The sequence below is a fragment of the uncultured Algibacter sp. genome (assembly GCF_947487605.1).
Classification (GTDB): domain Bacteria; phylum Bacteroidota; class Bacteroidia; order Flavobacteriales; family Flavobacteriaceae; genus Algibacter_D.
On the sequence record NZ_CANKXK010000002.1, the window covers coordinates 1 to 57,671 of the forward strand.

A 57,671-nucleotide genomic window follows, 5' to 3' on the forward strand; every position below is an offset into this window, starting at 1 on the left:
ACCAAGTATTAAATTTGAAACAGAAAATACAAATCAATTAGCTCTGTTTTTCTAAATCCTTACGTCGAACTCAGGTTAATAACTCACTAACAACCTCCATCGGTACATCATTATAAAGCAATACAGTACTTGCAAATGTCCTTCTAGCCATGTAATATGTCCTGTTAAACTATTCTACAACAATCTTTTTAGTTGCCTTTCCTTTATCTGTAATTACTTCTAATAAATAGCTGCCTGAACTTTGATTTGATACATCTAGTACAGATTTTGTGGTACTTTTTATAAACTGACCTAAGTAGTTATATAAATTCATAACTTCTAAAGTATACCCAGATTTTAGGTTTAAATGAATTACTTCTGTTGTTGGGTTTGGATGTATACTTAAAGCTTCTAACACAAAACTATCACTGGATAGCAAAGCACTTAAATCATACACTCGGGCATGACCAGAGTCAATTGCACTCCCATCATTAAAAGGTGCACCAATTGCCAATTCTGACCCATCATTAGACAAACTAACACTCCATCCTGCATTGTCCGCTAGGTCTTCTCCATTAATATCACTACCAACGTGAATCCAATTAACATTATTATAATCATAAATTTGAACAATTCCAGGTTGAACAGCTCCAATTGCCACTCTTGACCCATCACTAGATAAACTAACACTATATCCAAAATTATTAAGTATTGCTGCGCCATCAATGTCATTACCTAATTGTACCCAACTAACTCCATTATACTGATAAACCCTTGCATGACCTGCTCTAAATGCAATCTCGCTATTATTATAAGCTCCTATTGCTACTCTTGACCCATCATCAGATAAGCTTACACTTGCACCAAATAAATCACCAGCTGCTTCTCCATCTAAATCACTGCCTAACTGTATCCAATTAACACCATTATATTCATAAATACGTGTATGTCCTGCTCCATCTCCATTTCCATCATTAAGTAAAGCCCCAACAGCCAATCTTGTACCATCACCAGATAAGCTAATACTAGCCCCAAACCAATCTCCTTCTGCTTCTCCATCAATATCACTTCCTAACTGTATCCAATTAACACCATTATATTCATAAATACGTGCATGACCTGCCCAATACCCATTTCCACTATTGTTATACGCTCCAATTGCTACTCTCATGCCATTACCAGATAAGCTTACTCTAAATCCCGAAATGTCATCTGCTGCTTCGCCTTCAATATCACTTCCTAATTGGACCCAATCTCCACCACTATATTCATAAACACGCACATGACCATAATCATCACCAATACCACTACTACCATCATTAGAATACGCTCCTATAGCCACAATTGAACCGTTATCAGATAAACTAACACTACCTGCATGGTCTTCTGCTGCTTCTCCATCTATATCAGTACCCAACTGACTCCAATCTCCACTGACATATTCATATATACGTGCATGACCTGACCAGTACCCATTTCCACTATTAGAATAAGCTCCTACAGCCAAACGTAATCCATCCCCAGACAAACTAATACTCTCGCCAGAGTGATCATTCATTGCTTCTCCATCAATATCATTGCCTAATAATATTTGAGCATTTATTCCCAAACAAAAAGTCAAGTTAACTATAACTACAATAAAATAATTTTTCCACATGATAAATTCAAATTAGAAGTTGATAAAAATAAATTAACAATTGCTATATCTTAGAAAGGGTGAACTAAAAATACTACATTTTATATTTATAGGCTAATAATACCTTTAATATTTGCAGAAGGAATTACAAAATTAAAACTAACCACTTCCCTTTAACTTTTCCATCTCCAAACTAATCTTCTTCTGTACCACTTTTCCATAACTATCTTGAGTAACCTTCATATTAGAATGCCCTAGTAACTCAGATACAATCTCCATAGGCACATCATTATATAACAGCACCGTGCTTGCAAAGGTTCTTCTAGCCATATGTGTGGTTAATCTTTTATCAATACCAACTAATACTGCTATTTCTTTTAAATATGAATTGTACCGTTGATTACTAATTCTTGGAAAAATATAAGTTTCATCGTTTTGGTACGCTGCTAAAATCTCCAATGCTTTAGGTAGTAATGGTACAGAAAGCTCCTTAGATGTTTTCTCTCGCTTCATCTTAACCCACAGATTGCCATCAAATCCTTTAATTATGTTAGCTCTTTTTAAATTCATTAGCTCCCGATATGGCAATCCTGTGTAACAAGAAAACACAAACAAATCTTTAATAAATTGTAATCTCGATTGTGTAAACTCATGTCGTTCTAATTTTGCTAATTCTTCAGGAGATAAAAACACCACTTCTATTCTAACCGTTTTAGTTTTATAAAGTAGAAATGGGTCTTTACTTAGATAGTTTTTAGCCAATGCTGTTCTTATAACTCTTCTAAACCTTTGTAAAGATTTATTAATAGTAATTTGCTTTTGTTTCTTTTCAACTTTTAAGTAATATTCAAAATCATGTAGAAATTGTAATTCTAACTTTTTTAATGGGTAATCATTAGTTTTAAACTGCCATTTAATGAATGATTTTACATCTTTTTTTATATAGTTGAACTTATTCCATGTTACTTGCTTAATATCAATATTTATAAGCGTTTTAAGCTTTTTTAAGTAGCGTTCAAAGAACTCAACTACATTGTATTCTCTTTGTGTTTTAACGCCTTTATATAGGCTGTAAATGTCTTCAACAGAGAAACTCTCTTCCTTAACTTGAAGCATTAAAAAAGCCCTGTTAATTTTTGTTTTAACAAGGCTTAGTTGTGAGTTTATAAAGTCTGAATCTGGTTCTGGTGGATTTACTGTTTGTTGCTTAGAATTCCAGTTACTTGGGTTGATAAAAAGTCCTGTAGAGAATTCTCTTCTTTGTTTACAATAGGTGATTCTACATTTCAATATGCAGTTACCCTTTTTGTTAGGTCTATTTTTAGCTATTAAAAACAGTGCTTTCATAATATTATTCATTTTTTTAGTTTTAGTGGGATTAATAATATGGTGTAAAAAGATGCACACCTCAGAAAAATTGTTGCACACCTTATAGTATGCCTTTTTTTACCAAATAAGTTGGCAAGTTGTCATTTGAAGTAAAATGCAATAAATGCATACAATGCAGTTATATAGGAAAGTTTATGGCACAAAAAAACCCGATACTTTCGTATCAGGTTTTTGTTGCTCCTTCTCTTGGGCTCGAACCAAGGACCCTCTGATTAACAGTCAGATGCTCTAACCAACTGAGCTAAGAAGGAGTGTGCTTTTCGCTTTTGCGAGCGCAAATATATACATATTTTTATTTACAACAAATTTAATAATTAAATTATTTAATCAAAAATTGCTTTGTAGATATCATTTCCATTAGCAAATAAAACTAAAGCTATCAAAATAAAGAATCCTACCATTTGTGCATACTCCATAAATTTATCTCCAGGTTTTCTACCAGACACCATTTCATACAGTAAAAACATTACATGTCCGCCATCTAAGGCTGGAATTGGTAATAAGTTTATAACACCTAGCATGATAGATAAAAACGCTGTAATACCCCAAAATGCCTGCCAGCTCCAAGTGTTTGGAAAAATATCGAAGATAGCTTTAAAACCACCCACACCTTTATAAGCACCTGTACTTGGTGTAAAGATGGCTCCTAATTGATCCCAATAGGATGCCATTTTATCTTTTGCCTTTTTTAAGCCTACTGGAAAAGATTCAAAAAAGCCATATTTTTTTGTATCAAAATCATAATATCCTAAAGCCTCTAAGGTTTCAGGAGTTGATCCTCCAGCATAAACTAATCCTAGTTTTCCTTCACCAGAAATTGATAGAGGTAAACTAAATACATTACCATCTCTTTGAATCTTCGCAGTTACGTCTTGTCCTTTAAACTTTTCTAAGCCTAATTTAACTTCATCAATATATTTTGTTGAATAGTCGTTTAAGGCAAGAACAATATCTCCTTTTTTAATTCCACTATTAACATTAGAGGAAGTATCTGGTACTTGAACAACAACAAAAGGCATTCTTAAATTGATAAACGCTTTTTCTTTGGCATCTATAATTTGAGACAGGAAATCTTCTGGCATTTTAACTGTTGATTGATTACCATTTCTTTCAATAGTAACTTCACTTCCGAAAAGTACTTTTTCTGGAATTTCAGAAAAATTTTCTATCTCGTCACCATCAACAGCTAATATTTTATCCCCTGTTAAAAGACCTGCTTTATTTGCTACGGTACTCTCTATTAAAAGACCATCCTTTATATTTTCATTTGGTAAAAACCTATCTCCATAAAAATAACTCATCCCAACATATATCAATATAGCTAAGAGAAAATTAACCGTTACACCACCTAACATAATAATTAAACGTTGCCATGCAGGTTTAGAACGAAACTCCCATGGCTGAGGCTCTTGAGCCATTTGCTCGGTATCCATACTCTCATCTATCATACCAGCTATTTTAACATAGCCTCCTAATGGTAACCAACCTATTCCGTATACTGTTTCTCCTATTTTTTTCTTAAATAGTGAGAACTTAACATCAAAAAACAAGTAAAACTTCTCTACTCTTGTTTTAAAAGCTTTCGCTGGGATAAAATGCCCTAACTCATGCAATACAATTAGCAAAGAAAGACTCAATAAAAATTGAGATATTTTAATAACAAACTCCATATATTCTTCAATCAAATTTTTATAATCGCACAAAAGTAAGCTTTTAAACCAACTTTAAAAAGACAATTAAAGAATGCCAATATTTTTAACATGAATTTAAGTTTCAATTGAATTCATGTTAATTAATTTTCATCGTACTTTTGTAAAAATTTAAGAGTCAATGCTATCATTTTTTAAAGATTACAAGAAGTTTGCTATTGCTTTTGGGGTTGTTTCTTTAATCATAATTATCCTAATTTATAATACCTTAAATGTCTATAAGCCACTTCCTATTTACCAACCTGTTATGGTTAGCACCGAACTTGTAGATAGCACGATTCAGCATCAAAAAAAATATCATAAAATAGCAGATTTTTCATTTACAAATCAAAACGGTCAAACCATTACCCAAAACAACTATAAAGATAAAATCTATGTTGCCGATTTCTTTTTTACAACCTGCCAAACCATCTGCCCAATCATGACTGACCACATGGTTGAAATACAAAAAGAAATATTGGACGATTCAGACATTATGCTGCTTTCTCATTCCGTAACTCCAGAAATTGATTCTGTTGAACAATTAAAACGATATGCGGTAAAAAAAGGTGTGAATGACAAAAAATGGAATTTAGTAACTGGGAACAAAAAAGATATCTACCAGCTAGCTAGAAAAAGTTATTTAGCTGTAAAAGACAATGCTTATACTGGTCCATTTGATATGGTTCATACAGAAAATTTTATGCTCATTGATAAAAAAAGACAAATACGAGGGTTTTATGATGGTACAGACTCTGAAGATATTAATCGCCTGCTAAGCGATATTGAAATTCTTAAAAAAGAATATGAATAATACTTTTTTGACTACAATTTTTATAGGCTAGTTTTTTAGCTTACTTTTGCTTCTTTAAAATCAATCTAAATAAGCTTGCAATACACTTTAGCACATTTAAAACGAGGCGAACGAGCTATTATTACTGATGTTTCGTCTAATCACATTCCTCTAAAACTTCTAGAAATGGGCTGTTTACCAGGCAATATTGTAGAGCTCGTGCAGGTAGCGCCTTTCCAAGATCCAATGTATTTGAATATAAACGGATCGCACCTAGCTATTAGAAAAGAGACTGCTTCTCATATTTTAATTGAAAAAGAGAATTATGAGTAAACAAATTAATGTTGCTTTAATTGGCAATCCAAATACTGGGAAAACTTCTGTTTTTAATGCCTTAACAGGGCTTAACCAAAAAGTTGGCAACTATCCAGGTATTACTGTCGAAAAAAAAGAAGGTATTTGTAAACTCCCTAGGGGTGTAAAAGCACACATAATAGACCTACCTGGAACTTATAGTTTAAACGCTTCTTCGCTAGATGAAAATGTAGTTATCGAGTTACTTTTAAATAAAAATGATAAAGATTTTCCAGATATAGCAGTTGTCGTTAGTGATGTTGAAAACTTAAAACGCAACCTCTTACTTTTTACTCAAATTAAGGATTTAGAAATACCAACATTACTAGTCATTAATATGGCAGACCGAATGAATTACAAGGGTATTTCATTAGATATTGATTATTTAGAAGAACATCTTCAAACAAAAATTGCCTTAATAAGTACTCGAAAAAATACAGGTATCGACAATTTAAAGTCTTTAATTGCTAATTACAAAGACATCTCGATTACACCTTGTTTAAGTGCTTCTGAAATTGACAAAGAATACTTTGATAATTTACGCAAGGCATTCCCAAATCAATTACTTTATAAACTATGGTTGGTTATTACTCAAGATGTAAACTTTGGAAAAACAGATAGAAACGAAATTGATGCCGTTGCCGATTTTAAAACCAAAAGTAAAAGCGATTTAAAACGTTTACAACAAAAAGAAACAATAAAACGCTATCAGTTTATAAATAATGTACTTAAAATTGGGCAAACTATTGATGCTTCTCAAGCCAAAGATTTGCGCTCTAAATTTGACAGGGTTTTAACCCATAAAGTTTGGGGTTATGTAATATTTGCTATAATACTACTAACCATTTTTCAAGCCATTTACGATTGGGCGGAGCTACCAATGGACTTTATTGATAACATATTTGCTTCGTTAAGCGAATGGACAAAAAATGCACTTCCTAAAGGCGCATTTACAAGTTTATTGGCTGAAGGTATTATTCCAGGACTTAGCGGTATTGTTATATTTATACCTCAAATTGCCTTTTTGTTTTTGTTTATTGCTATACTTGAAGAAAGCGGTTATATGAGTCGTGTGGTCTTCCTTATGGATAGAATCATGCGTCGTTTTGGTCTTAGCGGAAAAAGTGTTGTTCCTCTTATTTCTGGAACCGCTTGTGCTATTCCTGCTATTATGGCAACTCGAAATATTGAAAGTTGGAAAGAGCGTTTAATCACTATTTTAGTAACTCCTTTTACAACTTGTTCGGCAAGACTTCCTGTGTATTTAATTATTATTTCATTAGTAATTCCTCAAGGCAGGTTTATCGGTCTAAGCTACCAAGCTTTAACCCTAATGCTGTTATATTTAATTGGATTTGGTACAGCGGTTTTTTCAGCTTATTTACTTAATAAAATATTAAAAATAAAAAGCAAATCATTTTTTGTAGTCGAAATGCCCAATTACAAATTACCGCTTTTTAAAAACGTCGCATTAACCGTAATAGAAAAAACTAAGTCATTTGTTTTTGGAGCTGGAAAAATCATTTTAGCAATTTCAATTATACTTTGGTTTTTGGCATCTTATGGTCCTGGGGAACAATTTAATAATGCCGAAGAAATAGTAAAAACAGAATATAGTTCGGATAACTTAACTGAAGAAGAATTACAACACAAAATTGCGTCTCATAAATTAGAACACTCATTCATTGGCATAACAGGTAGAGCCATTGAGCCTACCATAAGACCACTAGGATACGATTGGAAAATAGGCATTGCCATTGTAAGTAGTTTTGCTGCTCGCGAAGTATTTGTGGGCACATTGGCAACTATATACAGCGTAGGAAATGATGATGAAGACACGATTAAAAATCGAATGGCAGGTGAGGTAAATCCAATATTAGGAGGGCCTTTATTTACATTTGCATCAGGAATATCATTATTATTATTTTATGCCTTTGCTATGCAATGCATGAGTACTTTGGCGATAGTAAAAAAAGAAACAAACTCTTGGAAATGGCCTATATTACAGCTAGTAATAATGACGGCTTTTGCGTATATTGTAGCTTTAATAGCATTTCAATTTTTGAAATAAAAACCATGAACGTTCTCATTCAAAACATATTAGCAGCCTCTATTTTAATTTTAGCTTTATGGTATGTTATGAAGAAATTCTTAATTAAACCAAGTAAGAAAAACTCAAAATCTTGCGGTACTGATGATTGCGGGTGTCATTAAATTTTAAAAGAAACAATCCTCTAAATAATATTTTCAATTTAAAAAGAAGCTCTTTTAAGCAATCAAATTTTCTAAGCAAGGAGAACCTTTGCAAAAACAAAATACTGCCTCAAACAATCTAAAACATATCTCATATTGGTTATGGAAGATTCGTTTCATCTTAGACTTTATTGACTGTTTAGAATATTAAACAAAAGCCACTTTTGTAAACCAAATATCTATAAACTACCCAAGTTCCTGATTATAAAGAATAAAAGCTTATTCATAAAAAAGTTTTAAAACAACAACCTAACTCCTAAAAACCAAGTATTTAATGATTATAGGTTAAACTCTTCATTTACAAATTTACAATACACCCCATAAGTTAAAAAAATAAAATAAACCAATACTTATATGGTGTGTTTGATTATTTTAAATATATTTGAAAATAATTTTAAGTATACTTAAATTTTATTTAAAGCAAACATAAATGTCTGTAGCAGTAGAGAATTTCATTAAAGCCATATACAAAAATGGCGTTCAGGATAATAAAGATACTAAACCAGGGAATATTGCTAAAAAATTAGGAATTTCGAATGCAGCTGCAACAGACATGGCAAAAAAACTTGCAACACGCGACTTATTACATTACAAAAAATATCAAGCTCTTGAGCTTACAGAAAAAGGAACCAAACTCGCTATAAATTTAGTTAGAAAACATAGATTGTGGGAAGCATTGCTTTTTAAATTATTTGATATGTCCTTGCACGATATTCACCGAGAAGCAGAATTATTAGAACACCAGACTTCCGATTTTCTTGCAAATAAAATTAGCGCCTATTTGCGTAACCCAAAGTTCGATCCTCATGGCGACCCTATACCAAGTGAAAAAGGACATATTATAAGAGACAATAATACATTCCCTTTATCAAAATCTAAAGAAGGTAAAACATATATCATTTCAAGACTCCTTAGTGATGAAAAAGAGTTTTTTGATTTTTGCGCTCTTCATGGATTAAAATGTGGCAATTCAATTACAGTTACTAATCAATTACAATTTAATAAAATGACCCAAATCTACATTAACAACAACACACTTCTACTAAATGAAGATTTTACCAATATTATATTTGTTAAAGAAATAAATAGCGACTCTAATTCGTCTCCTGAACCAACTCAAAATAATTATAAATTATTCTAAACCAATAAACTATAATTAATTAAACCACTAGATGTAAATTTTAACTTTAATGAAAACTATTAGATTACTTTTAATACTAAACATTCCTTTATTTGTTTTTTCACAACAAAAGGAAGACTTACTCGGTGCATTAATAACAGATAGACCCGATGCAACCGAATCACCAACTACCATCCCTGTAGGCTATATTCAAGTGGAAACTGGTGCTTTCTATGAAAGCTTTGAAGAGAACACAATTAAAAATGAAACCTTCACATTTAACACTACTTTAGTAAGGTTAGGCCTCTTGAATAATTTAGAATTAAGACTAGGTTGGGATTTTGTTGAAACCAAAACAAATACAACCGAAAACATTTTAAGTGGTTTTAATCCACTACTACTAGGCGCTAAAATTGCCATTTCGGAAGAGAAAGGTGCATTCCCAGAAATAGGATTCTTGGGTCATTTATATTTACCTTTCACTGCTGCTACAGATTATAAACCTGAAACGACTGGGGTGGATTTTAGGTTTTCGTTTGCACATACTTTAAACGAAAATTCAAGTTTATCATATAACCTCGGTGCACAGTGGGGAGACGATTCTTCAGAAGCAGCATATGTATACACGCTAGCTTATGGTTTAGGCTTAACAGAAAAACTAGGCGTTTATGCAGAACTTTATGGCGATTTACCAGAAAACAATAAGGCGAATCATTTGTGGGACGCAGGTATAACCTATTTAGTCTCAGATAGCGTGCAACTCGATGCAACAGTTGGCTCTAGTATTACAGATGGTCAAGATATTTTATTAAGCGGAGGCGTAAGCTTTAGATTACCAACAAAAAAGAATTAAAATGAAAAACACCATATTATTTTTTATCATAGCTCTATTATTTATTAATTGTAAAAAAGAAAAAAAGGCAAACGAAAAACTAAACGTCGTAACTACCACTTCCATGATAACCGATTTAGTTAAAAACATTGGAGGCGAGCATATAAACCTACAAGGTTTAATGGGTAGTGGTGTTGACCCTCACTTATATAAAGCCAGTGAAGGCGATGTTAGTAAACTAGCAAATGCTGATATTATTTTCTATAACGGATTACATTTAGAAGGGAAATTGGTTGAAGTTTTTGAAAAAATGAAAAACATAAAAACCATTGCAATTTCTGATGCTCTAGATAAAAATACCTTAATAGGTTCAGAATATTTCGCTTCAAATTACGACCCGCATATTTGGTTTAATGTAACTTATTGGAAACAAGCAACAAAATTTATTACCGATAAACTTTCTGAAGCAATTCCAGAAAAAAAAGCAATTTTTCAAACTAATAGTGCTAGCTATTTAAAACAATTAGATGCACTACAGCAAGAATTAGAAACCACTATAAAATCCCTTCCAAAGGAGAAACGTATTTTAGTTACAGCACACGATGCTTTTAACTACTTTGGAAAAGCCTTTAATTTTAAAGTAGTAGGCTTACAAGGACTTTCTACAGCTACTGAAGCAGGTGTACAGGACGTTCAAAAATTATCTAGTTTTATTATTGAAAACGATGTTAAATCTATATTTATTGAAAGCTCGGTACCAAAACGAACTATAGAAGCATTACAAGCTGCTGTTAATTCTAAAGGTCACAATGTAACTATTGGAGGCTCTCTGTATTCTGATGCTCTTGGAAATGCAGGAACTATTGAAGGTACTTATATTGGCATGTTTAAGTACAATGTGAATACCATCGTAAATGCATTAAAATAATGACAAAAATAGCGGTACAAATAGACGATTTAACCGTAGCCTACAACTACAAACCGGTACTTTGGGATATCGATTTAGAAATCCCAGAAGGAGTGCTTATGGCTATTGTAGGGCCAAATGGAGCAGGAAAATCTACCCTTATAAAATCTATTTTGGGCATTTTAAAACCCATTGCAGGCAGCGTTAGCATCTATAACAAACCCTATGAAAAACAACGTCAACTGGTAGCATACGTACCACAAAAAGGAAGTGTAGATTGGGATTTCCCAACCACAGCCTTAGATGTTGTGATGATGGGTACTTACGGAAGTTTAGGCTGGATAAAACGTCCAGGGCAAAAACAGAAAAAGGCTGCCTTAGAAGCGCTAGAAAAAGTGGGCATGCTTCCCTTTAAAAACCGACAGATAAGTCAGCTTTCGGGCGGACAACAACAACGTATATTTTTAGCACGTGCTTTGGTGCAAAACGCCTCTATCTATTTTATGGATGAACCTTTTCAAGGTGTAGATGCCACAACAGAAATTGCCATAATCAATATCTTAAAAGAATTACGAAAAGCTGGAAAAACTGTTATAGTAGTTCATCACGATTTACAAACCGTTCCAGAATATTTCGATTGGGTAACGTTTCTAAATGTAAAAAAGATTGCCACAGGGCCAGTTAAAGATATTTTTAACGATGATAATTTAACGAAAACCTATGGCATTAATTATAAAGTAAGTATTCAAGAGTAAAAAAGTTTATAGTCGCAGTTGTAGTAAACAGTGCTTACTCAAATGAATAACAAAATAGAATAAGAACAAACAAATATTAGAAAGTCAAGCCCCTAATCAATTCCTCGGCTTGATCTTGATTTTTTGGTTCGTTTTGCATCAAGGCAAAATGAACATTAAAATAAAAAGTGAAAAAAGGGAGAGATTCCTGCTTTCTCAGGAATTATGGACTTAACAGAATACATAAAACTAGTTTTCACAGACTACACCCTAAGAACCATAACCTTAGGAACCGCCATTTTAGGAGCAGTTACAGGTATGCTTGGTAGTTTTGCTGTACTTAGAAAACAAAGTTTATTAGGCGATGCTATTTCCCACGCAGCATTACCAGGTATAGCCATTGCGTTTTTAATCACAGGAGCAAAAGACAGCAATATTTTGTTATTAGGAGCTTTAATAAGCGGACTCATAGGTACGTTTTGGATTCGAGGCATCATCAGTAAAACCCATTTAAAATCAGATACTGCTTTAGGACTAATTTTATCGCTTTTTTTTGGTTTTGGCATGTTATTACTCACATTCATTCAAAAACAACCCAACGCGAATCAAGCGGGGTTAGACAAATATTTATTCGGGCAAGCTGCCACTTTAGTTGAAAGTGATGTTTGGATGATGGCAATCGTTACTGGTCTTTGTTTATTTGTATTATTACTCTTTTGGAAAGAATTTAAAATTCTTTTGTTTGATGCAGATTATACCAAAACATTAGGTTTTAATACAAAGCTTATTGATATACTAATTACTTCATTTATTGTTTTAGCCATTGTTTTAGGTTTACAAACCGTAGGTGTTGTATTAATGAGTGCCATGTTATTAGCTCCAGCAGCGGCGGCTAGACAATGGACAAACAGCTTAAGTATAATGGTATTCTTATCCGCCATTTTTGGTGCATTTTCTGGGGTGTTCGGAACAGCAATTAGTGCAAGTCAAAACAACCTATCAACAGGTCCTGTTATTGTTATTATTGCGGGTGTTTTTGTATTAGTCTCTTTTATATTTTCTCCAAGTCGAGGCTTATTATTTAAACAAATACGGTTTTTAAAGAATCGTCGAGATTTGCAATTACACAAGACCTTAGCTTTTATGTTTAGAATTGCTGAGACTCATGAAAACATTTCGCATCCACATGCCATTAAAATTCTAAATAACTTTCAAGGATTTACTAAAAGGACACTCCAAAAATTAGTTAGTAAAAACTATGTGAAATTAGATGGAACTATGTGGAGTTTAACCGAAAAAGGCTTTAAAATAGCATCAAATTTGTACAATCAACAAAACAACAATAATGAGTAGCGCGCAAATTGAAATACAAATAATTGCGAGTTTGGTAGCCATTGCCTGTGCTATTCCTGGTACATTTCTAGTACTTCGAAAAATGGCGATGATTAGCGATGCTATCAGTCATTCCATTTTACCCGGTATTGTGGTTGGTTTTTTTATCACTCAAGATTTAAACTCGCCTTTACTTATTCTACTAGCAGCACTTACAGGAATAATCACCGTGGTTTTGGTTGAATATATTCAAAAGACAGGTTTAGTAAAAGAGGATACTGCTATTGGTTTAGTGTTTCCTATACTTTTTAGTATTGGAGTTATTATGATTGCCAAAAACGCCAACGATGTACATTTAGATGTTGATGCGGTATTATTAGGTGAATTAGCATTTGCGCCTTTTGATAGATTGATTGTTTCTGGAATTGACATGGGGCCAAAATCACTTTGGATTATAGGAAGCATTTTAATTATTACCATTGGTTTATTATTTGCCTTCTTTAAGGAATTAAAAATAAGCACCTTTGATGCTGGTTTAGCAGCTTCCTTAGGGTTTTCTCCTTCCGTTATTCATTATGGATTAATGAGTGTTTCATCCATAACAACCGTTGGTGCTTTTGATGCTGTAGGAGCCATTTTAGTAGTAGCACTAATGATTGCTCCAGCTGCAACAGCTTATTTACTAACTAATAATTTAAAACGCATGCTTATTTACTCTATAAGTTTTGGCGTATTTAGTGCTATTTCAGGCTATTGGTTAGCACATGGTTTAGATGCATCCATTGCAGGGTCTATAACTACCATGTTAGGGGTATTATTTTTAGCTGTTTATTTGTTTGCACCAAGTAAAGGAGTTATAGCCGTTATGTATAGAGAAAAACAACAACGTACAGAAGTGTCTTTATTAACCTTTTTGCTTCATTTAAAAAATCATACCGAAGAAAGTGAGCGTCATGTTAATCACTTAAACGAACACATTAATTGGCAAAAAGTACGTTCTAAAACCGTTTTAGATTTAGCCTTGAAAAACAACATGATTCAGCTTGATAAAAACATAGTATCATTAACTGAAAAAGGCGACCATTTTACCTCTCAAGCTATTGATTATATTATCACAAATGAAGATGGTAAAATTGAACATATGAAGGATGATTTCTTTTTGTTTAGGGGGTAATATCATTTATTAAATTTAATTTTTTCATTTCGTTTAAAATATTATATTTGTAACCATGTATAATGTTGTGTAATTTGGTTATGAAAAAATACTACTCCATCTCAGAAGTATCTGATATTCTTCAAAAAAGTACTGAAACCCTTCGTAGGTGGGATAATACTGGGAAATTACCAGCAACTAGAGAACCTATAAGTAACTATAGAATTTACAAAAAGGAACAGCTGGAATTATTCCCCAAATTCAATGAATTTATAAATAAAGACGGCTTTATTGGTAATAAGGAAATTCCAAATAAAAAGTTTTCTGTATTAGAATTATTTGCTGGAGCTGGTGGTTTAGGTTTAGGGTTGGAAAAAGCGGGATTATCATGTGTTGCATTAAACGAAATTGATAAATGGGCTTGTGAAACATTACGCCAAAACAGACCCAATTGGAATGTTTTAGAAGGAGACATTAAAAATTTCAATTTTTCAAAATATGAAAATGAAATAGATATTGTAACAGGAGAGTTTCCTTGTCAGGCTTTTAGTTATGCTGGTAAAAAGTTAGGATTAAACGATACAAGAGGTACTTTGTTTTATGAATTTGCAAGAGTTGTCAATGAAGTGAAGCCAAAGATTTGCCTAGGTGAAAATGTTAAAGGCCTTTTGAGCCACGAAAAAGGTAAAACACTTGAAGGTATGATTTCTGTTTTAGATGAAATTGGTTATAATGTTGTTTCTCCCGTTCAAGTTTTAAAAGCTATTAATTATAATGTTCCACAAAAGAGGGAGCGTCTAATTTTAATTGGAGTTAGAAAAGATATTGATTTAAAATATAATTATCCGCTACCCTATAATACTATTTACAATCTAAGTGATGCTCTCAAAAAAGGAAAACTTTTTGATTCTGATGTTCCAAAATCTGAAGGTTCAAAATACCCTAAGCACAAAAAAGATATACTAGATTTAGTACCTCAAAAAGGCTATTGGAGAGATTTACCGCTTGATATTCAAAAAGAATACATGCAAAAAAGTTTTTATTTAGGTGGAGGAAAAACAGGAATGGCAAGACGTATTGGTTGGGATGAACCTTGTTTAACACTAACATGTAGCCCTGCTCAAAAGCAAACCGAACGCTGTCACCCAGAAGAAACAAGACCTTTTACTGTTAGAGAATATGCAAGAATTCAAACTTTTCCAGATGATTGGGTTTTTAGCGGTTCTATATCTCAACAATATAAACAAATTGGTAATGCTGTACCTGTGAATTTAGCCAAAGAAATAGGCTATTCTTTAGTGAAATTTTTAAATAAATATTATGAGAATGAAAATAAAGAAGAACCTTCAACTTCTTTAGCTAATGCAGTATAACCTATTTTAAAAAAGTCCTCAGTATCAATATTTATTATCATAGTATCTAACTCACCGACTAGTTTTTCATAAAAATCAGGATATCCAGTTAATCTATGCCAAAACTCCTTACCAATAATTACTGAATGTTTTTCATCAATCTTCTTGTAATGTTGACTTAATTGAGAAGTTTCTCCATAGAGTACTCCTAAAACTAAATCACTATTATTTAAATTAATCGCATTTGTTCTTGCTAGATTAGCAACTGTAGAAAACTTTCTTAAAAGGGGATTGACATCCTCAGAATTAATAGTATTTGGTCCAGATTTTAATTGACACCATTTTTTTCTGTTATCAATCTTATCAATAAATTCGATATCCATCCCTTTTATTAATGACCCATTAGCTAGATTTAATTCAACAAACATATTCTGAATTCTAGTCCCGAATGGGGTATTTATAGAAGTTCCTAAAACCCTAGGGTAATAAAGTGCTTTTGCAATTCCTAGTGGCGTAAAATCATCTTCAAGTATTTTTGATAAATACTTAACAACAATGGGGTTTATTTTATATGATTTTAATTTTGAATGTGTAGCTAAAACATTCTTTTTATGATTTTCAAAAATATTTTCCTTAAAATAATCTTTGACAATAGTTAATAATTCAATTTCATTCATTTATCAAATATAACTTTTTCAAAACAAAAATAGATATTATTTCTTACATTGTAATTTTAACAAAAGCCCTTTATTCGCAGGTATCTTTATGGCAAAACACAACGAACTCGGTAAAAAAGGCGAACAACTCGCAGTAGATTTTCTTCTGAAAAACAACTATGAAATTGTTGAACGTAACTACCGTTTTGATAAAGCCGAAGTTGATATTATTGCTAAAAAAGATGATATTTTAGCCATTATTGAAGTTAAAACACGATCTACAGCAGATTTTGGAGATCCTCAAGATTTTGTAAAACCTAAACAAATTCAGCGTTTGGTAAAAGCGGTTGACGAATATGTAACCGTAAACGATTTAGATGTTGAAGTTCGTTTTGATATTATTGCCATTGTAAAAGAAGGTAAAGGTTTTAACATCGAGCATCTAGAGAATGCTTTTTATCATTTTTGAAAGACAGAAATAAGCTTGGTATAACAAACTTAATTTTCAACATGCGCTTCTTGAAAAAATTTTATTAAGGCTTCAAAATCCACAGGTTTTGAAACTATTTTTTTGTCCTTGTCTAAAATAAAATACGTTGGCGTAGATGTAACACCATAAGCATCTCCAATTTCGTTGTCCCATTTTCCTTCGCCATAAACATGAATAAATTCAGGGTAATCATAGGTTAAATTTTTCCAACCATATGGTTCATCTTCCAAACCAATAGCAACGACTTTCATTTCATCTTTTTCACGTGATTTTATGAAATTTTGAAGTTGTGGAACCTCATCTAAACAATGTGAGCAAGTACTACTCCAAAATACTATAATATAATTTTCAGCACCTTTTAAAGCCGTTAACTTTTTTGTAACTTCTTTGTCTTTTTCCTTTATTTTGAGATCAAAATCTGGAGCAATAGCACCTTTGGAAAGATTTTGATATAGTATTAATGCTTGTAAAAGTTCTTGATCATTCAACGATACAGCAACATCCATTAAATAATTTTCAGCGATATAGTTAGAGACAGATTCATGTCCTAAATCAGACATCTGTTGCCATAAATCAAATAATAAAATACGTTGTACTTCTTTTGGAGCCGTTTTCATGTGTTCAAAAACCACATCAATATTTTTCTTATAAACTGATAATTCATCTTCTGAATTTGCAGACATTCCAAACACATAGTTAAGCATTTTTTCTTCTAAAAAACTAGAACATTGAAGTATGGGATTACTAAAATCTACATTATCAAAAAAGTGTTTTTCTAAGTTTTTGATATACGTTTTTACATCTTCAACTTTTTTTGGTATGTATGGTTTATTAGCTTTTATAAAATCCAATGCCATACTGCCTTTTGCTGCTTTTTCAAAATTAGATTGTGTCTCGCGTTGCGTTTTAAAAATAGCTTTAAGCGCAAGAGTATCTTTACTTTCTTTACTAAAATAGTTACCAATACTTTGTGTAACCATAGACATGCTATTGGTGTAAGACGCCAATAGTTTATTAGGATTAGATTTTTTAAAATCAACACCAGTTTCTGCCATAAATGTTAATTCAACATCTTCTTTTCCGTTGTACATGATGTCGAAATTATAATCTTCCTGTGGTACCGCATAAACCAATCTATACATGCCCTTTGTTGCTGTAGAATCCAACTCAAACTCAAAACTTCCGTCTTCAGCAATTTCTGCATTTGTAACATAATCTGATATGGTTGGCCCTACCTTATACAACAACGCAAAATTATAATCCTTTGCTGGATAGAAAACACCTTTAATTTTATGTTGAGCAAGCATTAAAGTTGGTGCTAAAAGTGTTAAAAAAAGTAGTCGTTTCATGTGTTGTGTATTCTGTATTTAAAAATCAATAATCAAGCCACAATAGGTTTTAAAGCCTCTAAAGCTTGTTTTACTGTTTTTATGTTTTCAAAAGTTAGCATTAAACGCAAACCTGTTCGGGTTTGCTTCTCTTTCATCTTACAAGCTTTTGGATGTGTTTGTACAAACTGCAAGACTTTGGTAAAACTAGCGCTTTGATAAAAACGACTTTGTTGGTCGTTTATAAAATAACCAATCAGTTTCCCTTGTTTCATGATTATTTTTTCAAATCCAATTTTAGTTGCTAACCACTTTATTTGGACACTATTTAATAAATCGGTCACTTGTTTTGGTAATTCTCCAAAACGATCGATTAATTCTGACTCAAAGGTAGTTAATTCTTCTTCGGTTTTTATGTTATTAAGTTGTGTATAAAGGCTTAATCGTTCAGCTATATTATTGACGTAATTGTCTGGAAATAAGAGCTCAAAATCAGAATCAATCGTGACATCTTTCACATAAACTTTATCTGCTTCATCCTCATTATACAAGTCCTTAAATTCGTTCTCTTTAAGTTCTTCAATCGCTTCATTTAGAATTTTCTGGTAGGTATCAAATCCTATTTCATTTATGAAACCACTTTGTTCTCCACCTAATAAATCACCTGCACCACGAATTTCTAAATCTTTCATGGCAATGTTAAAGCCGCTTCCTAATTCTGTAAACTGCTCCAAAGCTGTAATTCGTTTTCTGGCATCATCTGTCATTGCAGAATATTCAGGCGTAATAAAATAACAGAATGCTTTTTTATTGCTACGCCCTACACGACCTCGCATTTGGTGTAAATCGCTCAAACCAAAGTTATTGGCATTATTTATAAAAATGGTGTTAGCATTAGGGACATCCAATCCGCTTTCTACAATCGTAGTACTTACTAAAACATCAAACGCACCATCCATAAAAGCGAGCATCAACTGTTCTAATTTTTTACCATCCATTTGTCCATGTCCAATACCAATTTTAGCATCTGGAACCAAACGTTGAAGCATGCCTGCAACCTCTTTGATGTTTTCTATACGGTTATGAATAAAGAAAATTTGTCCGCCACGTTGAATTTCATAACTCACGGCATCTCTTATGGTTTCCTCACTAAAACGAATCACATGACTTTCAATGGGATATCGGTTTGGAGGGGGTGTGGTAATAACTGACAAATCGCGAGCTGCCATTAAACTAAACTGCAAGGTTCTTGGGATTGGCGTTGCGGTTAAAGTCAATACATCCACATTATCTTTTAAAGTCTTTAGTTTTTCTTTTACAGCTACACCAAATTTTTGCTCTTCATCAACAATAAGTAACCCCAAATCTTTGAATTTCACATTTTTGTTAACGAGTTGGTGGGTACCAATTATAATATCTACTTTCCCAGATTCTAGTCCTTCTAAAGTTTCTCGTTTTTCTTTGGCAGTTCTAAAACGGTTTACATAATCTACAGTAACAGGAAAATCTTTTAAACGCGCTTTGAATGTTCTAGAATGTTGATATGCTAAAATGGTAGTTGGTACCAAAACTGCCACTTGTTTGCCATTATCTACGGCTTTAAAAGCGGCACGAATAGCAACTTCTGTTTTACCAAAGCCTACATCACCACAAACGAGTCTGTCCATTGGGCGTTCACTTTCCATATCGGCTTTAATATCTGCGGTTGCAGTACTTTGGTCGGGAGTATCCTCGTAAATAAAAGAGGCTTCCAACTCGTGTTGCATATAACTATCTGGATTGTATTGAAAGCCTTTTTCGGTTTTACGTTTTGCGTAGAGTTTTATTAAGTTAAATGCGACGTGTTTTACACGGGCTTTTGTTTTTTGTTTTAGGGTTTTCCAAGCGTTACTCCCTAATTTGTAAATCTTAGGAGGTTTCCCATCTTTACCGTTAAACTTAGTAATTTTGTGTAGTGAGTGAATACTTAAATACAGCACATCCCGCTCGCCATAAATCAATTTTATAGCTTCTTGCTTTTTACCTTCTACATCAATTTTTTGAAGCCCACCAAAACGCCCAATACCATGATCGATATGTGTAACATAATCGCCAATATCGAGATTTGTAAGTTCTTTTAGAGTGATGGCTTGCTTTTTAGCGTAGCCATTTTTAAGATGAAATTTATGATACCGTTCAAAAATCTGATGATCGGTATAACAAACTATTTTGTTATCATGATCTACAAACCCTTGATGAAGTGAAAGTATTACAGTTTGATAGTCTTTAACATCCAATTTGGCATCATCAAAAATATCGTGAAAACGCTTTGCTTGTTGCTCGCTTACGCAGACGATGTAATTGGTGTAGCCTTTTTCTTGATTGCTATTTAAGTCTTCTATCAACAAATTGAATTGTTTGTTGAATGCAGGTTGTGGGGTGGTGTTAAAAACTATTTCGTCATTACGAGGAGCTTGCGACGTGGTAATCTCATCCATTGAAATAGATTGCGACGTTTCACTCGCAATGACGTTTGTATTAAAAACAGAAGAACTCCCAAATTCAATAATTGAGAAATCTAATAATTGCTTTTTTAGTAATGCTGAATTACAAAATAATTCGTGAGGTTCGGCATGTTTAATATCTTCTGAAAGGGCTTTAAAAGCATCTTCGGCTTTGGTGTAAAAATCGTCGATTCTTGAAAAGAGTAAATCGGCATTTTTTAAACAGACAACTGTTTTTTGGGCAATATATTTTAGAAAACTTTGGCGTTTTTCTTCTACTAATTTATTGGCAACATTTGGGATGATGTTGATTTTTTTAATCTGCTCGATGGATAATTGCGTTTCTACATCAAACGTTCTGATACTATCGACTTCATCACCAAAAAACTCAATTCTGTAAGGTTCATCATGTGAAAATGAAAACACATCTACAATACCGCCTCGTACTGAAAACTCGCCAGGTTCGGTAACAAAATCGACACGCTTGAATTTGTATTCGAATAACATTTCGTTTACAAAATCAATAGACAGGCTATCATTTACACCAACTTTAAGTGTATGGCGCTCTAGCTCTTTTCTAGTTACTACTTGCTCAAAAAGTGCATCGGGGTAAGTAACAATTAAGGCAGGTTTTTTTTGTGAATTTATCCGGTTTAAAACCTCTGCGCGTAATAACACATTAGCATTATCTGTTTCTTCTATATCGTAAGGCCTGCGGTAGCTTCCTGGGTAGAACAACACATCTTTTTCGCTCAATAATTGTTCTAAATCGTTTAGGTAATGTGCCGCTTCCTCTTTATCATTAAACACTAATAAAAATGGCTTTTCGGCGGTTTTAAAAAGACTTGAGATTACAAATGAAAACGAAGAACCTACAAGGCCTTTTACATGTGTTTTTGTTCCAGTTTGGGCAATAGTATTTTGCAGATTTTGCGTTTGCAAAGCCTGTAAATAGGTTTGAGAGATAGTAGATTTACTCACCTAATTTTGTCTTGAGGTGCAAATATAGGGTTTAGACTCCTTTTATTTTACGGCGAATACACAAATATTTGTAGCAATTTAGAAATTAGTTCTGTATTTGGTTAGTGATTGAAGCGGCATCCTTTTAAAAGAGAAATACTATCAATTTGTTGATAAACTTGAAACAGACAGATTGTTACAAGCGTTCCTCGCTCATAATGCCATTTTAAAAATATATAGCCTTTCGACTTGGCTCAAGATAAATTCCAAGCCCGACCTTTAGGGAACGCCCAACTTCTTGATACAATTCCGATAAAAAAATCAAATTCACTCAAAATAACATCTCTTTTATTTTATAATATGAGTTTAAAATCTTAAAAAAAATATGTAGGTTTGCAGCACTAAAAAAAGTAAAATATATGTCGTTTTCAGATTTATTTGATAGTGGGTTTAAAAAGCGTAACGAGAGCCATTTTGCAGCAATTGTTCGAGTGGCAATGGCTGATGGTGTGATTACCGATGATGAAAAACTGTTTTTGGACAGATTAGCACAACGTTTAGAGATTGGTGAAAATGATTATAAGTCTATATTAAAGAATTATCTATCACACCCAATAAATCCGCCAGTATCTTACGATTTGCGTTTGGAGCGTTTATATGATTTAGTACGTATGATCCATGTGGATACCATTACAGGGGAACCAGAAATGTTGCTTCTAAAAAAGATTGCTGTTGGACTTGGGTTTCATGCGGTAAATGTAAAATACATAATTGATAAAGCATTAACGCTGGTTAGTAATGGTGCTGATTTAGATGATTTTGTGGACCAAATAAAGAATATGAATAGATAAACTATTAAAAAATCTATACTATTTAAAAGCGTCCAAGGAATTGGACGCTTTTTTTATTGAAAAAATTAAAAATATTTGAAACTAAATTTTAGAAACTAAAATACTAGGTATTGAAGAGTAAGCAACTGAGAGACAAACTTTTGCACAATAACTCGAGTATCCGTTAAAAAAACGGACAGGAATTATATTATTTAAATTTCAATATAACTATTTGATTATCAATAAATTAATATCATTTTTTGTTTGTTTTTTTAAAAATAGTTTTCATCTTTGCACCGCAGTTGTAATAAACTACTACTGAATAATAAAGGTTCTGAAACAAGTTCAGGATAAATAAAAAAAGAAGCCATGTTGAAACATCGTATAACATTTCAAGATTGGAGTGGTAACCCAGAGTTACTACTCAGGCTTCGGTATTTTTTGTAGATTACTTTCCACAGAAAAAAATCCGAAGCATATAAAACTGTTTCGGATTTTTTTATTTCAAAATATTAGTAAAATAGTCTGATTCGGTTTTAAGAGCCCATATAATATGTGCTTTTAAATCAAAAAATCATTTAATAAAAACGAAAATGGAAAATAATTTACATAACATCTATTTGTTTCGTGCTATAGAAGCTTACCCATACGAATTGGCTAAGGCTATTGAGGCTTTAAACTACGCTCTATCTTATGAGCCAAATAATGTAAAAGCATTATGCTTAATGGCTAAAGTGCAAAGTGAACAACTTGGAAACTATAAAGCTGCTAAAGAGTATTATGAAAATGCTTTAGCCATAAATATGGATAATCCAGATATCTATCCAGAATTTATTAGGTTTTTGGTTAATAGTCATGATTTTGACGAAGCACAAAAGTTAATAGACTTTGCAATAAACGTTAAAGGGATTGATAAAGCTGGAATTAAATTAGCGCAAGGTTATTTATATGAAGCTTTGAGTGAATTTGAAAAAGCTGAAGACGCTTTAAAAGAGGCCAAAATGTTTGGACTGAATAGCGAGTTTGATTACTTCGTAGATGAAGTCATTGCGCGTGTAAGCAAAAAACGTAAGCTTCAAAACAATAAGAATCGAGTCAAAGAACCTGTTGAAAAAAAGGAGGTAGAAGCGACAAGCAACAACTGGTTTAAAAACCGATTGAATAATTTATTGTAAGTAGAATTGAAGGCTATTAGTCTTTTTGTTTATATAGTCTTTGGGCGTAACCCCGCTTTTGGGCGGGGTCGCGCTTTCACTACTCGCTCTTTTCAAGGAGCTCAAACATACCGTTCAATCGCTTACGCGGGTGTACTTGCTAACAATGTAAATAAAATCAAAGCTATATGGTTTCTAAAAATTCAAGCATTTAAAAAACACAATTTCCTACCTTTGAAACCCTATGAACGATTATTTTAAATCCATTATTTTACAAAAAACTGGCGCATCCTCTCTAGCTGAAAAAGAAGTCATTCAAGAATTATGGAGTGGTTATGGTAAAATTATACGTATTGATTTAGAAAATTCCCCTTTAGAAAGTGTTGTGGTTAAACATGTACAATTACCTAGAAGCCAAAATCATCCTAGAGGATGGCATACCGATATTGGGCATCAACGAAAATTAAAATCATACGAAGTTGAAACCACTTGGTATAAGCGTTATACTAAAACTAGTATGGCACGTTTACCAAGGTGTTTTGCTATTGAAAGTAAACATGATGAAACACTTATAGTGCTCGAAGATTTAGATAAAGCAGGTTTTCCATTACGAAAACAAAATGTAGCTTGGGAAGATATAGATACCTGTTTAAAATGGTTGGCACAATTTCATGCTAGCTATTTAGAAAAAGTTCCTGATGGACTTTGGAACGTTGGCACCTATTGGCATTTGGAAACTAGACCTCAAGAACTAGCCGTTTTACAAGATAAAGCATTGAAAAACGCAGCTGTTGCTATTGACAAAAAACTGAATAGCTGTAACTTTAAAACGTTTGTACATGGCGATGCAAAATTGGCAAACTTTTGTTTTTCTAAAAACGGACAAGTAGCAGGCGTAGATTTTCAATATGTTGGTGGTGGATGTGGTATGAAAGATGTCGCTTATTTTATTGGAAGTTGCCTTAATGAAAATGATTGTGAACGTTTGGAATCAAAACTATTAGACACTTATTTTACTTACTTACACGAAGCAATTGGTGAAAAAAATGAAACACTTGAAAACGAATGGCGTCCCTTATATCGTGTGGCGTGGGCAGATTTTCATAGGTTTTTAAAAGGCTGGAGCCCCGGCCATTGGAAAATTAATAGTTATAGTGAACGCATCACTGCCGAAGTCATTAAAAATCTATAATAATGGACTTACAACATTTAACAACTATTGCCATTGAAGCGGCACTTTCTGCTGGAAACATTATTCAGAAACACATGAATGAAGATGTGGTTGTAGAGAAAAAAGAAGGAGGCGTTAATTATGCATCTCAAGTAGTGACAAAAGTAGATCGTGAATGTGAACGTATTATTTTGTCTCATTTAATTCCTACATGCAAAGCTTTTGATATTGGTTTATTATCTGAAGAAACAAAAGATGATGGTAGCCGATTTAAAAAAGATTTCTTTTGGTGTATAGACCCTTTGGATGGCACACTAGCATTTATTAATAAACAACCAGGATTTTCAGTAGCTATTGCATTAGTTTCTAAAGAAGGTACGCCTGTAATTGGCGTTGTTTTTGATCCTAGTACTAAAACCCTATATCACGCTATAAAAGGAAAAGGTGCTTATAAAAATAAAACCCTTTGGAACATAAATAATAGTAATAACTATCTTACTTATCTAACTGATAAAAAATTAAACGACACACCTAATTCTGTCGAAATTCTACACATATTAAATAAACATAAAGCTGATTTAGGTTTAAACGGTATTAAAGAAATTTCTGGAGCAGGCGCAGTAATGAATGCTATTTTAGTTTTAGAAAAAGGACCAGCATGTTTTTTAAAACTCCCTAAAAAAGACCTTGGTGGTGGTAGTATTTGGGACTTTGCTGCTACAGCTTGTATTTATCAAGAACTAGGTTTACCTGCAACAAACTTTAAAGGACAAGTATTAGATTTGAATAAAAAGGATGGTACTTTTATGAATCATCAAGGGGTTTATTATTCTAATTTAATTTGAATTCATCTTGACGTTTTCTATTTCCTAAAGGTAGGTTGTTCTTAGAATTGTTGTCATTCCTGCGCAGGAATTACAGAACGTTTTTATTTATACAACTTTAACTGAATACGCTTTCGAGCAACATCAACCTCTAAAACCTTTACTATAATTTGCTGATGTAAACTAACATGGGCATTCACATCTTTTACAAAACTATCCGATAGATTGGATACATGAATTAAGCCACTTTCTTTAATCCCTAAATCTACAAAACAGCCAAAATTGGTAATATTATTGACGATACCTGGAAGTAATTGACCTTCTCGTAAATCGTTAATGGTTTTTATATTTTGATTGAATGTAAATACTTTGGCTTGCTCTCGAATATCTAAACCTGGTTTTTCTAATTCTTTTATAATGTCTTCAAGCGTCAATAAACCAACGGATTCAGTACAATACTTTTTTAAATCTATTTTTTGAAGCACGTCTTTATTCCCAATTAAGTTGTCCACAGACTTTCCTAAATCTTTTGCCATTTTAGTAACGATGGCATAACTTTCAGGGTGAACCGCAGAATCATCTAAAGGGTTTTTAGGGGCTTTAATTCTTAAAAAAGCGGCCCCTTGTTCAAAGGCTTTTCCACCTAAACGGGGTACGTTTTTAATGGCTGCCCTTGAAGTAAAAGCACCATTTTCATTTCTGTAATTGAAAATATTTTCGGCCAGTTTTGGGCCTATTCCAGACACGTAACTTAATAAACTTTTACTTGCAGTGTTTATATTTACGCCTACTGAGTTTACACAATTTTCAACAACAACATCCTATTGTTTTTGAAGTTTGGTTTGATCTACATCGTGTTGGTATTGCCCCACACCAATAGATTTAGCATCAATTTTTACTAATTCTGCCAAAGGGTCTTGTAAACGTCTTCCAATAGATACCGCCCCACGTACTGTTACATCATAATTTGGAAATTCTTCTCGTGCTATTTTTGATGCTGAATAGATACTTGCTCCTGCTTCGCTTACCACAAAAACCTGTAAATTGTTTTTAAAATGTACTTTTCTAATTAAGGCTTCGGTTTCTCTTGATGCAGTTCCGTTTCCAATAGCAATGGCTTCAATTTTATAGGCATCGCAAAGTGAACTTATTTTTTTCATTGCACCCGTACTGTCACTTTTTGGTGGATGCGGATAAATGGTTTCGTTATATTTTAATTGCCCTTGCGCATCTAAACACACTATTTTGCAGCCAGTTCTAAATCCAGGGTCTATTGCTAAAACTCGTTTTTCGCCTAATGGAGAACCTAACAACAATTGTTTCAAGTTTTTGGCAAATACGCTAATGGCAGACTCATCGGCTTTGTCTTTGGCTATTTGCATGGCTTCATTACTTAATGATGGCAACAATAAACGTTTATAAGCGTCTTTTATAGCTATTTCAATATGTTCTGCACACGCATTATTAGATCGGATAATTCTGTTTTCAATTTTGTCTAAAGCGCGGTCATCATCAATATTAATTTTTACACGTATAAACCCTTCTTTTTCTGCTCTTAATATGGCTAAAAGTCTATGTGATGGAATGCGATTTAAAGCTTCTTCCCAATCAAAATAATCCCTGAATTTTTGAGCATTTTCGTTTGTATTGAGTGCAGTCGTAGAATCGCCTTTTGTTTTTATTACTTTCGTGGAAATCATAGCAAAACGCTCTAATTGATAACGGATATTGTTCCGAATATCTGTACGCTCATTAATCCACTCTGCAATAATATGTCGCGCACCTTCTAGGGCGTCTTCAACAGAAACAACATCATTTTTTATATACTTATAGGCTATAGATGCAACATCATTAGCATTTTGAGACATGATGATTTTTGCCAAAGGTTCTAGCCCGTTTTGTCTTGCCTTTTCAGCTTTGGTTTTTCGGCTTTTCTTAAAAGGTAAATATAAATCTTCAAGTGTTGTTAAATCTTTGGTCGATTTATTTTTTGATTTAATTCTGATGTTAAAACCCCTTGCTCTTCTAAAGCTTTTAAAATGGCTTTTTTACGTTTTTCTAAAGCCTCAAATAGCTCTTTAAATTTTACAATATTGCCTATTTGAACTTCATCAAGATTTCCTGTACGCTCTTTTCTATAACGCGAAATAAATGGAATAGTACAATCTTCATTAAGTAACTGAATGGTGTTTTTTACTGAATTCTCAGGAAGCTGTGTTTGTTTGATTATATATTTTATCATTCGAGTATGAAGCTCTAAATTTTAATCAAATCTAATTAATTTAAGATTTATTTTAACTAAAAAGACCTGTCAGGTTTTTGAAACCTGACAGGTCTGAATTATATTTTCTTTAGATAAGACAGGAATTATAAGCATAGTCTTTAGTACGGTTCTATTTTATATTGAAATACAAAGGAAATAGAAACGAATTTAATCAAAAAGAATTCCTCGACGCTCTGTGTTGGGGTTTCCATTGAAATTGTCATTCCCGTGAAATCGAAGATTCATGAATCCAATGATTTAAATATGAATTAATGAATAAAACGGGAATCTAAATATAAAATTTTGATTTTTGACCATTAAAGGTCAAAATGAAACGCGCGAAATACCCCTATGGCTCTGCCTCGGGGATAGTATGTTTCAAGAAATTTTTTATTTGGAGTTGTTTAACCCTCCTAATTTCGATAAATCGAAATTGTCCTCCCTTTAAAACAAAGGGAGGAGCAAGTTCTAATTGTATTTTTTATTATTAACTAAAGTTTGGAATTAATAAGGAGCTAAAAGAAATCCGAAAAGTCTTTGGAGCAATTTAGCAAAGCATTTTTAAGCGACTTTCTTTATCAAATCAAAACAAGGGCATTTTTTGCACCGTTTGTTCTCACCTTTTTTAAATTTTTTACAGCAACTGTCTTTTACTTTCTTAGGAAGTTCTACCCCTAACTTTTGTAATTTCCTAATTGCTTTTTTTTGTTTCTTTTTTTTGCCCACAGTTGAAAATAACTAATCAAATCTGCGGACAAAAATAAGTTATTTTTATTAAATCTAAATAAGCTTAGTGTTAAAATTATTCTGGCGTATTGGTAGCTGCTGTTGTTACCGTAAGGTTTTCAATATCTCTATCAAATAAATACAGGCCACCTTTATCATCACCTATCATATTAATTTTATCAAGAATTGTTCGTGCTACGGCTTCTTCTTCTATTTGTTCAGCGACATACCATTGTAAAAAGTTATGTGTTGCATAATCTTTTTCTTGAAGCGAAATATGTACCAATTCATTGATGCTTTGAGACACAAATACTTCGTGTTCAAACAACTTTTCAAACATTTCTTTAAATGATTTGAAAGTTACATTTGGTGCTTTTAATTCTGAAATTTGAGCATGACCACCTCGTTCGTTTACAAACTTTACCAGTTTCAACATGTGTTCGCGCTCTTCATCAGATTGTGCATACATAAAATTTGAGACACCTTCCAATCCTTTAACCTCAGCCCAACATGCCATGGCTAAATATATTTGAGACGATTCAGCTTCTATTCTTATTTGATTATTTAATGCGTTTTGTATGGTTTTAGATAACATAGTATTCTGTTTTTTGTAAAGTTACAGATTTCTCTTGCTAATTTTAAAATCAAACAATAAAAAAAGGTTATCCTAAAATAGAATAACCCTTTTCTGCTATTAATCAATCTAAATACTACTGAACCGTAAGCGTATATTGTGGTGTTGGATTCAATGGGCAGAAATACACATATTCTCCTTTTTTCAACGTTGTTGCATTTGTTTTTTGTGTTTCTCCGTCTTTCACAACTTGAGTTACATATGCTGTTTTAATATGATTTTCTGGTTTACTGGCATCCTGTCCTTTTTTAACTAAAACTAAACCAACTTCTTTTGCTGCATGAATGTTTGCCACTTCAAACACATAAGTGCCTTCGCTAACAGTTAATGCTTTTTGAACAAATTCTCCTTTAGTTTGTTCTAAGGCAATTGTTTTTGCTGCCTTGTCCATCATTTTGTCTTGTGCATTTGAGTTGAATGTAAATGCCAATACGATTACTAAAATTGATACTACTTTTTTCATTTTAAATTTGATTTTTATTCCCGAGAAGTCGGAAATCTTGTTATTATTAAATTATGTTATTTAGACCTACAAGGTTTTAAAAACCTTGCAGGTCTGGGAATACTCTTAAACAGTTACAGCTCCTAAAGTTTGCGCCACTGGAAAATCAACAGGAACTTGTGTTGCGCTGTGTATGTAATTTGAAATGGTTTTATCACCTACTAAAGAAATTGTATCGATTAGGTTTCCTTTTGTATAACCAACATTAAAGAAGTTTTCTAATACGGCTTTATTTATCCTTCCTCTGTTTTCTGTAATGTTCTTAGCTAATCTTGCTAAAGCATCTAATTTATTGTCAAAAGAAGCTTTTCCCACTCTTAATTCTAAAATTTGCTCATCAGAAAAACCATTCATTTTTCCAATGGCAGTATGTGCGGATAAACAGTAAATACAGTTATTTACTTGACTTACTGCTAAATTCACTACCTCTTTTTCTTTAGCCGATAACGATGTTTTTGCGTTAGCAAAATTTAAATAGTTCTCTAAAGCTGTATCGCTATGCGCATAAGTGGCATATAAGTTTGGTACAAAACCTAAAGCTTTATGTAGGTTGTCAAAAATTGCTTGATTGTTTTCACTTACTTGGTCTCTTGTTGGTACATTAAATGTGCTCATAATTTTAAATTGTTTTTTTATTAATTTTTAGTTCTCGACTGCTCTCGAACTGACATTGTTTTTTCTTGGTACAAAGGTGCGGCTGTTATAAAGGTTAAACCATGTAGTTTATGCCTTTTGACTTGTCAATTTTTCCTTTATTGATTTAAACCTATTGTGTTAGAAGTAATATGTGGTTTTTCTGCATCACAATAGAAATCTGAAATATGATTTTGTTCGCAATGTGTTTTTGGAGAAATAGTGTTTAATACGTTTTTTCTTTTTCCTTTGAATATTTCAATTAAATTGAAAATAGATATGTGTTTTAAATTCATGACTTTGTTGTTTTAATTGTTGGGTACAAAGATGAATTAAAAAGAAGGGTGATAAAATGATGAGATTGCCTTATGGCTTGTCGATTTTTCCCTAATAGGTGTTTTAAAGATTAATGTCTGGTTGAGTCTTTCGACTTTACTTAAGATAGACTAAAGTTGAGACTTAATAACCTCTCGACTGCGCTCGAGGAGACATAAGAGAGGCTACAAACACCCCTAAAGCCCCCTCAAGAGTACATCACTCAATCATAAAAACCTAAGAAGCTTTTTTAAGTTGTTTTTTGAAGTCTGAAGGAGATAAGGACGTATGTTTTTTAAATAATCGGCTTAAATGCGAGGCATCTTCAAAGCCAACTTCATAAGCAATTTCTTTTGCTGTTTTTTCAGTATAGATTAATAAGCGTTTTGCTTCAAGAACAATACGCTCATGAATAATTTGCAGCGGACTCGTATTTAGTTTAGCAAAATTATTAGATAAGGTTTTTGGAGATTTAAAGAGCTTATCGGCATAAAACGATACGCTATGTTCGGTTTTAAAATGCGATTCTACTAGCATATTAAATTCGCGGAGCAAATCTATTTTGGTGTTTTTAGTTGTTTCAACAAAACCTTCTTTCGCTTTTAATAATCGTGTACCAATGATTATAAAACGCGCCATAAGCATGCGTAGCATTTCGGCTTGAATGGTGTCTTTAGTTTCAAATTCATCTAAAAAAACTTCGTGGAGTGTATTTAGTTTTCGGTTTTCTTTTTCATTTAATTCAATAATTGGGATATGCACGTTTCCGAAGAATAACAAACCAGCACAACTCACTTCTTGGTCGTGGTCTTTAATGCAATAAAACTCACGGTTAAATTGATACACTACTAAATCTTCACCTTCTAAAAATTGAAAATACTGAACCGTTGTTAATGTTAAAATACTATTAGGTTGGATGGTATAAGGTATGCTGTCAACAACAATTTCAGCTTTAGAATTAGTCGTTCTAATGAACGTGAATAAATCGGGTTGTTTTGAATCTTTATAGGGTTTTAGAAGTTCTTCATCTCCTATTTTAAGAATGGCATTGGTAGAGAATTCTGTGAATGTTTTTTGCATGTGGTTTCAGTCTTTTAATTAGACTAAACATTACATTTACTCTCAATTAAATCTTAATATAAAACAAAAAATCCTGTTTAAAAATAAACAGGATTTAAGAATTAGAATGTATTTTTTCTAATTGCCAGCTTTTTGTTTTGCATCCTCAATCATTTCTTCATTTGGCACTATAACAATATTTACACGTCTGTTTTTTGCGCGTCCTTCTGCTGTAGAATTATCATGCACAGGCTTCGTTTCTCCAAACCAATTAGTGGTTAAACGACCTGAGCTAATTCCATTCTGCTTTAAATAATTTGTAACAGAAGTGGCTCTATTTTTAGAAAGCGTCATATTGTAATCTGCTTCACCAGAACTATCTGTATGTCCAATTACTAATATATTTGTATCTGAGTTCTCCTTAAAAATAGCTGTTAATTTATTTAATGTTGATTGAGAAGCTGCATTAATATTATACTTATTAGTAGCAAAATATACACCACTTCCATCTTCAAAAGTTACCACAATACCTTGGTCAACACGTTCTACTTGAGCCCCTGGGATTTCATTCTCAATTTCTTGTGCTTGCTTATCCATTTTGCTTCCAATAAGTACACCAGCACCACCGCCAATAACACCACCAATAACGGCTCCTAATTCGCCATTACCACCTTTACCAACATTATTTCCAATTATAGCTCCTAAAATTGCACCACCTGTAGCTCCAATAACCGCACCTTTTTGTTTGTTATTAGCATTTTGTACTGGTTTGCAATTAGTGAAACTAGTCGTTAAAACTAAAGCTAAAACGATTATCCCTATCTTATTTAAAATTGTTTTCATTTTTTTATTATTTATTAAAGTTCATTGAAATTGTAAAAGGTTTACCATCGACAGATACGGTTTGTTGCCATTGCATTGCACTATCTGATAAAGATGTTAAACTCAATCTAAAACCTTGATTAGTTTCCGATTTATACTTCTCGTTTGTAGGCTTAAGCAGAAAATCGTATAGCCCTGTTTGAGGATCAATTTCTTGAATAGTAAATACAAAATTACGGTCTCCAGTTTTACAACTTGCACCGTTAATGGTATAAATACCCGTATTATTATTTGGAACAAATTGCCAAGTGCTACCTTCAAAACATGCTTTAGAGGCATCATTTAAAAGTGTTACATTATACGTGCCTGTTTTATCATAAGTTATGGAACTTAATGTCCATTCACCTTTAATTACTTTCTTGGATGCTCTTACAGTTTTTGATGTTCCACAGGAAGCTAGACCAATGGTTAGCAGTAAAATAATTATTTTTTTCATAAGTATAGAATTTAATAACCTTGTGTTAGATTTATCATTTCTTGCAATTAAGACACACATCTGTATTGAAGAGTCACAATTAATTTCAAGTTTTTTTATTGAACTTGAATTAATACATTATCACTATTAAAATTAACTTACCTGTAAGCCATTTCCAACTTTAGCATCGCCTGTACTGAGCGTGGTCGAAGTATCAGGATTCACAAACACCAATTTTCCATCAGGAGTTTCGGTCATTAAAATCATTCCTTGACTTTCAACACCTCGTAAAGCTCTTGGTGCTAGATTTACTAAAACGGTTACACGCTTACCAACAACTTCTTCGGCAGTAAAACTTTCGGCAATACCAGATACAATTGTTCTTGTGTCAATACCAGTGTCAACCTTTAACTTTAAAAGCTTTTTAGTTTTTGGCATTTTTTCGGCTTCTAAAATAGTACCAACTCGGATATCTAATTTGGTGAAGTCTTCAAAAGTAATTGTGTCCTTTTGAGGCTCTACGGTAGCATTGGCTATTTCGTTGGCTTTTTTGCTGGCTTCTAATTTATCCAATTGTTTTTGGATGGTTTCGTCTTCAATTTTAGAGAATAGTAATTCTGCTTTTCCTATTTGATGATTTGCAGGGAGTAATGCTTTTTTGGTTGAAACCTCATTCCATGACGTTTCTACTGTACTCGAAGACAGATTAAGAATGTTTTTCAACTTAGTAGAAGTAAATGGTAAAAAGGGCTCGCTTAAAGTGGCTAATGCCGATGCAATTTGAAGTGCTACATACATGATGGTTTTTGTACGTACTTCATCTTCTTTAATCACCTTCCAAGGTTCTGCATCTGCTAAATATTTATTACCTAATCGCGCTAAATTCATCAATTCTTGACCTGCTTCTCTAAAACGGTAACGCTCAATAGAACTAGCAATCACATCTGGGTAGGCTTTTACGGCTGCAAGTGTTTCTTCATCTACTGTATTAAAATTAGAAGGTTCTGGCACAATACCATCATAATATTTATTGGTTAAAACCACAACACGATTAATGAAATTCCCAAAAATGGCAACTAACTCATTATTATTTCTGGCTTGAAAATCTTTCCAAGTAAAGTCGTTATCCTTTGTTTCTGGTGCATTAGCATTTAAAGCATAGCGTAGTACATCTTGCTGACCAGGGAAATCTTCTAAATATTCTGGTAACCAAACCGCCCAATTTTTAGAGGTTGATAATTTGTTGCCTTCTAAATTTAAAAACTCATTTGCGGGCACATTTTCTGGTAGAATATAACTGCCTTCAGCTTTTAACATCGCTGGAAAGATGATGCAATGAAATACAATATTGTCTTTTCCAATAAAGTGTACTAGCTTGGTATCTTTATCTTTCCAGTATGGCTCCCAATTTTTTCCTTCTCGTTCAGCCCATTCTTTGGTTGAAGAAATATAGCCAATAGGGGCATCAAACCACACATAAAGTACTTTCCCTTCACCGCCTTCTGCTGGTACAGGGATTCCCCAATCTAAATCTCTGGTTACTGCTCTAGGACGTAATCCGTCATCAATCCACGATTTTACTTGTCCATATACATTAGGTTTCCAATCTTTTTTATGGCCTTCTAAAATCCATTCTTTTAAAAAGGCTTCGTGTTTATCTAAAGGTAAAAACCAGTGTTTTGTTTGTTTTAAAGTGGGTACATTTCCTGTAATTGCCGACTTAGGATTAATCAAATCGGTTGCATTGTGGCTGGTTCCGCAGTTTTCACATTGGTCGCCATAACTTTCTTCATTACCACACTTTGGGCATGTTCCTACTACAAATCGATCTGCTAAAAATTGATTTGCCTCAGCATCATATAACTGTTCTGAAGTTTCTTCAATAAACGCCCCTTTTTCATTTAAAGTTTTAAAAAACTCTGATGCCGTTTTATGATGAATTGGTGCTGATGTACGCGAATAATTATCATAAGTTATTCCAAAATCTTCAAATGATTTTTTAATAATGGCATGGTATTTATCAACAATATCTTGAGGAGAAACCCCTTCATTTTTAGCTTTAATGGTAATAGGGACACCATGCTCATCGCTTCCACCAATAAACGCCACATCATGTCCTGTTAAACGTAAATAGCGCGCATAAATATCGGCAGGAACGTAAACCCCCGCTAAGTGTCCAATATGAATTGGCCCGTTTGTATAAGGAAGTGCTGTAGTGATGGTGTAGCGTTTTGGTTTGTTCATTATGAAATTTTGAATTAATCGTCATTGCGAAATTTTTGATAAAAAATTGTGGTAATCTATATAATTTAAAAAGATTACCACGTCGCTGCTCTCTTCGTAATGACGTTACATTTTAACAAGCCACAAAAATACACAATTTGAGAGCTATTTAGAAAAAAAATCTATCTATCTAAAAACTCTTTATTATTTGATTTGTAAGGTTGAGCCTGTCGAAACCGATATTGATTATCAGTAAGTTAAAAATATTTCGCCAAGCTCAATATGACATCGAACTTACTTTTCAGACAGCCTCTAGTTCAACTAACACTACCTAATGCGCCCTTTGGGCTTCTAAGTGTTGAGTTTCACTAAAAAAATGTACATTTACATTATGCAGAAAAACCTACTCGTATTAAGTCTGTTTTGTGTTGCCTTTTTCATTGGAATAAAAAGCATATCAGCGCAAAATACAACTATTAATAAATCGAATAAGACTTTGAAAAAACCACCATATTTAGAAGCAGGAGATACGGTTGCTATTGTTGCACCATCAGGAATTTTAAAAAATAGAAATGATGAAGTGTTGCAGGCACAAAAACTTTTAAAACATTGGGGGTTGCATTCCGTAATTGGGAAACACGTTTTTAGTAAATCAAATCATTTTGCGGGCACAGATGATGAACGTTGTGAAGATTTTCAAAACGCTTTAGACGATCCAAAAATTAGTGCTATTTGGTGTGCCCGTGGGGGTTATGGCACCGTTAGGATTTTAGATAAATTAGATTATTCAAAATTTAAAAAATACCCTAAATGGGTTATAGGCTACTCTGATATTACAGCACTTCATAACCAAATTCATAATGCTGGAGTAGAAAGTTTACATGCCATTATGTGTGTAAGTTTACCAAAAGATGAGTCTGAAATTAAAGCTAGTATTTCTACACTTAAAAACACTCTTTTTGGAAAGCCTTTAAGTTATACTTTGGAAGGCTCGACGTATAATAAAACGGGAACTGCTTCTGGACAACTTGTTGGTGGTAATTTAACCATGTTACACACCATGTTAGGCTCTAAAACTAGTATTGACACATCAGGGAAGATTTTATTTATTGAAGAAATTGGCGAATATAAATATCATATCGATCGCATGTTGCAAAGCTTAAAACGCGCTGGCTATTTTGATACTTGTAAAGGTGTTATTGTAGGCGATATGACTAAGCTTAGAAAGAATACCACGCTTTGGGGCACATCGGTTGAACAACTTATTTTAGATGCTTTAGCTGATTATGATTTTCCTATTGCGTTTAACATGCCTGCTGGACATGAACCAGATAATCGAGCTTTAATTTTAGGGAGAACTATTCAACTAAATGTTGGTAATGAACAATCTACAATTACTTTCAATGATTAATCCTTCATCTTAATTTTTTCAATTAACATTGGTCTATAAATGGCCATTGCACTATAACTTCCAACTCTATAGTGTCAGAAATAATATCATCTTTTACTGCGCCTAATGTTCCTTTAGACTCATAATTAATTCCCCAAAGCGTTCTATCGATTGTGAATTTTGATGTCATGACCTCTTTCTTATCAATGACATTAAATTTTGGATTAAATTGAATTTCCTTGGTAATACCTTTAATAGTTAAATTCGCAATGATGCTTACAGAATCGTTAGATTCGTAGATGACGTTATTTATCTGAAGCTTCGCATTGGGATATTTTTTTACATCAAAAAAGTCTTCGTTTTTTAAATGATTCACTAGCCTATCGTTAGGTTTTCCATCTGTGTTTACAATTGATTCCATCTCAATTATAAATTCTCCACCCAGAATATTTCCATTCTTCTTTAATACGTGTCCGTTTTTAAATTTCACCGTTCCATTATGTTTATTTATTTTAAATAAATTAGACCCTTCCCATTTAACGATACTGTTTTTTATATCTAATTCAACACGATTCACATCTCTATCTAAAACTGAGTTGTTTAATACAGATATTAAACTTTGACTATTTATACTTAATGTAAAACAGATAATAGCTGATAATGATAAAATGATTTTTTGCATGATTTTTTATTTTTTAGTAAAACTAATACTGATAAGGGTTTCCTTTTGTAAAAAAAATGTAAAAGAATTGTAAAACGGATGCAAAAGTTGTAGATTTTAGCTTAATTCACTCCTTTTTAAATTCATTTTATGAGAGTAAAACCATTATATTATTCCTTCTTAGCCTTAACAGCTATCTGCATCACTTTTGTAGCCTTTCAAAGCCCTAATAATAACGAAAATTTTTCTGAAAAAGTTAAAGTGGTTCTTAGAGATGCTGGCAACAAACTTTTGTTAGCTAACAGAGACTCTTCTTCATTAATCCTTCCCATTAGAAAAGTAAAAGAGAATAGATACGAAATCGCTTTTGAAGGGAATCTATCTATAACCCCAGACAGTTTGGTTGCGATAGTAAATTCTAGCCTCAAAACCGCAAAATTATCCAAACGTTATATAGTAGAAGTCATTAATTGCAATTCTCGAGAGGTTTCATATAGTTTTCAAATTACGGGAACAAAGGAACAAAACATTGTTCCTTGCCTAGGACGCGTTTTACCATTAGATTGTTATACCGTACAAGTTTTGTTTATTGAAAACAGTTCTTTCTTAAGTGCTAACAAAAACCTTATTTTAATTGGTCTCCTTATTTTAATTATAACATTCGTAGCAATTACCTATTTTAAACGAAAACCAAAAATCAAACTAATTAATAATCTTGACGACCATATAAAAATTGGCAAATATAAATTCTATGAAACCCAGAACAAATTAGTTAAAGACGCTGTTGAAATAAAATTATCTTCCAAAGAATGTGAACTAATGAATATGTTTAGCTCACAACAAAACCAAGTGATAAAGCGTGATGTTTTAATTAAAAAAATATGGGAAGACAATGGTGTTTTTGTTGGTAGAAGTCTTGATGCATTTATTTCTAAGCTTAGAAAAAAGTTTAAAGATGATGACTCAATAAACATTATAAACGTACATGGTGTAGGCTACAAATTAGAAGTAAATTAAAAACAGAGTTCTCAATTTATATTACTAGAATTCAACTACTTCATTCAAAATTGTTCGTTTAACGAGAAAAAACATACAATCGGCTAAAAATTTCACGAGATATTACAAAATGCTATACTCTTGCACGCTTATTTAATAATCTAAAAATACCTACAAATGAAAAAATTACAATTACTTTTAATTGCTATGGTGCTTATGGTTTCTGTGCAAGTTAATGCAACTGATAACCCTATTAACACACAATTTAATTTAAATAATCCAGATGTTCGTAAATGCTTAATTGAAGCTTCAAAAAGTGAAGGATGGAAATTAGAGGCATATTACATCAATTCTAACGAGAAATTAGTATTGGTATTTGGAAAAGACGGTGAAACAAAAGTTTACGCTGCTAAATAAATACTACTACACTTTTAACTTTTACTAAAGCCAACTTTACCTTATCGTTTAGTTGGCTTTTTTATTTGTACTTTTCAAATATTAAAAATGGGTTTTACGATTTATCAAAAGAAGAGCGCATTGTTTTGGTTGAAAAAATCAATCAAGAAATTGCTTGTGATTTATCTTCAAATAAAACCGAATACATCCTTCGTTATTTTTCTGATGAAGACACTTATATTCGAAAAACAGGCTATTTGGCTATAGGCAAACTCTTTTATTCTAATCCGGCATTACAGAATACTATTCTATCTACATTAACCAATTTATTAAAACCTGACTCCTCAACTGCACCTGGTATAGATTCAGACAAAGTGCGTCAAACAGTTGTTAATGCTGCTGGAGAAATTGGTAAATTTCATTTTGAAAAAGTGCAATCTTTTTTTGACATTGGTTTGTTTGACAAGCATCACTCTGTAAGAAATGCTGTTATTGGTTCGGTTAAAAAAATGGGGGAAAAGAACCCTATACCTGTTTTAGCTTGGGCAAAAACGTATCTTAAACATCCAGATAAAGAGATTCGTAGAGAGATTTGCCATGGTATTGAACTACGCGGTCGCACACACCCTCAAGATATTTTGCCGATTTTAAAAGAATTAGAATTTAATAAAACCAAGCGTGTTTCTGATACTTTAATTCATGTTCTAGGTCAAATAGCTTATAAAAATGGTTGTTTAAAAACCGTTATTGCTTATCTTAATACCTGGGAAAACAAACCGTTAGTTGAAAAAGCTTTAGACGAAATTGTTGATGTACATAATCGCTATAAAAAATTTGCTGTTTTAACGCAACAAGAGGCTATTGATTATATCGATAAGCATTATAAAATTTAGAATAGTTTATTCAACTTCTTTAGTTCGCTTTTTAAGTTTTCTAAATTTATTTCTTTAAAATTGAACTCAATATTTGGGTTTTCTACCGTTTTTGTGTCTATAACATCCAAGTATAGTTTTCCTTCATTTTGTTTTATTGCAATAAGCATAATGTCTTCATTTTTAGGAACCATTCTAAAATCGAATTCTTTACCAGATCTTCTACTTGACAAAACAGAACTCATAGACTTAAAAACCATCTTTACCCTTATTATGCCCTTAACATCTTCAATTTTTAACTTATACTTGATTCTATTTCTACTATTAACAAACCTATCGCAATTTATCCAACCTAATTTTGAAGATCTTAAAATATAACTACTAACCTCGGATATCGACACTTTAGCGTTATCATTTCCCGTTAATCTAGTTTCGAAACTTTTTCTATATACAGAATCGCGAATTCTTCTGTTTATAGTTGAACGACCAACACTTGCAACTCCATTAGCTTCAAAAATAATTGGTAACGAATAAGGAACAGAAACAGCTTTACCTCTTTGTTTTCCTGGTTTCATTTTTGGAAGTGATGTGATAACTCTAATAGCCTCCATTTCTAGTTCAGGTTCAGGAGCTCTGGATTGAATATCAACAATATTACCGTTTTTATCAATCTTAAAAATAACATTAATCCGTTGTCTTCCTACTAAACCTATATCATCAGCCATTTGAGTATTAAAGTTTCTTAGAACAAATTTGCTAATGGCTTCACTAGTACAATTTTTTCTTTGAGTTCTACTTCCATTCTCACAACCTGGATATATTGGAACTTCTTCAACTACCGCAAATGGAACATCAATATCTTCTTCAATAACTTCTATCTCCTCAATAGTTGGTTCAACCTCTTCATTAACATCTGCAAGACTCCAATTAATATTTCCTTTATTCAATTCTCCAGTAAACAATTTCATATTCTTCTTGTTGGTTGGAAACAAAATATCAATACTAGAATTTTGTTTTAACTTTAAAGGTCTATCATCACTAAATGCTTCAAGATTTAACATACCTCCTGTTTCCAAAAGTTTACCATCAGATTGTGTTGACAAATTAGTTAACAATATATCTGAAAGTTGATAATACTCAGTAACTTTTAAATCAACATTTCCAATAGCAATCTTACTGTTATCAGTTATAAATGAATTTGCTTTAATAGTTAATTTAGTTCCCTCTTTGCAAATTATTGTCGTGTCCTTTTTTTGATTAATTGTAAACGTTTGAAATGATTTTTTAGGAATTTCAACTTCTGTTATTTCTTTTTTTACAATTACTTCTTTTGTTTTAGTTTGTTTAGTTTTTATAGTCTCTTTAAAAACAATTTCTTCAATACTATCATTTGGAACAACTGAATCTAAAATCGAAACAGAATTATTTACTTCACTTTTTATTGGGTTAGGTATTTCAATAATAGATTCACCAGAATTTATATTACTAATTACGGATATAATTAAGATAATTAATCCAGAAGTAAACCCTAAATATTTTAACCATTTACTTTTAATATATGACTGTTTTGCTTTTCCAATATCTACTTTTAATTGCTGGCGCTTTATCCCTTCTAAAAAGGTTACATGTTCATTAAAGAGTATATTAAAATCGAAATCTGCTTTTAAGCGATTTTCAAAATATTGAATTTCTTTTTCAGAAAGTCTTTTGTTTAAATAAGCATTTATTAACTCTATGTTTTGTATGTTATTCTCCATGATGTCCTAAATTAAGATTGAATAGAATTACTAGTTCGATAGATGTCTTTGGCTTTTGTTAAGCACTTATACTTCTGGTTTTTTGCAATCTTTTCAGATTTAAATTGCATCATATTAGCTATATCTTTAAAAGACATCGCTTTGTAATAAAACAGTTGTAATAGTTGCCGGCATCTTTCTCCTAATTCGAGGAATGCACGCTCTGCGAGTTGATATTTTTTCTCTTCTAAAACACTATGAAAGTGTTCAATTTCTATGTCATTAAAATTATGTAGCTCTTGTTTTGAAAATTTCTTCTGAGTATCCTTCCATATAAATCGAGATACTGAATATAAATAGGTGTAAAATGAGGATGTTAGTTTAAAATCTGATTTTTCCAGATTTCTATTTAATACAATAAGAGCCTCCTGAAAAACATCGGATGCATCTTGTTTGTTTCCACCTTTAGAGAGAATTAAAGCTTCTATTTTAGGATATAAACTATATAATTTGCTAAATGCTTTTTCACGGTGACCATCTTTAAAAAATTCTAAGATTTTTTTATCGTTCATAAAACCCATTTATTACTTTATGGTTAAAATACTAAAAGGTCTCCTTAATCTTTTAAATTAATTTAACTCGCACAATTAACACACAGCAAACTTTGCGGACGAATTAAAATTCTACCAACAGGAATGGATTGCTTGCATTTTAAACAAATACCAAAATCTTCTGTTCCAAACCTATCAAGAACTCGTTTTAGATTTCCTAGCTTTATTTCAGCTTGACGTAAAGAAGCTTCGTTAACACTTTTATTGTTAATGGCATCCATACGGCTAATACGACCAATAGAAACATCTGGAGCTATAGGTTTTGTTAACTCTCTATATTCTGAAATTGTTTTTTCGGTTTTCGAAATTTCTTCTACTATTTTTATTTTGATGTCTTTCTTATCCATCAATAAAACTAAAACCCACGCTCCTTCTGTAACTGCTCATAAGCAGCTTGTACTTGCCTAAACTTTTCTTCAGCCCCTTTTTGGTGTTCTTTCCCTAAGTGAATCACTTTATCTGGATGGTATTTTTTAGCCATTTTGCGGTAGGCTTTTTTTACCTCATCGTCAGTAGCACTTTTAGTTATTTCTAAAACTTTATAAGCATTATCACTACTGTTATAAAACATGGCTTTTATACTTTCGTAATCTCTAGAGCTAATGCCTAAATAACCCGCAATGGTATAGATTTGTTTCACTTCGTCCTCTGTTACAATGCCATCAGCCTTTGCAATTCCAAATAAAAAATGCATAAGTTGCAATCGTGAAGGATGATCCATCATTTGGCGAATTTGTAAGCATACTGGTCTTACAGAAACATCCTGTTTACTAATATTCTTAAAGAGCTTAAAAGCATGATTCGCTCGCTCTTTACCATACATATTAACAAACTGCTGTCTTACATAATCTAATTCGCGCTGGTCTTGAACACCATCTGCTTTAATAACTACAGAAGCTAATATTAGTAAGCTTACTTCAAAATCTCCCGATTGAGTTTGAGGGCGTTGTCTTGGTTGAGTTCTATAAGTCGGTCTCCCTTGTCGTGTAGATTGCCCTTCGCCTAAAAAAGGACTGTTCTTTCCATCCGCCATAGCATCAACAACACTTCCCAGTGCCAATCCAATAATTGCGCCTATTGGACCTCCAAACGACCAGCCAATAGAGGCTCCTATCCATTTTGAAAAACTCATGTAAATAATAGATTTTAATTATGGCCAAATATAATATTAGTTAGTTGATAATTATATCATATTGTTACACAATTGGTATCTTTGCAGTCTAAAATTGTTAATTATAAAATTTAAAATATGTATCCAGCAGAATTAGTAAAGCCCATGCGCGAGGATTTAACCAAAGTTGGTTTTGAAGAATTGCATACTGTCGAGGCGGTTAACACAGCTTTAGCAAAAGAAGGCACTACACTTGTAGTGGTAAATTCGGTATGTGGTTGTGCTGCAGCCAATGCAAGACCAGGAGCTAGAATGAGTTTACAAAACGCAAAAAAACCAGATCATATCGTAACGGTTTTTGCAGGTGTTGACAAAGAAGCGGTTGATGCTGCACGTGGTTATATGATTCCTTTTCCACCAAGTTCACCAAGTATGGCTCTGTTTAAAGATGGAGAATTGGTTCATATGCTAGAACGTCATCACATAGAAGGAAGACCTGCAGAATTAATTGCAGAAAATCTTGTTGATGCTTATAATGAGCATTGTTAATTCAATAACGAATCAAACAAAAAACCACGATAAAATCGTGGTTTTTTGTTTTTACGCAACCTTTTTAGTTTTGTTACATCTAAAAAGTAAATTCTATTACAATGAAAAAATCAGTATTCAATTATTTTTTAGTCCCATTCTTTTTTTTACTATTAGTTTCAACGCAGTGTGATGACGATATTGATTTACCTACACAGGAAGTAGAGCATCAGGAATTAACCATGTTAAAAACTGAAATTGAAAATTTAGCAAGCAGTTCTGTATGTAATGAAACTTCGGAATGTAAATTTTCGGCCTTTGGAAGCAAACCTTGTGGAGGTCCATGGAGTTACATAATTTATTCAACCTCAATTGATACCGATAAACTAGAAGCCTTAATTGAAAATTATAATAACAAAGAAGATGCTTTTAACACCAAATGGGGTATCGTATCAGATTGTTCTCTTGCTCAACTACCATCAAGCGTGGAATGCAAAAATAACACCTGCGTTCCTGTGTTCTAAAGGTTAGTTTATTTATTTTTGGGGCATGATAAAACTTATATCTTATCCCCTTACTATTATATATAACATCTTTTTTTTACTAACATTAGTAATATTTCACCCTATCCAGTGGTTTTGCTTCAATGTTATTGGTTACCAAGCGCACAAAAAATCTGTGGACGCATTACAATTTTGTTTAATGCGATGTGCCAATATATTAGGCACACGTTTTACATTTAATAACCCCCATAACATTCCTACAGACAAGCCGCTAATAATTGTTGCAAATCATCAAAGTATGTACGATATATCACCAATAATGTGGTATATGCGAAAGCATCATACAAAGTTTATTAGCAAAAAAGAGCTTGGGAAAGGCATCCCTAGTGTTTCATATAACTTACGTCATGGTGGTTCTGTTTTAATAGACCGTAAAAACCCAAGACAATCGCTTCCTGCTATCATGAAATTTGGTGAGTATATAGAAAAAACCAAACGTGCTGCTGTTATTTTTCCTGAGGGGACAAGAAGTAAAGACGGTACCCCTAAACCTTTTCAAACAAAGGGACTAGAGATTCTATTTAAAAAAGTACCTTCAGCATTAATAGTCCCTATTTCTATTAATAATTCTTGGAAAATAGTGCGTTATGGTAAATTTCCTATGGGTTTAGGAACTCATATTACTTTTAAAGTTCATAAGCCTCTAAAATTAGCTACCTTTGCAGATAAGCAAGTAGTTATAGATAATATTGAAAGCACTATAAAAGCCCATATTCACCCTTAAAAATATATTATGTCGTTGAAAAATGTAAGATTGGAAGTCATGAACTTTTTAGAAAAAGATGTTGATGCCTTAATGGAAAAGTATCTAATTCCGATAGATAGTATTTGGCAACCAACAGATTTTTTACCAAATTCTGAAACAAGTGATGGTGCTTTTTTCGAAGAATTAACAGAAATACGGGAATTAGCAAAGGAACTCCCATACGACTTTTGGGTAGTGTTAGTAGGTGATATGATTACTGAAGAAGCTTTACCAACCTATGAATCATGGCTCATGGATGTTGAAGGGGTCGATCAAGTAAATGGTGGCGGAAACGGTTGGTCTAAATGGGTAAAACAATGGACTGCCGAAGAAAATAGACATGGCGATGTCTTGAATAAATACCTTTATTTATCTGGACGCGTTAACATGAAAGAAATTGAAAAGACCACCCACCACCTAATTGCAGATGGCTTCGATATTGGCACAGATAGAGATCCTTACAAAAATTTTGTTTACACAAGCTTTCAAGAATTAGCAACTTATATTTCACATAATCGTGTAGCTAAACTTGCAAAAGAAAAAGGCAATAAACGCCTATCTAAAATGTGTAAAATTATATCTGGAGATGAAATGCGTCACCATAATGCATATTCTGAATTTGTGGAACGCATTTTTAAAGTAGATCCCAGCCAAATGATGATGGCTTTCCACTACATGATGAAACAAAAAATAACGATGCCTGCTCATTTTTTAAGAGAATCTGGCGGTCAAATAAGTTCTGCTTTTGAAGAGTTTTCTAATACTGCTCAACGCATTGGCGTTTATACTTCTAGAGATTATGTAGATATTTTGCAAAAGCTTATAAATAGATGGGAGATTGATAAAATTACCAACCTAACCGATGAAGCTGAAAAAGCTAGAGATTACTTAATGAAACTACCAGCTAGAATGTATCGTTTGTCGGAGCGCATAAAGATTCCTGAAAACTCTTATCAGTTTAAATGGGTTGAACCAGCGATTGCGAAATAGTAGCAATGTCTTCTGAGGAAATAATTAAAAAAACGATAGAATTTGTAAAAGAAACCTTAGCCAATGCTGAAGGTGGACATGATTGGTTTCATATACAAAGGGTATTTAACAACGCTTTACTTATTGCTAAAAATGAAAATGTAGACCTGTTTGTGGTTCAATTAGGAGCCTTACTTCACGATATTGCAGATAGTAAATTTTATAATGGCGATGAAAGTATAGGTCCAAAATTAGCGCGTGAATTCCTTTTCAAACATAATGTTGATTCATTAGTGATAGAGCATGTTGTTAATATTATTGAAAATATATCATTCAATAAATCTTTAGAAAACACCAAGTTATTTATTTCTGAAGAATTAAAAGTCGTTCAAGATGCCGATCGGTTAGATGCTATTGGAGCTATTGGTATTGCAAGGTGTTTTAATTTTGGTGGCTTCAAGAATAGAGTCCTTTATGATCCCGATATTGCTCCTAACTTGAATATGAGTAAAGAAATATATAAAGCTTCAAATTCACCAACAATAAACCATTTCTACGAAAAGCTTCTTCTTCTTAAGGATAAAATGAATACCAAAACTGGGAAACAAATTGCGAAAAACAGACATGATTATATGTTAGATTTTTTAAATCAGTTTTACGGCGAATGGAATGGGGAATTGTAATGGTTTAATTAACAGAATATTAACCTCTATTCAAAAGGTAAAATAGCATCACAATAGGTCAAAATGGATGCTTAATACATCAATCTCTCAATATATCTTTGTAGTGTTAAACTTTAAAAAGCTTAATCATGAAAAATACAATAAAAGATAAAACAGTATTGGGACGAGACAATATTATATTTATAGTATTTCTAATATTATCATTACCTATTATAACGGGATTATTACTTGTTTGGTTTGAAATTAAATAACGTATAAAAAACCTTTACTTAGGTAAAAGGTTTTTCGCATTTATAACATACTAAATACTTAATTCTCTTGTGCAACTTGAAGGGCAGTAATTTTATATTCTAAGATAGATAATTCTTCAGCATTTTCAATTATATCTTCCGCCTTTAAATCATTATTTTTATTGATATAGTCCAATATTCCTTTTCTTTTATAGAAGTAGTATTTTAATGCTTCATTTATCTTGTCCATAAGTTTTTAAAATTTATTGAATTATAAGTTTTATTTCTTTTCTATAATGAGAAGCACTCTTACCAGTTATATCGCTAAAGGTTTTATTAAAGTGAGAGAAGTTATTAAATCCACATTCAAAACAAATATCTGTAATACTCATCTGGCTATCCTCTGATAATAACTTTGTAGCATGAACTACACGGTATTCATTAACTAATTGAGTAAAAGTTTTTCCAGTTGCCTTTTTAAAATACCTACAAAAAGCTGGTACCGTCATACTAACTTTATCGGCTATTTCATCTAGACTAATGTGGTTTTGGAAATTCGCATTAACATGTTTAAAAATAATAGCAATTTTAGCACTATCCTGTGCTTCGGCTTCAAATGCAAATCCATCTGCATTTAAAAGAGAATAATCATCTGTGAAAGCAAGAAAATTTAGTATTTCTAAAAACTTAATTACGCGCTCCAAGCCAGTATACTCGAGTAAATTATCAATTTTAGGCCCTATAATTTGTTTTGTTTCAACTTTAAAACGAATTCCTTTTTTTGCTCGGTCAAATAACGATTTAACATTAGCCATCTCTGGAATGTCAATAAAATCATTTCCTAAAAAATTAGATTTAAAATGTATGGTGGTTTCTGTGCCATTAGCTGTTAATCTATCTGTGAAGCCATTATGTGGCAAATTAGACCCTAATAATAATAGCTGACTATTATTAAAATAAGATAAATGGTTACCAATATGTGTTTTACCTTGTCCCTTATTTATATATACTAATTCGAGTTCAGGATGAAAATGCCAATAAGCATCATTCTTGTCTACATTCTTTATATGTTGATTAACCAAAAGTGAACTTCCAAAACTAGGGCTTAGTTTTTTTAGTGTTGGTTTTTTATTAATCATAATAGGTTAATTTTATTACAAAAATAAAAATTATTATGCATACATTATATATAAAATTACCTATATTATATGTTATTTTATCATAACACCGCCTTAACATTGTCTTAACAGTTAAAATAACATACAAATTAGCCAAAATTGATGTTATCCACTTTGTAAACACCCCCTATCTTTGCCTTGTAAAACGTTACAAATACCAAATCATGAAAAACGTAACTATTAACCTAAAAAAAGGAATCTTAATGTTAGCAATGTCTGCTACAGTTATGGGTTTCTCTAATAACTTAAATAATCCTATAATTAATAAAGAGGCTAAAAAATCAGCCATTACTTTTATTAATGTAAAAAAAGGCAATGTATTAACAATAAAAGATATCTACGGAACTAAGTTGTACAAAGAAATGATAGATCATTCTGGAATATATACTAAAGGATTCGATTTATCTGCGTTACCAAATGGAGACTATTTTTTTGAAATGAATAAAGATTTAGAGATAAATACTATTCCATTTACAGTGTTTTCAAATGATGTTATTTTTAAAGAGGAAAATGAAAGCAAAATTTTCAAGCCTGTAACTAGAGTTGAAAATGATCTAGTTTTCGTTTCTAAACTAGCTTTAGATAACGAATCTTTAAACATTAGAATATTTTATAAAACTGAAAATGAAGGTTTTGAGTTAGTACATTCAGAAGTTATTGAAGAAAACAAAACAATAAATCGCATATTTAAGTTATCGGAAAAAGGTAACTATAAAATAGTATACCATTCTCAAGGAAGAGAATTTACAGAAAACATTAATAATTAGTTTAATGTCTTATTTAGTTTAGTTTAGTTGTTAAAGTGGGCTGTGGTGGCCCACTTTTTATTTGCCCAATTCTTTCCTTTTTCTTTTTCAGCATTTTTTATCTCCTATCAAACAACCACTCTATCCTATTAGCTAAAAAAGTGAAAATATGCTGTATTAATCAAACAATATGCTATTTTAATTTAAGCTATAAACAATAGATAAAATACCACATAAATTAATCAAAATCAGTGATTTAAGACTCGAAATAACCTTATACATTTGTCATGTAGAACGTTAAAAAAACCAAATCATGAAAAACGTAATTAACAACACAAAAAAAGGAATCTTAATGGTAGCTCTATTGGCTACGGTTATGGGTTTCGCAAAAGAAGCTTCGTTTACTATTAAAAATGAATCTGACAGAACTTCACTTGCTTTACTTAATGTAAAGAAAGGAAACTTGCTATCAATTAAAGATGCTAATGGTCTAATATTATATAAAGAATCTATAAAAACATCAGGAACATACACAAAGGGGTTTGATCTAACATCATTACCCGATGGTTCTTACTTTTTCGAATTAGACAAAGATGTAGAAATTAGAACTATTCCTTTTAATGTAAAATCGAATACTGTAGTATTTGACAAAGAAAAGGCTATTGTATCATTTAAACCAATTATAAAAATTGATGGTGATATGGTTTACATTTCAAAGTTAGCCTTAGATTATGAACCGTTAAAAATCAAATTATACGTTGAAAACGATTCTTATCTGTCTAATAACTATAAATTGATTTATTCTGAAGAAATAAAAGACATTCAAACTATTGAGCGTGTATATAAATTAGACAAAACAGTACCTGGTAATTATAAAATAATTATTTTTTCTGAAGGAAGAGAATTTGCAGAACACTTTAAAATTTAAACAAATAGTTACTTTAATTTTTAAAAAGTGAGTTATTAAAATATAATAGCTCGCTTTTTATTTTTTAAAACAGTTTTAATTGCCCTAATTTATGGGCTTCATGTAAGTCACAATTCAAGCTTAGTATCTTCTTATCCCTAAAATACTTTAGTCTAGCCAATTTCATCAAATTATTAATCTGTTCGGCTATTTTACCTTCTCCTCGCATTCTTGTTCCATATCTAGAATCGTTTAAATTTCCTCCATGACAACTTTCAATTTGGTGTAAAACCTTATCTGCTCTATCTGGCATGGTTTTTTTAATCCAGTCTGAGAAAATTTCGCCAATAGCTCCATTGAGTCTAACAATAGTATGCCCTATTGAAAGCGCACCATAATCTGAAGCAGCTTTGGCTAATGGCAATATTTCATGACTATTTATTGAGGGTATTATTGGAGCTATCATAACATTTACAGGAATTCCGTTTTCACTTAATATTCTAATGGTTTCTAAGCGTTTTTTAATGGTAGCTGTTCTGGGCTCTAAAATGCGTCTTGTCTCTTCAGATAAAGATGTGATAGATATATTTACTCCAATTAAATTGTATTTTGCTAAATCCTTAAGCACATCTAAATCTTCTAAAATTCGAGCGTTTTTTGTAATAATACCCACTGGATGTTTATACTTTAAAAACACCTTCAAACACGCTCGAGTAATTTTAAATTGCTTTTCAGCAGGTTGGTAACAATCAGTATTCCCAGACATAATTATGGGATGTGCCTTCCAGCTTTTTTTCTTTAACAGGTCTTCCAAAAGTTTTGGAGCTTCTTTTTTTACCAAAATACGCCTTTCAAAATCTAAACCTGCACTATACCCCCAATATTCATGAGAGTTTCTAGCGTAACAGTAAACACATCCATGTTCGCATCCCTGATATGCATTCATAGAATATGCCATCCCTACATCTGGGCTTTTTACTTTATTAACTATGGTTTTAGGAAATACTTCTAAATAAAGTGTTTTGTTTTTATCGGCCTCTTCTCCATCTTTTTTGCAGAATTCTAAAAAATCGTCGCGCATTTCATGGCTTAATTCGAAGAAACGATTAGGAACATTTAGTTGTGCGCCACGTCCTTTTATGGCAGATTTTGGGTTCATTATAGTAAATTTAAAGATTGAATGCTTTTATTGAAGCTCTTTAAAATTACTTATTATTTGTATTGAAAACTGTTAAAGTAAAAATGGGTTATTAACAACTTTTCTTTGTTATAAAAAATAGCAAATCTTGTTTGAACGAAGTGAGTTATATATTTGCTAGTTTCCAGGGAACTCAGCCTTACGCTTTTCTAAAAACGCAGAGGTACCTTCTTTAAAATCTGCTGTACGAAAACAATTGCCAAACTCTTCAATTTCAACTTTAAAACCATTTACACCATCATTATAATTGGCATTTATAGCTTTTATAGCACCTTTTATAGCCACTGATGAGTTTCTATAAATTTTAGAGGCAATTTTTTCGCAAAGCGGTAATAATTCCTCTTGTGTTGTTACATGGTTTACTAAACCATAATTAAGAGCTTGGTTGGCATCAATCATACCTGCTGTCATAATCATTTCCATTGCGCGACCTTTCCCAATTAATTGTGGTAAACGTTGTGTACCTCCATAACCAGGGATTACTCCTAACGATACTTCTGGCAAGCCCACTTTTGCATTATCGCTAGCAATTCTAAAATGACAAGCCATAGCTAATTCTAGACCTCCACCAAGCGCAAAACCATTTACGGCAGCAATAACTGGAGTTTCTAAATTTTCAACAAAATTAAATAACAATTCTTGTCCTTTTGCCGCTAATTCAGCGCCTTCTTCAACATCAAAATTTGCAAATTCGCTAATATCTGCTCCAGCTACAAACGCTTTTTCGCCACTTCCTGTAAGAATGATAACTTTAGTGTCTTCATCGTTATTAGCCCCATCAAAAGCTTTGTGTAACTCTTCAATAGTTTCTTTGTTTAATGCGTTCAATTTCTTCGGACGATTTATAGTAATGATGCAAACACCATTTTTAACTGCGATGAGAAGGTTTTTGTAATTCATAATCTTCAATCTTAGTGTGATATTATGCTTTTTTTTAGTCTTTAAGGTTAATTAACAATTCTATTGTCAAGTTGAGCTTGTTGAAACCGAGCTTGTCTTTTGGTAAGTTGAAATATTTCGACGCGTTCAATACATAACGTATGCTCCTTACTGCCAATTAATCTTTAGGAAAAGACACTTTAAATACCGTGCCCCTATCTTTTTCAGATTTAAAAGTGATGCTTCCTTTATATGTTTCAACTATGTTTTTTACCATGGCTAAACCAAGACCCATTCCACTTGTTTTGGTAGTAAACTTTGGTTCAAAGACTTTACTTTTGTTTTCTTCGGATACACCAGAACCATTATCGCTAACGGTTATAACTACCTTGGCTTTTTTCTCGCTAACGGTTACAACAATTTTTGGTGTTGTATCTTCTGGAATTGCCTGAATACCATTTTTAACTAGATTAGTAACCACACGTATAAGTTGTGTTCTATCAAATTTGGCAATTATTTCTTCAGCCTCTGCATTAAATACGATATAATTTTCATTAAAAATATCTAAAGCTAATTTTACGATTTTTACAACATTAAGGGTTTCATTTTGCTGCGCAGGCATTTTTGCAAAATTAGAAAATGCAGATGCTATAGAGCTCATAGTATCTATTTGCTGTATAAGTGTTTTACTATATTCATCTACTTTTAAGTTAATTTTTGGGTCTTCAGGATTAAATTTCCTTTGAAAATTTTGAACTGTAAGCCGCATTGGCGTGAGTGGGTTTTTTATCTCATGTGCCACTTGCTTAGCCATTTCTCTCCATGCTTGTTCTCGTTCGCTTTTTGCTAACTGAACGGCGCTATCTTCCAGCTCATCAATCATACTATTATAAGAATTTACAAGTGTAGAAATTTCTTCGCTAGTATCATCTATTTCAATTTTTTCGTTGCGTCTTTCTAATCGCGTCGCATTTATCTTGTCGCTTATAGTTTTTAATGATCTTGTGATATATTTCGATAACAAAAAAGCAATAAAGATGGCCGTAAATAATACCAAAAGATACGCATAACCTAAGCGTTCTAAAAATTCATTGAGTTCTTTTGCTAAGAAATCGTCGTTCTCTAAATACGGTAAATTTAAAATGCCAAGTGCATTCGATTTATGATCCATGAAATAGGTGTAGGACGATTGATATGTTTTTCCATCTTTATCAATCTTTTCTATATATCTATGATCGGCAGTATTTGCTAATTCATTTAAAATATTGGCGCTTAAACAATCTTGAATAGAGTCTGCAACAAATGATGCCCTTGAGGTTTTTAGAATACCTCCTTCTAAATCGTAAAGATTTATTTGTTGATTATGTATATCTGCAATTTTATGGATTTCACTTTTAAAAATAAACGGAATCTTTTGTGGAATAACTTCGAAAGATGTTTCACGAATAACAAAATCTATATTTCTTTTTATTGCTTTTTCCTTGCGTTCAAGTCGTTGTACATGGTAATCTTTAGTTTCTTCGTTATATTGATAAATAGCTACCGCAGCAATAAGTATAGAAGCTAATAATACTAAAAGTATCATAGCTATGAATATACGTGTTCGTAGGGAAAGTTTTTTTAATTTCATCCTAAATATTGATGCATTAAATATAGCAATAATCAAACCAAAAACCCTTCGGATAAAATTCGAAAAAACAAAACCCCAAATTCTAACAGAGTTCGCTTTGGAATTTAGGATTTAAATATTGGTTTTTTAATTTTTAAGCTTCAGGATTTTTATCTCTAATGTTCTTATAAAGTTTAAAACCTAGCATGATGAGAACACCTAATACTATAATACCAATAACACCCCAAACCCAATTAATTGCACTTTTTAAAACCACTAAAAATATAACTGCGAACAAAATGAATGTCGCTCCTTCATTCCAAATACGCATAAAGCTAGAGGTTTTTTTAACCTCATCTTGCTGAAGTTGCCTAAAGTATTGATGTGTTTTTAAGTGATAGATTATAAGCAAAACAACAAAACCTAATTTTACCTGCATCCATGATTGTTCCAACCAATACGGTTGTAAAACAAGCAACCAAATGGCGAATAATGTTGCTAAGATAGCCGATGGCCATGTAATTATATACCACAATCGTTTGGTCATAAGCTTAAGTTGTTTTCCCAGGATTTCTTTATCTGGCGATGGTTTATAAAATGCTTCGATTTGGTATACAAAAAGCCTAGGAATATAAAACAACCCCGCAAACCAAGTTATTACAAAAATGAGATGGAATGATTTTATGTAAAGGTAGTATTCCATATCAATTTATTTCTACTGGAGATTTTGTCCAATCGTTAATCCAATTAGAAAGTAACCCAACAAATTCATCATCGTCGTTTAAACATGGTACGGTTGTAAAATCTTTTCCTCCCATTTCATGGAATATCTCTTGTCCTTCCATAGCAATTTCTTCAAGTGTTTCTAAACAATCACTAACAAAAGCTGGTGTTACAATTGCCATGTTTTTAATACCTTGTTTTCCTAATCGCTCTATCGTTCTATCTGTGTATGGCAGCAACCAAGGGTCAAAACCTAATCGAGACTGGAATGAGGTGGAATAAGTTCTTGCATCTAATTGAAGCTTTTCGGCAACCAATCTAGTAACTTCTAAACATTGATGTTTATAACAAAACTCATGCGCTTTTGAAGGTGTGACACAGCAACTCCCATCAATTTTACAATGCGATTTTGTTACATCGCTTTTTCTAATATGCCTTTCTGGAACACCGTGATATGAAAACAACAGGTGTTCGTATTTTTTATCTTTTAAATGCTTTTTTATAGAATTTGAAAGCACCTCAATATAATCTGGTTTATTATAAAACGCTGGAATCGATTCTATTTTTAAATTTGGGAAATGTTGTTGACGTAATTCTTCGGCCAATACCGTAATAGTTTCGGTAGTTGCCATCGCGAATTGTGGGTATAATGGGAAAAGTAATACTTCTTGTACGCCTTTATTAACCAATTCTTGAAGTCCTTTTTTTATAGTCATGCTGCCGTAACGCATTGCTAAGGCTACAGGTATTTCAACTTGTTTTTGTACTTTATTTTGAAGTCTTTTAGATAAAACAATTAGTGGAGATCCTTCTTTCCACCATATTTTTTTATAGGCAGCAGCCGATTGCTTTGGGCGCGTATTCAAAATAATTCCTTTAACTAAGGCTGTTCTTGCCACCAAAGGAATATCAATAACACGCTCATCCATTAAGAACTCACCTAAATACTTTTTTACATCTTTTGGTTCTGGACTATCAGGTGAACCAAGATTAACTAGTAAAACTCCTTTTTTCATATAGCTTTATTATTTTCCAAAAATACGACACAATAAGCAATTAAATAATTTTAGCTTACCTAACTCCAAACTATTTAATACTATTTTCTCTTGATGAAATAAACTAGGTCTCTCTTCTGAAGGATTACAATCTTGAAAAATACCACAAGACACATTAGTGCGTGCTAATGATTTACCTTGAATATTTTTGGATAATGCTTCTATTTCTGGGGTTAAATACTTCATGTTATTAAATTTATATTCCGCAGAACTATCAAGTTTTAAAAACCTGATAGCTCTAATCTAATTTAAAGACATCACATACTTCTTAGGTGTTGTTCCATACTTCTTTTTAAACGCTGCAATAAAATGACTAGAAGTGCTATAGCCTACTTTATGCCCTACTTCATTCACGTTATCATCTCCTGCTTCAAGAAGTTTTCTCGCAACTTCCATTTTATAATCAAATAAAAAGCTAAACACAGAGTCGCCATAAATCTGTTTAAAACCTTCTTTAAGCTTTTTAATATTAAGCCCTATTTCGTCTGCTAATTCTTGCAAACTGGGTGGTTCTGCCATACGCGCAACCACAATATCTTTAGCTTTTCTAATTTTTATCACGTTCGCTTCATCAACTAAAAAAGGGCATTGTTCTATATTAGCATCTTCACTTCTATTAAAATACAAGCTTAATAACTCATACCCTTTCCCTTTAAAGTATAATTGCTTTATAGATAAATTCAAACTATAACTAATTAATTGATTCAAAACAATTGCCATTGATGGAGAAATAACACCATCCTTGTAATACTTTTTATCTTTATTATCTTCATTCAAAAATGAAATATAATCTGCCTCTTGAGAAAATAAGCCATGAAATTGTTTTATCGAAATTAAAACAGAAACAATCCATGAATTTGGCTCAACTTGAAGGTTAATAGGTAATTCTCTCTGAGGATTATATAAAAGCAACGAATTCTCTTCTTGAATCTCAATAGTATAGCGCCCTTGATTAAAAACAAACTTGGTTGCCCCCTTAACACAAAAATGAAATTGAATAAATTTGCTATCTATTTCTTTAGCAACACTTTGAGCGACATTTTTGTCGTTCTTATAAGTTAAAATGAAAAAACCATCATCTATTTTTGTTTCTTCAAAAGAACTTATAGCGACACTTTTTATATTGTCTTCCATATCCAATTTTAGATATTATTTAGATTTATTCTAAATTAAATAAGCAAAAACTGCCAATCACACTACAAAAATATGACATTTATCATGTTTTAAGAAAAAACATCGTTAAAAAACCACAAACGATATTAAAAGTTCTTTTAGCGTTGTTTTTTATTGGACTATCCTTATACTTTTGTTTCGCAATTTCAGGTATAGCAATGCAGAAGTACAACATTTCACGTAGTCATTATTTTTATGCTATTGGTTTAAGTTATAAAAAAGCCGATGCAGAAATTAGAGGTCATTTTAGTTTAGATGACGACTCTAAGCATGCCTTGTTAATCCAAGCCAAAGAAAATGGTATAGAAAGTTTAGTAGTAACTTCTACCTGTAACCGAACTGAAATTTACGGTTTTGCACAACACCCTTTTCAACTTATTCAACTGCTTTGTGATAATACAAGGGGTACAGTTGAAGAATTTCAAGATGTTGCTTATATCTACAAAAACAAAGATGCTATTGCGCACATGTTTCGTGTAGGCTCTGGTTTAGACAGCCAGATTCTTGGAGATTTCGAGATAATAAGTCAGTTAAAAACAAGCACAAAACTTTCTAGAAAGTACGGTTTATTAAACCATTTTACGGAGCGTTTAGTAAATGCCGTTATACAAGCAAGCAAGCGTATTAAAACCGAAACCGATATTTCTTCGGGTGCAACGTCTGTTTCTTTTGCTTCTGTTCAATATATCTTTAAAAATATTGAAGATGTTACCAATAAAAATATTTTGCTCTTTGGAACAGGGAAAATAGGAAGAAACACTTGCGAAAATCTAGTAAAGCATACTAAAAACGAGCACATTACTTTAATAAACAGAACCAAAGATAAAGCTGAACAAGTTGCTGGAAAATTCAATCTAGTAGTTAAAGATTATGCTAATTTACAAGAAGAAGTAAGCACATCTGATATTTTAATTGTAGCTACAGGCGCGCAACGTCCAACTATTGACAAACACATCATTCAAACCAAAAAGCCACTTTTAATTTTAGATTTATCTATTCCTAAAAATGTGAATGAAAACGTTCAAGAATTGGATAATGTCACTTTGGTACATCTAGATCATCTGTCTCAAATTACTGATGAAACTTTAGAAGCTCGTAAAGCGCATATCCCTTCCGCAGAAGCGATTATAGAAGAAATAAAAGGGGATTTTAACAGTTGGTTAGAAACCAGAAAGTTTGCGCCCACTATTAAAGCGCTAAAACATAAATTGACCGATTTTGCTACTGCAGAATTAGATACACAACGTAAAAAACTATCTGATTTTAACGAAGAACAAGCAGAATTAATTAGTAATAAAATCATTCAAAAAATTACAAATCATTTTGCGCATCATTTAAAAGATGATGATGTATCTACGGATGATAGTCTGGAACTTATTAAAAAAGTATTTCAGTTAGAAGAACCACAAAAAACAAATGTCTAAAACCATAAGAATTGGTACGCGCGATAGTGAATTAGCACTATGGCAAGCCAAAATAGTACAAAGTTTACTCGAAAATGCTGGTCATAAAACAGAACTCGTTCCCGTTAAATCTACGGGCGATTTAGTGTTAGACAAACCACTTTACGAACTTGGTATTACTGGTATTTTTACCCGAACTTTAGATATTGCCATGTTAAATCATGATATCGATATTGCAG

General features: G+C 32.3%; 55 protein-coding genes, 1 tRNA gene and 3 pseudogenes (1 of these 59 running past the window's edge). 28 read left to right on the forward strand and 31 right to left on the reverse strand.

Annotation, left to right across the window (positions count from 1 at the left end):
- Positions 1-70: 70 nt before the first annotated feature.
- From Q0739_RS02230 to rseP, 5 genes and pseudogenes are all read right to left on the reverse strand, one after another.
- A pseudogene (locus Q0739_RS02230) lies at positions 71-640 on the reverse strand (T9SS type A sorting domain-containing protein).
- A 300-nt stretch (positions 641-940) separates the two neighbouring features.
- Positions 941-1,636 (reverse strand): annotated as a pseudogene (locus Q0739_RS15050) (hypothetical protein); the annotation flags it as partial.
- Between the two features lie 138 nt (positions 1,637-1,774).
- Positions 1,775-2,974: a site-specific integrase gene (locus tag Q0739_RS02240; RefSeq protein ID WP_298237073.1), complete on the reverse strand. Its 1,200-nt coding sequence runs from the start codon at positions 2,972-2,974 to the stop codon at positions 1,775-1,777.
- A gap of 207 nt (positions 2,975-3,181) precedes the next feature.
- Positions 3,182-3,255, reverse strand: a tRNA-Asn gene (locus Q0739_RS02245).
- A 72-nt stretch (positions 3,256-3,327) separates the two neighbouring features.
- The gene (gene rseP, locus Q0739_RS02250; protein WP_298237405.1) at positions 3,328-4,674 is read right to left on the reverse strand and encodes an RIP metalloprotease RseP; all 1,347 of its coding nucleotides are present in this window, start codon (positions 4,672-4,674) and stop codon (positions 3,328-3,330) included.
- 160 nt (positions 4,675-4,834) lie between these two features.
- Here rseP and Q0739_RS02255 point away from each other — a divergent pair, with 160 nt between their 5' ends.
- From Q0739_RS02255 to dcm, 10 genes are all read left to right on the forward strand, one after another.
- Positions 4,835-5,506, forward strand: coding sequence for an SCO family protein (locus tag Q0739_RS02255; protein ID WP_298237074.1), 672 nt, complete (start codon positions 4,835-4,837; stop codon positions 5,504-5,506).
- A 75-nt stretch (positions 5,507-5,581) separates the two neighbouring features.
- Positions 5,582-5,818, forward strand: a complete 237-nt coding sequence (locus Q0739_RS02260) for a FeoA family protein (RefSeq protein ID WP_298237075.1) — start codon at positions 5,582-5,584, stop codon at positions 5,816-5,818.
- Positions 5,811-7,910: a ferrous iron transport protein B gene (gene feoB / locus Q0739_RS02265; protein ID WP_298237076.1), complete on the forward strand. Its 2,100-nt coding sequence runs from the start codon at positions 5,811-5,813 to the stop codon at positions 7,908-7,910. The genes Q0739_RS02260 and feoB overlap by 8 nt, the downstream gene beginning before the upstream one ends.
- A gap of 612 nt (positions 7,911-8,522) precedes the next feature.
- Positions 8,523-9,233, forward strand: a complete 711-nt coding sequence (locus Q0739_RS02275) for a metal-dependent transcriptional regulator (RefSeq protein WP_298237078.1) — start codon at positions 8,523-8,525, stop codon at positions 9,231-9,233.
- Positions 9,234-9,282: 49 nt separating this feature from the next.
- Positions 9,283-10,065 carry a transporter gene (locus Q0739_RS02280; RefSeq protein WP_298237079.1) on the forward strand — a complete coding sequence of 261 codons (783 nt, stop codon included), beginning with the start codon at positions 9,283-9,285 and terminating at the stop codon, positions 10,063-10,065.
- Between the two features lies 1 nt (position 10,066).
- Entirely contained in the window at positions 10,067-10,972 is a 906-nt protein-coding gene (locus tag Q0739_RS02285; protein WP_298237080.1) for a zinc ABC transporter substrate-binding protein, read from the forward strand.
- Positions 10,972-11,706 (forward strand): metal ABC transporter ATP-binding protein, encoded by a 735-nt coding sequence (locus Q0739_RS02290; RefSeq protein ID WP_298237081.1) that lies wholly within the window; start codon positions 10,972-10,974, stop codon positions 11,704-11,706. The genes Q0739_RS02285 and Q0739_RS02290 overlap by 1 nt, the downstream gene beginning before the upstream one ends.
- Before the next feature lie 204 nt (positions 11,707-11,910).
- The gene (locus tag Q0739_RS02295; protein ID WP_298237082.1) at positions 11,911-13,038 is read left to right on the forward strand and encodes a metal ABC transporter permease; all 1,128 of its coding nucleotides are present in this window, start codon (positions 11,911-11,913) and stop codon (positions 13,036-13,038) included.
- Positions 13,031-14,191, forward strand: coding sequence for a metal ABC transporter permease (locus Q0739_RS02300; RefSeq protein WP_298237083.1), 1,161 nt, complete (start codon positions 13,031-13,033; stop codon positions 14,189-14,191). The genes Q0739_RS02295 and Q0739_RS02300 overlap by 8 nt, the downstream gene beginning before the upstream one ends.
- Before the next feature lie 74 nt (positions 14,192-14,265).
- Positions 14,266-15,543, forward strand: coding sequence for a DNA (cytosine-5-)-methyltransferase (gene dcm, locus Q0739_RS02305; protein ID WP_298237406.1), 1,278 nt, complete (start codon positions 14,266-14,268; stop codon positions 15,541-15,543).
- Here the strand turns inward: dcm and Q0739_RS02310 are convergent.
- Positions 15,489-16,199: a PmeII family type II restriction endonuclease gene (locus Q0739_RS02310; protein ID WP_298237084.1), complete on the reverse strand. Its 711-nt coding sequence runs from the start codon at positions 16,197-16,199 to the stop codon at positions 15,489-15,491. The two genes, dcm and Q0739_RS02310, sit on opposite strands and share 55 nt — an antisense overlap.
- A gap of 88 nt (positions 16,200-16,287) precedes the next feature.
- Between Q0739_RS02310 and Q0739_RS02315 the strand changes: the two genes are divergently transcribed.
- Complete coding sequence (locus tag Q0739_RS02315) at positions 16,288-16,647, forward strand: YraN family protein (RefSeq protein ID WP_298237085.1); 360 nt, start codon at positions 16,288-16,290, stop codon at positions 16,645-16,647.
- Between the two features lie 29 nt (positions 16,648-16,676).
- Here Q0739_RS02315 and Q0739_RS02320 read toward each other — a convergent pair whose 3' ends face one another.
- Together Q0739_RS02320 and mfd are read right to left on the reverse strand one after the other, a co-directional pair.
- Positions 16,677-18,017 carry a TlpA disulfide reductase family protein gene (locus tag Q0739_RS02320; protein ID WP_298237086.1) on the reverse strand — a complete coding sequence of 447 codons (1,341 nt, stop codon included), beginning with the start codon at positions 18,015-18,017 and terminating at the stop codon, positions 16,677-16,679.
- A gap of 32 nt (positions 18,018-18,049) precedes the next feature.
- Positions 18,050-21,460 carry a transcription-repair coupling factor gene (gene mfd / locus Q0739_RS02325; protein WP_298237087.1) on the reverse strand — a complete coding sequence of 1,137 codons (3,411 nt, stop codon included), beginning with the start codon at positions 21,458-21,460 and terminating at the stop codon, positions 18,050-18,052.
- A 398-nt stretch (positions 21,461-21,858) separates the two neighbouring features.
- Here mfd and Q0739_RS02330 point away from each other — a divergent pair, with 398 nt between their 5' ends.
- The 4 genes from Q0739_RS02330 (at position 21,859) to Q0739_RS02345 (ending at position 25,439) form a co-directional block, all read left to right on the forward strand.
- Positions 21,859-22,290 (forward strand): TerB family tellurite resistance protein, encoded by a 432-nt coding sequence (locus Q0739_RS02330; protein ID WP_298237088.1) that lies wholly within the window; start codon positions 21,859-21,861, stop codon positions 22,288-22,290.
- A gap of 572 nt (positions 22,291-22,862) precedes the next feature.
- The gene (locus Q0739_RS02335) at positions 22,863-23,444 is read left to right on the forward strand and encodes a tetratricopeptide repeat protein (RefSeq protein ID WP_298237089.1); all 582 of its coding nucleotides are present in this window, start codon (positions 22,863-22,865) and stop codon (positions 23,442-23,444) included.
- 223 nt (positions 23,445-23,667) lie between these two features.
- Complete coding sequence (locus tag Q0739_RS02340) at positions 23,668-24,615, forward strand: oxidoreductase family protein (RefSeq protein WP_298237090.1); 948 nt, start codon at positions 23,668-23,670, stop codon at positions 24,613-24,615.
- Positions 24,616-24,617: 2 nt separating this feature from the next.
- Positions 24,618-25,439 (forward strand): inositol monophosphatase family protein, encoded by an 822-nt coding sequence (locus Q0739_RS02345; protein ID WP_298237091.1) that lies wholly within the window; start codon positions 24,618-24,620, stop codon positions 25,437-25,439.
- A gap of 83 nt (positions 25,440-25,522) precedes the next feature.
- Here Q0739_RS02345 and Q0739_RS02350 read toward each other — a convergent pair.
- From Q0739_RS02350 to metG, 9 genes and pseudogenes are all read right to left on the reverse strand, one after another.
- Positions 25,523-27,660, reverse strand: a pseudogene (locus tag Q0739_RS02350) (Tex family protein).
- Positions 27,661-28,483: 823 nt separating this feature from the next.
- Complete coding sequence (locus Q0739_RS02355; RefSeq protein ID WP_298237092.1) at positions 28,484-29,002, reverse strand: ferritin; 519 nt, start codon at positions 29,000-29,002, stop codon at positions 28,484-28,486.
- Between the two features lie 115 nt (positions 29,003-29,117).
- Entirely contained in the window at positions 29,118-29,504 is a 387-nt protein-coding gene (locus Q0739_RS02360; protein ID WP_298237093.1) for a cupredoxin domain-containing protein, read from the reverse strand.
- Between the two features lie 105 nt (positions 29,505-29,609).
- Positions 29,610-30,158 carry a carboxymuconolactone decarboxylase family protein gene (locus tag Q0739_RS02365; RefSeq protein WP_298237094.1) on the reverse strand — a complete coding sequence of 183 codons (549 nt, stop codon included), beginning with the start codon at positions 30,156-30,158 and terminating at the stop codon, positions 29,610-29,612.
- A 137-nt stretch (positions 30,159-30,295) separates the two neighbouring features.
- Positions 30,296-30,472: a hypothetical protein gene (locus tag Q0739_RS02370; protein ID WP_298237095.1), complete on the reverse strand. Its 177-nt coding sequence runs from the start codon at positions 30,470-30,472 to the stop codon at positions 30,296-30,298.
- Positions 30,473-30,728: 256 nt separating this feature from the next.
- On the reverse strand, positions 30,729-31,571 hold the full coding sequence (locus tag Q0739_RS02375) for a helix-turn-helix transcriptional regulator (RefSeq protein WP_298237096.1): 843 nt from the start codon (positions 31,569-31,571) through the stop codon (positions 30,729-30,731).
- 117 nt (positions 31,572-31,688) lie between these two features.
- Positions 31,689-32,393, reverse strand: a complete 705-nt coding sequence (locus Q0739_RS02380; RefSeq protein WP_298237097.1) for an OmpA family protein — start codon at positions 32,391-32,393, stop codon at positions 31,689-31,691.
- Positions 32,394-32,400: 7 nt separating this feature from the next.
- On the reverse strand, positions 32,401-32,868 hold the full coding sequence (locus tag Q0739_RS02385; RefSeq protein ID WP_298237098.1) for a lipocalin family protein: 468 nt from the start codon (positions 32,866-32,868) through the stop codon (positions 32,401-32,403).
- A gap of 132 nt (positions 32,869-33,000) precedes the next feature.
- On the reverse strand, positions 33,001-35,091 hold the full coding sequence (gene metG / locus Q0739_RS02390) for a methionine--tRNA ligase (RefSeq protein WP_298237099.1): 2,091 nt from the start codon (positions 35,089-35,091) through the stop codon (positions 33,001-33,003).
- A gap of 370 nt (positions 35,092-35,461) precedes the next feature.
- Between metG and Q0739_RS02395 the strand changes: the two genes are divergently transcribed.
- Complete coding sequence (locus Q0739_RS02395) at positions 35,462-36,481, forward strand: LD-carboxypeptidase (protein ID WP_298237407.1); 1,020 nt, start codon at positions 35,462-35,464, stop codon at positions 36,479-36,481.
- A gap of 22 nt (positions 36,482-36,503) precedes the next feature.
- Here Q0739_RS02395 and Q0739_RS02400 read toward each other — a convergent pair whose 3' ends face one another.
- The gene (locus tag Q0739_RS02400) at positions 36,504-37,142 is read right to left on the reverse strand and encodes a YceI family protein (RefSeq protein WP_298237100.1); all 639 of its coding nucleotides are present in this window, start codon (positions 37,140-37,142) and stop codon (positions 36,504-36,506) included.
- A gap of 129 nt (positions 37,143-37,271) precedes the next feature.
- Here Q0739_RS02400 and Q0739_RS02405 point away from each other — a divergent pair, with 129 nt between their 5' ends.
- The 3 genes from Q0739_RS02405 (at position 37,272) to Q0739_RS02415 (ending at position 39,406) form a co-directional block, all read left to right on the forward strand.
- Complete coding sequence (locus Q0739_RS02405; protein ID WP_298237101.1) at positions 37,272-38,138, forward strand: helix-turn-helix domain-containing protein; 867 nt, start codon at positions 37,272-37,274, stop codon at positions 38,136-38,138.
- Positions 38,139-38,294: 156 nt separating this feature from the next.
- Positions 38,295-38,534 (forward strand): hypothetical protein, encoded by a 240-nt coding sequence (locus Q0739_RS02410; protein WP_298237102.1) that lies wholly within the window; start codon positions 38,295-38,297, stop codon positions 38,532-38,534.
- A gap of 65 nt (positions 38,535-38,599) precedes the next feature.
- Complete coding sequence (locus Q0739_RS02415; RefSeq protein ID WP_298237103.1) at positions 38,600-39,406, forward strand: HEAT repeat domain-containing protein; 807 nt, start codon at positions 38,600-38,602, stop codon at positions 39,404-39,406.
- Here the strand turns inward: Q0739_RS02415 and Q0739_RS15055 are convergent.
- The 4 genes from Q0739_RS15055 to Q0739_RS02435 all read right to left on the reverse strand — a co-directional run bounded on the left by Q0739_RS15055 (position 39,403) and on the right by Q0739_RS02435 (position 42,864).
- Positions 39,403-41,142 (reverse strand): energy transducer TonB, encoded by a 1,740-nt coding sequence (locus tag Q0739_RS15055; RefSeq protein ID WP_366140758.1) that lies wholly within the window; start codon positions 41,140-41,142, stop codon positions 39,403-39,405. The genes Q0739_RS02415 and Q0739_RS15055 overlap by 4 nt on opposite strands.
- Before the next feature lie 11 nt (positions 41,143-41,153).
- Positions 41,154-41,693 (reverse strand): sigma-70 family RNA polymerase sigma factor, encoded by a 540-nt coding sequence (locus Q0739_RS02425; RefSeq protein WP_298237104.1) that lies wholly within the window; start codon positions 41,691-41,693, stop codon positions 41,154-41,156.
- 62 nt (positions 41,694-41,755) lie between these two features.
- Positions 41,756-42,079 carry a TraR/DksA C4-type zinc finger protein gene (locus tag Q0739_RS02430; protein WP_298237105.1) on the reverse strand — a complete coding sequence of 108 codons (324 nt, stop codon included), beginning with the start codon at positions 42,077-42,079 and terminating at the stop codon, positions 41,756-41,758.
- A gap of 8 nt (positions 42,080-42,087) precedes the next feature.
- On the reverse strand, positions 42,088-42,864 hold the full coding sequence (locus Q0739_RS02435; RefSeq protein WP_298237106.1) for a TerB family tellurite resistance protein: 777 nt from the start codon (positions 42,862-42,864) through the stop codon (positions 42,088-42,090).
- A 117-nt stretch (positions 42,865-42,981) separates the two neighbouring features.
- Between Q0739_RS02435 and Q0739_RS02440 the strand changes: the two genes are divergently transcribed.
- The 5 genes from Q0739_RS02440 to Q0739_RS02460 all read left to right on the forward strand — a co-directional run bounded on the left by Q0739_RS02440 (position 42,982) and on the right by Q0739_RS02460 (position 46,331).
- A complete protein-coding gene (locus Q0739_RS02440; RefSeq protein WP_298237107.1) occupies positions 42,982-43,392 on the forward strand; it encodes a BrxA/BrxB family bacilliredoxin in 411 nt (136 codons plus the stop codon).
- A gap of 101 nt (positions 43,393-43,493) precedes the next feature.
- Entirely contained in the window at positions 43,494-43,895 is a 402-nt protein-coding gene (locus Q0739_RS02445) for a hypothetical protein (protein WP_298237108.1), read from the forward strand.
- Positions 43,896-43,920: 25 nt separating this feature from the next.
- Positions 43,921-44,658: a lysophospholipid acyltransferase family protein gene (locus Q0739_RS02450; RefSeq protein ID WP_298237109.1), complete on the forward strand. Its 738-nt coding sequence runs from the start codon at positions 43,921-43,923 to the stop codon at positions 44,656-44,658.
- Between the two features lie 9 nt (positions 44,659-44,667).
- Positions 44,668-45,669 carry an acyl-ACP desaturase gene (locus Q0739_RS02455; RefSeq protein WP_298237110.1) on the forward strand — a complete coding sequence of 334 codons (1,002 nt, stop codon included), beginning with the start codon at positions 44,668-44,670 and terminating at the stop codon, positions 45,667-45,669.
- Between the two features lie 5 nt (positions 45,670-45,674).
- Positions 45,675-46,331 carry an HD domain-containing protein gene (locus Q0739_RS02460; protein ID WP_298237111.1) on the forward strand — a complete coding sequence of 219 codons (657 nt, stop codon included), beginning with the start codon at positions 45,675-45,677 and terminating at the stop codon, positions 46,329-46,331.
- Positions 46,332-46,640: 309 nt separating this feature from the next.
- On the opposite strand, the gene Q0739_RS02465 is transcribed toward Q0739_RS02460, so the two are convergent.
- Complete coding sequence (locus Q0739_RS02465; protein ID WP_298237112.1) at positions 46,641-46,811, reverse strand: hypothetical protein; 171 nt, start codon at positions 46,809-46,811, stop codon at positions 46,641-46,643.
- A gap of 13 nt (positions 46,812-46,824) precedes the next feature.
- Positions 46,825-47,700 (reverse strand): AraC family transcriptional regulator, encoded by an 876-nt coding sequence (locus tag Q0739_RS02470; RefSeq protein WP_298237113.1) that lies wholly within the window; start codon positions 47,698-47,700, stop codon positions 46,825-46,827.
- A gap of 203 nt (positions 47,701-47,903) precedes the next feature.
- Here Q0739_RS02470 and Q0739_RS02475 point away from each other — a divergent pair, with 203 nt between their 5' ends.
- Positions 47,904-48,506 (forward strand): hypothetical protein, encoded by a 603-nt coding sequence (locus Q0739_RS02475; protein WP_298237114.1) that lies wholly within the window; start codon positions 47,904-47,906, stop codon positions 48,504-48,506.
- Positions 48,507-48,798: 292 nt separating this feature from the next.
- Positions 48,799-49,413, forward strand: coding sequence for a hypothetical protein (locus tag Q0739_RS02480; RefSeq protein WP_298237115.1), 615 nt, complete (start codon positions 48,799-48,801; stop codon positions 49,411-49,413).
- 64 nt (positions 49,414-49,477) lie between these two features.
- Here Q0739_RS02480 and Q0739_RS02485 read toward each other — a convergent pair whose 3' ends face one another.
- From Q0739_RS02485 to Q0739_RS02515, 7 genes are all read right to left on the reverse strand, one after another.
- Complete coding sequence (locus tag Q0739_RS02485) at positions 49,478-50,551, reverse strand: PA0069 family radical SAM protein (RefSeq protein ID WP_298237116.1); 1,074 nt, start codon at positions 50,549-50,551, stop codon at positions 49,478-49,480.
- Positions 50,552-50,707: 156 nt separating this feature from the next.
- The gene (locus Q0739_RS02490; RefSeq protein WP_298237117.1) at positions 50,708-51,490 is read right to left on the reverse strand and encodes an enoyl-CoA hydratase-related protein; all 783 of its coding nucleotides are present in this window, start codon (positions 51,488-51,490) and stop codon (positions 50,708-50,710) included.
- 157 nt (positions 51,491-51,647) lie between these two features.
- Positions 51,648-53,099, reverse strand: a complete 1,452-nt coding sequence (locus Q0739_RS02495) for a HAMP domain-containing sensor histidine kinase (protein WP_298237118.1) — start codon at positions 53,097-53,099, stop codon at positions 51,648-51,650.
- Between the two features lie 133 nt (positions 53,100-53,232).
- Positions 53,233-53,781 carry a CopD family protein gene (locus Q0739_RS02500; RefSeq protein ID WP_298237119.1) on the reverse strand — a complete coding sequence of 183 codons (549 nt, stop codon included), beginning with the start codon at positions 53,779-53,781 and terminating at the stop codon, positions 53,233-53,235.
- A gap of 1 nt (position 53,782) precedes the next feature.
- Positions 53,783-54,817: a ferrochelatase gene (hemH, locus tag Q0739_RS02505; RefSeq protein WP_298237120.1), complete on the reverse strand. Its 1,035-nt coding sequence runs from the start codon at positions 54,815-54,817 to the stop codon at positions 53,783-53,785.
- A 9-nt stretch (positions 54,818-54,826) separates the two neighbouring features.
- Complete coding sequence (locus tag Q0739_RS02510; protein ID WP_298237121.1) at positions 54,827-55,042, reverse strand: hypothetical protein; 216 nt, start codon at positions 55,040-55,042, stop codon at positions 54,827-54,829.
- 57 nt (positions 55,043-55,099) lie between these two features.
- Positions 55,100-55,990: an AraC family transcriptional regulator gene (locus Q0739_RS02515; protein WP_298237122.1), complete on the reverse strand. Its 891-nt coding sequence runs from the start codon at positions 55,988-55,990 to the stop codon at positions 55,100-55,102.
- 197 nt (positions 55,991-56,187) lie between these two features.
- On the opposite strand from Q0739_RS02515, the gene hemA reads away from it, so the two are divergent.
- Both hemA and hemC read left to right on the forward strand, forming a co-directional pair.
- On the forward strand, positions 56,188-57,453 hold the full coding sequence (hemA, locus tag Q0739_RS02520; protein WP_298237123.1) for a glutamyl-tRNA reductase: 1,266 nt from the start codon (positions 56,188-56,190) through the stop codon (positions 57,451-57,453).
- Positions 57,446-57,671: the beginning of a hydroxymethylbilane synthase gene (gene hemC / locus Q0739_RS02525; protein WP_298237124.1), read on the forward strand. Its footprint extends 1,349 nt past the window's final position; only the first 226 of its 1,575 coding nucleotides appear in the window; the start codon lies at positions 57,446-57,448; the stop codon falls past the right edge of the window. Before hemA ends, hemC begins: the two co-directional genes overlap by 8 nt.

Coding starts and splice junctions, on each gene's coding strand:
- Q0739_RS02360 (WP_298237093.1), bottom strand. CDS start 29,504: ATGAAAAAAGTAGTATCAATTTTAGTAATCGTATTGGCATTTACATTC.
- Q0739_RS02290 (WP_298237081.1), top strand. CDS start 10,972: ATGACAAAAATAGCGGTACAAATAGACGATTTAACCGTAGCCTACAAC.
- Q0739_RS02425 (WP_298237104.1), bottom strand. CDS start 41,693: ATGAACGATAAAAAAATCTTAGAATTTTTTAAAGATGGTCACCGTGAA.
- Q0739_RS02300 (WP_298237083.1), top strand. CDS start 13,031: ATGAGTAGCGCGCAAATTGAAATACAAATAATTGCGAGTTTGGTAGCC.
- Q0739_RS02310 (WP_298237084.1), bottom strand. CDS start 16,199: ATGAATGAAATTGAATTATTAACTATTGTCAAAGATTATTTTAAGGAA.
- Q0739_RS02335 (WP_298237089.1), top strand. CDS start 22,863: ATGGAAAATAATTTACATAACATCTATTTGTTTCGTGCTATAGAAGCT.
- Q0739_RS15055 (WP_366140758.1), bottom strand. CDS start 41,142: ATGGAGAATAACATACAAAACATAGAGTTAATAAATGCTTATTTAAAC.
- Q0739_RS02255 (WP_298237074.1), top strand. CDS start 4,835: ATGCTATCATTTTTTAAAGATTACAAGAAGTTTGCTATTGCTTTTGGG.
- Q0739_RS02330 (WP_298237088.1), top strand. CDS start 21,859: ATGTCGTTTTCAGATTTATTTGATAGTGGGTTTAAAAAGCGTAACGAG.
- Q0739_RS02465 (WP_298237112.1), bottom strand. CDS start 46,811: ATGGACAAGATAAATGAAGCATTAAAATACTACTTCTATAAAAGAAAA.
- Q0739_RS02405 (WP_298237101.1), top strand. CDS start 37,272: ATGAGAGTAAAACCATTATATTATTCCTTCTTAGCCTTAACAGCTATC.
- metG (WP_298237099.1), bottom strand. CDS start 35,091: ATGAACAAACCAAAACGCTACACCATCACTACAGCACTTCCTTATACA.
- Q0739_RS02510 (WP_298237121.1), bottom strand. CDS start 55,042: ATGAAGTATTTAACCCCAGAAATAGAAGCATTATCCAAAAATATTCAA.
- rseP (WP_298237405.1), bottom strand. CDS start 4,674: ATGGAGTTTGTTATTAAAATATCTCAATTTTTATTGAGTCTTTCTTTG.
- Q0739_RS02470 (WP_298237113.1), bottom strand. CDS start 47,700: ATGATTAATAAAAAACCAACACTAAAAAAACTAAGCCCTAGTTTTGGA.
- Q0739_RS02440 (WP_298237107.1), top strand. CDS start 42,982: ATGTATCCAGCAGAATTAGTAAAGCCCATGCGCGAGGATTTAACCAAA.
- Q0739_RS02345 (WP_298237091.1), top strand. CDS start 24,618: ATGGACTTACAACATTTAACAACTATTGCCATTGAAGCGGCACTTTCT.
- Q0739_RS02460 (WP_298237111.1), top strand. CDS start 45,675: ATGTCTTCTGAGGAAATAATTAAAAAAACGATAGAATTTGTAAAAGAA.
- Q0739_RS02375 (WP_298237096.1), bottom strand. CDS start 31,571: ATGCAAAAAACATTCACAGAATTCTCTACCAATGCCATTCTTAAAATA.
- hemA (WP_298237123.1), top strand. CDS start 56,188: ATGCAGAAGTACAACATTTCACGTAGTCATTATTTTTATGCTATTGGT.
- hemH (WP_298237120.1), bottom strand. CDS start 54,817: ATGAAAAAAGGAGTTTTACTAGTTAATCTTGGTTCACCTGATAGTCCA.
- Q0739_RS02515 (WP_298237122.1), bottom strand. CDS start 55,990: ATGGAAGACAATATAAAAAGTGTCGCTATAAGTTCTTTTGAAGAAACA.
- feoB (WP_298237076.1), top strand. CDS start 5,811: ATGAGTAAACAAATTAATGTTGCTTTAATTGGCAATCCAAATACTGGG.
- Q0739_RS02490 (WP_298237117.1), bottom strand. CDS start 51,490: ATGAATTACAAAAACCTTCTCATCGCAGTTAAAAATGGTGTTTGCATC.
- Q0739_RS02320 (WP_298237086.1), bottom strand. CDS start 18,017: ATGAAACGACTACTTTTTTTAACACTTTTAGCACCAACTTTAATGCTT.
- Q0739_RS02285 (WP_298237080.1), top strand. CDS start 10,067: ATGAAAAACACCATATTATTTTTTATCATAGCTCTATTATTTATTAAT.
- Q0739_RS02340 (WP_298237090.1), top strand. CDS start 23,668: ATGAACGATTATTTTAAATCCATTATTTTACAAAAAACTGGCGCATCC.
- Q0739_RS02430 (WP_298237105.1), bottom strand. CDS start 42,079: ATGGATAAGAAAGACATCAAAATAAAAATAGTAGAAGAAATTTCGAAA.
- Q0739_RS02395 (WP_298237407.1), top strand. CDS start 35,462: ATGCAGAAAAACCTACTCGTATTAAGTCTGTTTTGTGTTGCCTTTTTC.
- Q0739_RS02500 (WP_298237119.1), bottom strand. CDS start 53,781: ATGGAATACTACCTTTACATAAAATCATTCCATCTCATTTTTGTAATA.
- Q0739_RS02455 (WP_298237110.1), top strand. CDS start 44,668: ATGTCGTTGAAAAATGTAAGATTGGAAGTCATGAACTTTTTAGAAAAA.
- Q0739_RS02475 (WP_298237114.1), top strand. CDS start 47,904: ATGAAAAACGTAACTATTAACCTAAAAAAAGGAATCTTAATGTTAGCA.
- Q0739_RS02370 (WP_298237095.1), bottom strand. CDS start 30,472: ATGAATTTAAAACACATATCTATTTTCAATTTAATTGAAATATTCAAA.
- Q0739_RS02485 (WP_298237116.1), bottom strand. CDS start 50,551: ATGAACCCAAAATCTGCCATAAAAGGACGTGGCGCACAACTAAATGTT.
- Q0739_RS02445 (WP_298237108.1), top strand. CDS start 43,494: ATGAAAAAATCAGTATTCAATTATTTTTTAGTCCCATTCTTTTTTTTA.
- Q0739_RS02295 (WP_298237082.1), top strand. CDS start 11,911: ATGGACTTAACAGAATACATAAAACTAGTTTTCACAGACTACACCCTA.
- Q0739_RS02495 (WP_298237118.1), bottom strand. CDS start 53,099: ATGAAATTAAAAAAACTTTCCCTACGAACACGTATATTCATAGCTATG.
- Q0739_RS02280 (WP_298237079.1), top strand. CDS start 9,283: ATGAAAACTATTAGATTACTTTTAATACTAAACATTCCTTTATTTGTT.
- Q0739_RS02275 (WP_298237078.1), top strand. CDS start 8,523: ATGTCTGTAGCAGTAGAGAATTTCATTAAAGCCATATACAAAAATGGC.
- Q0739_RS02480 (WP_298237115.1), top strand. CDS start 48,799: ATGAAAAACGTAATTAACAACACAAAAAAAGGAATCTTAATGGTAGCT.
- Q0739_RS02240 (WP_298237073.1), bottom strand. CDS start 2,974: ATGAATAATATTATGAAAGCACTGTTTTTAATAGCTAAAAATAGACCT.
- Q0739_RS02365 (WP_298237094.1), bottom strand. CDS start 30,158: ATGAGCACATTTAATGTACCAACAAGAGACCAAGTAAGTGAAAACAAT.
- Q0739_RS02315 (WP_298237085.1), top strand. CDS start 16,288: ATGGCAAAACACAACGAACTCGGTAAAAAAGGCGAACAACTCGCAGTA.
- Q0739_RS02410 (WP_298237102.1), top strand. CDS start 38,295: ATGAAAAAATTACAATTACTTTTAATTGCTATGGTGCTTATGGTTTCT.
- Q0739_RS02385 (WP_298237098.1), bottom strand. CDS start 32,868: ATGAAAAAAATAATTATTTTACTGCTAACCATTGGTCTAGCTTCCTGT.
- Q0739_RS02435 (WP_298237106.1), bottom strand. CDS start 42,864: ATGAGTTTTTCAAAATGGATAGGAGCCTCTATTGGCTGGTCGTTTGGA.
- Q0739_RS02400 (WP_298237100.1), bottom strand. CDS start 37,142: ATGCAAAAAATCATTTTATCATTATCAGCTATTATCTGTTTTACATTA.
- Q0739_RS02450 (WP_298237109.1), top strand. CDS start 43,921: ATGATAAAACTTATATCTTATCCCCTTACTATTATATATAACATCTTT.
- Q0739_RS02355 (WP_298237092.1), bottom strand. CDS start 29,002: ATGTTATCTAAAACCATACAAAACGCATTAAATAATCAAATAAGAATA.
- Q0739_RS02380 (WP_298237097.1), bottom strand. CDS start 32,393: ATGAAAACAATTTTAAATAAGATAGGGATAATCGTTTTAGCTTTAGTT.